Here is a 55524-nt window from a genome sequence, read left to right on the forward strand (position 1 = left end):
TCCCCGGAGAAGATGATGATGCCGAAGTTGTCCCCCGGCAGGGCGTCCAGCAGGTCGTAGGCGGCGGTTTTCGCTCTTCCCAGGCGGGTCGGGGAGGCATCCTTGCTGAGCATGGAGCGGGAGCAGTCAATCGCAATGAGGATGTTGCGCGATTTGGGAATTTCCTTTACCTCCGTGTAGCCGTCCACCGGACGCGCCATGGAGAGGATGGCGAAGATGGATGCCAGCACGGCAAAGATGACGGGGAGCACCCGGTGCCAGGTGGCCGGAGCGTGAACCAGTTCCCGCCGGTATTCCGGAGAGACGAGCACTTCCCATTTTCTGGAACGGCGGCGCCACAGCCACCAGGCCGCCGCCGCGAGCAGGGCAGGGAGAATGAGCGCGTACAGAACGTTGGGATAAAGGAAAGTCATGACGGATGAAGATCGTGTTACGGGGCGGGCGCCGGTTTAAGCACTTGCAGGGAGAGGCCCAGAAGCGTCAGCGCGGCTCCCGTTACAAGGAAGTACATGAAGTATTCTTCAATGTGGCGGACGGTTTGCACTTTGGCCTCGCTTTTCTCCAGCTTGCCGATGGAGGTGAACGCTTTATTGAAGGATGCCATGTTGGTGGCCCGGAAGTGTTCTCCGCCCGTGAGCTGGGCTATTTTCCGCAGGGTGGGTTCGTCAAATTCACTTTGCACCACCATGCCGTTCGCCAGGGTCCCTTCTTCCGTGCCCACGGCGATGGTATAAATTTTAATGCCCAGCTTGGCCGCGTTTTCCGCCGCTACCAGCGGGGATATCTGGCCGGAGTTGGAGGCGCCGTCCGTCACCAGGATGATGATTTTTGATTTGGTGTCCTTGCGGTCGTCCAGCCGGGTGGCCGCCGCCGCAATGGCGGAGCCGATGGCCGTGCCGTCCGCCTGGATCATGCGCGGATGGAAATCCCTGATGATGCTGTTGACCAGAGCGTGGTCCAGCGTGAGCGGACAGAAGGATTTGGTTTTCCCGGCGAATCCCACGATGCCGATGCGGTCGTCCGGACGGCTGTCAACGAATTGGGTGATGACATGTTTGGCGGCTACCAGCCGGTTGATGGGCATGCGGTTGAGAACCATGTCCGGCGTTTCCATGGAGTAGGAAAGGTCAAAGGCGATCATGATGTCGATGCCGTTGACTGTCCGAAAGGTTTTGTCTTCCACATGCTGGGGGCGCGCCAGGGCGATGGCGATGGCGGCAGCCGCCAGAACGAAGCAAAGGGCGCCTATTTTCCCAGCCAGGGATTGCGGCGCGCGCGCCAGGGAAGCGATGAAACGCACGGTAGGATAGGTGATGGAGCCTTCCGCCCCGCGCCTGCGGCGGAGGATGATGAGGCACAAGATGAGGGGTAGGGCATAGAGCCATTCAGGTTGTGCAAATTGGAAGTGTTCCGTCATGGTATGCTAGCGTTGGTTGAGGCGGGATGAAGATTTTTTGACGACAAGGTCCGTTTCTTCCTTCGTCCGGTGGGCGTCCGCCTCTATGTCATTGATGAGTTGGACTGTGGCATCCGCCAATTCGTTGACCATGGAATCATTTTCCGGGGTGTCCGGTTCATATTTGAGAGAAGCCATGCGGTCCAGCAAATCTCGCGTGGGGGCCTGTAGTTCGGAAGGCAGCGCGGTGAGCGCATCCGCCCGGCGGTTGAATTCCTGCTGGGTTTCATATAGCGCCGGGTCTTTGGTTTCTCCCACCAGGTATTTGCGGAGGATCAGGGAAAATTCCACGGCGGCCTGCCTGAGGGAGGGATGCGTGTTCCGGAGCGCCGAGATGTCCCGGATAGCGGTTTCCGCCGGGCTGAGCGGCGCGGCGGGGAGTCGTCCTTTCCTGCGAATGAGCACGATGACGGCGATGGCGACGGCCAGCAGGATGAAGGCCAATATGACCCAGATGCCCCACGCATCCCAAAAGCCCGCTTGAAAATAGGCGTCCGGGGATTGTGTTTCCATCAGGGAGGGAAACGCCGGCGGTTCCGGAATGGCCGAAGGGGGGGGCTGGATGGTGACGGGTGTCGGCATGGCTGGCGGAGAGAAGGATTAGCGTGAAAATTTACGGGATCTTCTGGCAAAAAGGGCCCGGAGAGGAGGCATGAAGTTTTCCGTGGTCTGAAAGTCCAGGAAGTCGATGCCCAGACGGCGGAAATCCTGCGTCCATTTTTCACGGTGCAGATGCACGGCGTTGGCGTGGGCTTCCCGGACATCCTGGCGGGAAAGGTTCAGGAACATGCTTTTTCCGGTTTCCGGGTCTTTCAGGATGACGCGCCCGGCGTCAGGCAAATGCAGTTCCATCGGGTCTGCGATGCGGATGGGGATGAAGTCGTGCTTGAAGTTGAGTTGCCCCAGGGCGGCTTTGTTGGTCTCGCCCCAGAAGTCACTGATCATGATGACCATGGCCGCTTTTTTCTGGGAAAGGACAAGCTGCCGGGCTACATCGGAAATGTTCTGGTCGGCCCCATCGTTTTTGCTCGCTACGATTTCGCGGACGATGCGCAGGGTTTGCTTCACTCCCTTGGCCGGGGGATGTAATGGGAGCGGCTGTTCCCGTAGATAAGGAGACCGCATTTATCCCCGCTTTGGGCAGCGCTGAAAGCGAGCACTGCCGCTACTTCCGCCGCATAGTCCAGCTTGGAGACGCGGGCCGCGGAAGAGGCGTAATGCATGGAGCCGCTGACGTCCACCGCCAGAATGACGGCCTGTTCCCGTTCCTCCCGGAAACGGCGGACAAATGGGGAGTTCATCCTGGCCGTCACTTTCCAGTCAATGAAGCGGGGGTCGTCCCCCGGCATGTATTCCCGGAAGTCGTCAAAGTCCAGCCCCTGCCCGCGGAAGCCGGACTGGTATTGCCCGGCGAAGTTTTCCGTGGCCAGATGCCTGGCGCGCAATTCAATGCGGCGTACGCGCTTGAGAATGTCTGAGGCTTTATCCATGAAATGATTCTCCCTGTTTGGGTTCAATCAGGTTTCGGCAAGGCGCCCCTCGGGGTCTGAAGGATCAAGGCGGATGCGGAAGCGTGCGCCTCCTGCCGTCACGGCACGGGAACTTTCGTCAGGATGTGGTCGATGACGTCGTCCGTGGAAATATTTTCCGCTTCTGCCTCATAGGAAAGCAGGATGCGGTGGCGCAGGATATCGTGGGCCAGGTCTTTGATGTCCTGTGGAGTGACGAAGGAACGATGGTGCATGAAGGCATTGGCGCGGGAGGCCAGAGCCAGGTTGATGGTAGCGCGGGGTGACGCCCCTGCGCGGATGAGACCGCGCAGCTTCACGTCCACCGTTTCCGGGAAACGGGTGGCGCGCACCAGGTCCACGATGTAGCCGCGTACAGCGTCGTCAATATAAATCTGGTTTACCAGATCGCGGGAGGCCGCCACCTGCTCAGGCGTGGTGACCGGGGAGGTTTCCGGCGGTTTGGCGGAGCTGGCCATGAGGTCCAGAACCTGAAGTTCTTCTTCGCGCGTTGGGTAGGTGACCAGCACCTTGAAGAGGAAACGGTCAAGCTGGGCTTCCGGGAGCTGGTAGGTGCCTTCCTGGTCAATCGGGTTTTGTGTAGCGAGCACCAGGAAGGGATCCGGGAGGCGGTAGGTGGTTTCGCCCAGGGTCACCTGGCGTTCCTGCATGGCTTCCAGCAGGGCGGATTGCACTTTGGCCGGGGCGCGGTTGATTTCATCCGCCAGAATGAGATTGGCGAAGACCGGGCCTTTTTTGGCTGTGAACTGCCTTTCTTCCGGATTATAGATCATGGTGCCCAGCAAATCCGCCGGAAGAAGGTCCGGAGTGAACTGGATGCGGGCAAACTGTGCATGCAGCGTGCCCGCCATGGCTTTGACGGAAAGCGTCTTGGCAAGGCCGGGAACGCCTTCCAGCAGAACGTGCCCCTTGCAAAGAAGACTGAGTATTAATCTGTCCACAAGCGCCTGCTGGCCGATGACCACTTTACCGACCTCCGTTCTGAGAGCAGAAATCCACGATGAGTTCGCGGCGATAATTTCGTTGAATTCTCGGGTATCCATGATTCTTGATAGCGGTGAGACAGTATGCCGGGCATTTACGTTGAAAAAATCCTATTATTTCCCAAGGGCAAATCCGGTTTTCAACAGGAGGTCTTCCCGGAAATGGGGCGCCATTATCTGAAAGCCCACGGGAAGTTCCATGCCGTTTTCCTTAACGGTTCCGCAGGGAATGGACATGGCGGGGAGGCCGGCCAGGTTGGCGGGGATTGTGTAGATGTCCGCCAGATAGGTCTGGAGGTGGTCCATCGCGGAATCTCCGATTTTGGGAGCGGGCGCGGGAGAGGTAGGGCCTACGATGATGTCCGCCCTGGAAAAAGCTTCCGCAAAGTCTCTGGCGACCAGGGAGCGGACTTTTTGAGCGCGGGAGTAGTAGGCGTCATAGTAACCGGAGCTGAGCACGTAGGTGCCCAGGATGATGCGGCGCTTGACTTCCGGCCCGAATCCTTCTTCACGGGTGCGTGAGAAGAGTTCCACCAGTCCGGCGGCGTCTTCCGCTCTCTTGCCGTAGCGCACGCCGTCAAACCGGGAGAGGTTGGAAGACGCTTCCGCGCAGGCGATGATATAGTAGGCGGCGACGACGGCGTCCGCGTGGGGCAGATTGATTTCCACCAGCTCCGCACCCAGGTTTTCCAGCTGTTTCACGGTGTTTTGCACAGCCTCGGAAATGCCCGGATGGTTGCCGGAGGTAAAGTATTCTGAAGGGATGCCCACTTTCAGACCTTTGACGTCGCGGCCCAGCGCGGCTTCAAAATCCGGCACGGGGCAGTTTGCGGATGTGGAGTCTTTCCGGTCGTGTCCGGAGATGGCCTGGAGCAGGATGGCTGCGTCTTCGACTGTTTGGGTCATGGGGCCGATCTGGTCTAGGGAAGAGGCGAACGCCACCAGCCCGTAACGGGAAACGCGCCCGTAGGTGGGCTTGAGGCCCACAATGCCGCAGTGCCCGGCCGGCTGCCGGATGGAGCCGCCCGTGTCGGAACCGAGTGCGGCAATGGCGGTAGCGGATGCGACGGCGGCAGCGGAGCCGCTGGAGGAACCGCCCGGGATGCGGTCCGGGGCGTTCGGGTTGCGCGTGATGCCGTAAGCGGAGTTTTCTCCGCTGGCCCCCATGGCGAATTCATCCATGTTCGTGCGGCCCAGCGGAATGCCGCCCGCTGCTTTCAGCAGGCGGATGGAAGTGGCGTCATAGGGAGAGACATAAGGGGAAAGAAGGCGGGAGGCGCAGCGCGTCGGCTGGCCCAGGACATTGATGTTGTCCTTCACGGCGATGGGGATACCGGCCAGGGGGCTGGAAATATCCGCCCCAGCCGCGGCCCGGAGGGCTGCTTCGCGGTCAAAGGAGATATAGGCGTTGGTTGTCCGGTCCGCCTCAATGGCGTCCGCCGTCAGGTTGACCAGTTCGGCAGGGGAAAGTTCCTTGCGGCGCAGACGGTCGCGCCACTGGGCTAGGGTGCCTTGAATTCTTGACATGGGAGGGAAAAGGTAAAGACGGTTGAAACGTGAAAAGAGACGGGAAGGTCAGGCGGATTCCACCACCTTGGGTGTGCGGAACTGTCCTTGGGACTGCTGGGGGGCATTGGAGAGGGCTTCTTCCTGGGTGAAGCCGGTTTCAGGAATGTCTTCGCGCATGACATCCATTGCCGGGAGAGGATGGTTCATGGGGGCGATGCCCGTGACATCGTAGGATTCCAGCTTGGTGATATAGGCCAGGACTTTGTCCAGATCCTTGGAGAAGAGGGCTGTTTCTTCCTCTGTCAGATCAATGCGCGCCAGTTTGGCAATGTAGGCTACGTCTATTTGGGGCGTGCTCATGGTATAATATAGGAAAGGTGCGGAAAAGAAGGGGGCAGGGTCCTCCTACTGCTGCTCCAGCAGACGGACGATCCAGCAGAAGGAGGCGGCGATGGCGCAGACCAGCAGGCCCAGCAGCATGAAGTTTTCACGCAGTTCCCGCCTCATGTTGGTGGCGCGTCCGTCACGGGCCACTACGGCACGCAGAGCCCGGTTTTGGTTGCCTTCCCGAACGCGGTCGGGAGGCGGCATGGTATTGCGGTCCAGGCGCATGCGGGTCTGCTGGGCCGGGCGTTTGAGAGAGGCTTCCAATTCCTGGATGCGGCTCTCAATTTCCCGTGAGGCGCGATCCAGTTCTGCCAGTTCTGAGGAACGGCGTTTGGTTTTTCTTTTAATCATGATGCGGAAGGGCTGAAAATCCAGATGAAAAAGAGAATGATGAGGGCAATCAGGAGCAGGGGAAGATGAAAGGAAAGGCCCTGGAGGAACTGGGTCATGAATTCGCGGGAGCTGATGCGCACTTTGCTGGAGCGGCGCACCCCGGTGAGCACTTTGGTATGCTGCATGCGCGCGCACTGCTGGACAGCATCCGCGAATTCCTCCTCGCAACGGTCAATGACCTGCTGGCCCTGGCTGATCAGGTTGTCCGTATTTTCAATAGGCCATTCGTCCGGACGCACGGTGCTGAGCATTTTCAGGCTGCGCGTCAGCGCCATATGGATTTGTTCCAGTTCATTGCTTTCCTGGCGGAGGCTTTCCACTTCCCGGCCGATGAGGTCTGTAGCGTTGACCATGCGGTCGCCCAGCTCATTCTGCTGGTCCATAAACCTGGCTTTGCGCATGTGGCTTTCTTCCAGGCGGCGGCGGGAGTTTTCCACTTCCTCCTTTTCCTTCCGCAGCTGTTCCAGCCTTAGCTGGGCCTGTTCCATATCGGCGTCCATCTGATCGTCTGCCTGGGAATTGTAGCCGGGTTCGGCGTCCATGCGGCGGTATTGAGGGTGACTTGGTCTCATATGCGGAAAAAATAATGCAGGCCGGCGTAAGGGATTGCAGCGTTTCCACTCCTTTTTGCCGGAGCGGGGAACGCCTGCGCGTGCTATTATTTAACTTTCACAAAATAAATCAAGCCAAGAAGAAGGCAGGGAAAGATTTTCCGGATGCTTTCCCGGCAGGAAGTTCCCCGTTCCCGCAAAGGTGGAGGAGGCGAGCTTTTTTTTATGGTCAAAGGCATGGATTTGCTGGTATGTAGGAAACATGCAGTCTGACACGGTAGAATGTAAGCCGACCATGTGGTTTACCGGCAGGGCGGTTATCATGGCTCTCATGTTTCTGGGGTTCGGAGTGTATTTTTATTATGATGCGTCCACCGGATACCCTCAAAAAAATCTGGAGTTTTTCATGCACAAGGCGTTCGTGGACGCTGGAGCCGTGTTTGACCGCGAGGTGAGCGGAAAAGGGGCGTCTGCAGAGGACTGGGAGCGCATTGTTCTGGCGCGCACCGTGAAATTTCCGGAGGGATACGAGATTCCTTCCGACGTGGACCGGAACGCGATGCCGTGGCCTGACATTTTGGCGGATTACAGTCTGATGTCCGCTCCCGGCAAGGGCTGGAGCGCTGCCTGGCAATCCTATTCCGGAGAAAAGCACTATCCCATCAAGCCGGTGGACCATCCGTATGACGCCTCCAAAATTTTTGAGCAGTGGGTGGCCGGGTGCATTTGCATGGCGCTTGCCATGGTGGCTCTGTTTTTCCTGGTGAGAACGCGCGGCAGGAAAATGTCCCTGAACGGGGAAGAGGTGACGGCCGCCGGGGTGGTTTTCCGCGTGGATGACATTGCCCGTCTGGATTTGCGCAGATGGAAACTGAAAGGGCTGGCCATAGCGACGCTGAAGCCGGAATGCGGAGGCGCCCGAATCAGGCTGGACGGTCTGACTTACGGCGGTTTCCGGAAGGAGGATTCTCCCCATAACGCGGAAGATTTCATGAAGGCTCTTTTGTCTCTCTACAGAGGAGAAATAGTGGATTATGAAGAGATTCCCGATGCCGGCGGGTCGCCTGCCCGGAAAGAGGACGAGGAACGTGCCGTATGAGCGGGTCTCTTCCACCGGAAAAGGGCGCTAATGACCGCGCGTTTTGCGTCGCCTGCTGGACGCTGGGGGGGCTGGCGTTTGTCCTGTTGTTGATGGTGGGCGTTTCTTTCAGCCTGTCTGTCCGTACCATGGTGGTGGAAAAAGTGGTGGAAAAGCCTGTCCCCGTTCCGGCCCGGGAGAAACCGGAGAGCCCGGGCGGAGCCATTGAGGATGGAGCGGCTGAGGAGACGGCACATAGGGTGAACGCTCCGGCATCCCCTTCTGAAAAGCCCCGTTCCGTGGAAGAAATGCTCCGGGAAGCCGATTTGTCAGATCCGGCAGCCGATTCAGTTCCGGTTGCCGCGGCTGTTGCGGGAGGGGGGGGCGCCTCCAGCGGGGCATCCCTTCCCGCCGAGAATCCGGATGATGTGATGCCCCCCATGACGGAGGAAGTGGCGGAGCTTGTCAAGGCGGCCCGGTACGCCCAGATTGAAGGAGACCTTAAAGTGGCGGTCGTGAAGCTGGAGCAGGCCATGAGGCTGGAACCTGATAATCCGGTGGTGCTTTATTATTACGGACTCACCTATGAATGGCTGAGGAACGCGGATAAGTCACGGGAGTTTTTTCTGAAAGTATATACCCAGCGGGAGAAGGCGGGAAAATATTTTGCGCGTGCGGCGCGGCACCTCCAGGCCGGCTTTTCCAGCCCGGCGGATTTGCGGGGGGATATGTCCTTCGGCACTATTCTGGAATACCGGGATCCGGAATGCCCCGCCGGGGAGCGCGTCAAGCTGATGGTGCCTATTCTGATGAAGGACGGCCTGAATGTCAGGCCGGAGGATTTGCGCGTCATTGTCCAGTTTTTTGACAAAGTGAATGGGAAGAAAGTGGAAAAGACGCACGCGCCCGAACCTTCTTCCCGATGCGTTACGGAACCTGCGGATTGGGCGGACGGTGAGGAAATCATGGAAATAACCTACTACATGCCCCCTTTGACGGAAGAAGAGACGATCGCTTATGGAAGCCTGAAGTATTACGGATATACTGCTAAATTGTATTACAAGGGAGAACCGATGGATTGCCATGCTTCCCCGCCCGTGCTATTTTTACTGGAACAGATGAATCAGAGTTCCCCTTCCGGACTGCCCGAGATTTATGACGGCGGCTTGCTTCCCCCTGTAGAAGCGGCTCCGGTTTCTGATTCTTATGAATCCCTTTTGCCTCCCTGATGCCTGATTTGTCCATGTTTGACCTTCCCCACAATTTTGGCGACTACACGCTGGTGGCATTCATTGGCCGCACGCGCGGTGGGATTCTTTATCAGGCCATCCAGCAGGGCATGGACCGTTCCGTGTTCCTGGAGCTGCTGGATCCGGGCAATCCGGAGGGTGTAGGCGTGGAGGATTTCCTGATGAAGGCCCGCACGCGCGCCGTCATCAATGCTCCGGTGCTGGGCACCGTCTATGAAGCGTCCCAGGCCCAGGGGTACTGGTTCGTCACCAGCGAACAACTGGGAGGCGCGTCCCTCCAGGCCTTGCTGGACCGCGGGCAGACCCTGTCCATGAAGGATTTGCTGAAAGTGATTGAAACGGTTGGCAATATGTGCGGCAGGTATGAACGCCTGCGGACCGCTTTCAATATGATGGAGCCGCGTCACATTTTCCTGGATGACAAGTCCTCCGTGCGGCTGATGAATACGGCCGTGCCCGGTGACTTTCACGAAGAAATATCCCGAACCCAGATGAAGCGCCTGGGCGTTGACCTGCCGCCTCTGGTGACGCCGGATGTGCCCGGAACCACGCGGCTGCGTACCCTGCTGGAATGGATGAGGGAAGGGCAGAACGGAAAGCCGATGCAATGGGACCAGGTTATGGAGCTGGTTGCTGCGGTCCGTGAGCAGCTGGGGCTTTCCCCCCGGGTGACCACCCACCGCTATACCGTCCCCACGGAATCCCGCGGAAAAGCCGGAAAACGGCTGCTTTGGTCCGGAACGGGCCTGCTGGGCGCGGGAATAGCCGCGGCTGCCGTTCTTCTGTTGTTCCCCCGGGAAAAGGAACCCGTATCCTGCCCCCATGTTCCGTCTCCTAAACATTATCCCGATTTTTCCGCCAGCGATCATACGGAAGTCCGCGTAACTCTTCCCGGAGGCGGGGAACTGATTGTGGGGGCCCATGAAATTACCCTGGAATCCTACCGCCTGTTTTTGGAACAGTGGGTACGCCTTACTCCGGAGCTGAGGGAGGAATATTCCCATCCGGACCAGCCGGACAAGAGGACTGCCTCCCATATTCCCCGGGACTGGGAGGCTATGTGGAAGGCGGCTTCCATGCCGGGAGGCAAATGGAAAGGCAGGAAAATAACGCCCCGCTCTCCCGTCGTCAACGTTACTTTCTGGGATGCCTGGGCGTATGCGAAATGGAAGCCCGTGGCCCCTGGAGAACCGCGCTACCGCCTGCCTGAGCGTGGGGAATGGATGGCCCTGGGAAAGATGATGGAAACGGGTGAAAAGGGTGACAAGACGCTGGTGATTGACAGATACAGCAATGATTACGATTTAAAGACCGGCGTATGCGGCATGGCTTCCGGCGTGATGGAATGGACTTCCTCCATGGAAAAGGATCCTGCGCGCGTGAAGGAGCCTCCGGGGCCGGTGGCCTGCGGCGGAGACTGGAGGCAACCCGGCATCTCCAACCGGGTGGAATACCTGCGCTCCCGCGGTGAAAGCCGGGACAACCTGGGGTTCAGAATCGTGCGGGATATCCGCTGACTTGTTTAATAACAATACTTAACATACCAATATCATGAAACATATCCTTGCCATGCTGCTGGCCCTGCTGGGCGCGTCCGGGGCCCTGGCCCAGATTTACGTGAAAGTCGTTCCGGAAAAGAAGACCTTCCTCAGCGGGGAAGCCATGTATATGAGGCTGACCATTACCAACAATTCCGGCGTGCCCGTGGAACTGAAAAGCCGGGAATATTCCTCCTGGCTGGATATCCATGTGGAGCATTCCACTGCGGGGACGGAGCTCCCCCAGTCCAAGTTTGCCCTGTTCCCGCCTCTCAAGGTTCCGGCCGGCATGAGCGTTTCCCGCAAGATTGATCTGCGCCATTTCTATGACTTGTCCCGTGAGGGCAACTACCATGTGCAGGCCGTTGTCAAAATGCCCAATCAGAAGGACATGTTTGCTTCCCAGAAATCCCTGTTTGCCGTCCGGACGGGAACGCCCATGTGGTCCCAGACCGTAGCTATTCCGGCCAGTGCCAAGCGGTGCACTTTTTCCATTTGCACCATTGCCGTGCGGGGGATCCAGAAGTTGTATGTGCAGACGAAGGATCCGGATACGGGAGTGGCCTACAATGCCGTGTGCATCGGGGACTGGCTGGGGACCACGCGTCCGCAGTGCATGGTGGACGGCAAGGCGAATGTCCATGTCTTCTTCCCAACTACTCCCATGCTGAGCGCGTATTCCCGCATCAACTACCGGGGAACGATGGAGAAGCTCCAGTACTATAAAAAGGTGGTGGGAGCTCCCTCCATGATCTTTCTCCCGGACGGTAGCGTGCGTGTGACGGGAGCCGTCCATTATGATCCTACCGTGAAGCCCAAGACGGTTCCGGATGCCGCTGACGTTCCCGGCATGTGAATCCGTCCGGGTTTCCTGGGAGCCATGCAGGGAACAGGAAAAGGCAAATGCGCTGCTTCTCCCGTACGGGAAAAAGGAGATATTCCGGTATTTCCCTGAGTTATTTTTCCGGCTGAGGCGCGTTTTTCAGGATGTTTTGCACGCTTTTCTGCACCAGGCTGACGGGAAGGGCGTAATTTTCCGCCCGGTTCACTCTGGCGATGTTCATGCCGATGAGTTCCCCTTTGAGGTTGAGCAGCGGGCCTCCCATCAGCGTGCACCGGGAAGGGGTGTCATGCTGGAGGACCATAGGAAAATCATCCCTGCGTTTACTGAAGCCGCCGCTGATCAGGTCATTGGAATCCTCAGGAACGTTTTCTCCCAGGGCCTGACGTCTGGAACCCAGCGTGATGGTGTAGGATAACCTTTTATCCTTGCGTTTGACGTCCAGCGTCACTTTTTCCCCCACTTTTTTCCCGGACAGGATGGGGGAAACGGCATTCAGCGCAGTAATGGGCGTGCCGTCCACCGCCAGAATCTCATCTCCGGCCATGGCTCCGGCCTGGGCCGCGGGTCCGTCTTTGATAACTTCCTGAATGGAACAGGGGGCGCCGAAGACGACGCCCAGATAGGCGGTATCTCCGTTCGGGATGGGGCGCCGCGCCGCGCTAAGGGTTCCCAGCTGGGGCCGTCTGGAAGTACGGGTGGTGGAACCGTTGCTTACCACCAGGGTTCCCATGGCTGCATCATTGCTGACGGAGCCGGGGGCGCGCAGGCCTGAGGCTTCCACTTTCACTACCGCGATGTCTGTGGACGGGTCCGAGCCAATTTCCCTGAACTGCCCATATTTGGAAGAACCTACCCGGATAGTCAGATCCCTGTAGGAATGGAGTTCCGAGGCCTTGGTGGCGATATAGCCGTCCGGGCTAAGCACAATGCCGTAAATCACAACATCATGACCGGAAAAGAAAACCGCGCTCAAGTCCTGAAGACGTTCGCGGATGGGTTCGATGATTTTCAGAACGGCTTTTCCGTTGATTCTCTGTTCAAAATCCAGGCTCCCGCTGTTTCTTGCCGCCAGAGCGGGATGAAACAGGAAGAAGGCCAGGGGAGACAGGCAGACGCAGAAAGAACATTTCATGATGGCTTAGGGGTGAATGGCTGGCTGTCCTGTTCCGGTGCCGGCGTCAGGGAGGGCTTTTCTTCCGCTGCCTCCTCCGTCAGAGCATCGAAATCCTTCATGGGCACGTGAAGATTGTCTTCAAGACCGGAACCGACCCGGCTGTGAATGCCAATCAGCTTTCCATCCAGATTGAAAAGAGGTCCGCCGGAATCTCCGCGAATCAACTTGCAGTCCGTCTGAATGACGCCGTCTTTGAGGGAAACCACCCTTCCCAGGCGCACCATCGGGCCGCGTTTCCGATCCAGACCTCCGCCGTGCCCCAGCGCGAATACCCAGTCCCCCACACGAGGCATTTCTTCCGCTTTTTCCACGCAGGGCAGGTCCCTGTCCAATTTGGACGTGGTTTTGGCCATGCCTGCATCCGAATTACTGTTTTGCGCCGTAGTTTTTCCAGGCAGGCACGTTCCATCCGGCAGGATGATTTTGAGCGTAGTGCCTTTTTTGTCCACGACGTGGGCCGCTGAAAAAACCAGGCCTTTTTCCGAAACCAGGATGCCGGAGCCGCTGCCGTTGTTGATTTCAATGCAGACCAGGGCGGGGAGTACCCGGGGAAGCATTTGCTGAAGCCGGTGTTCAATTTGCCGCAAGTCTTCTATGGATTGCGGGGTGGAAGCCAGGAGGCCGGCTCCATCAGCGGATTGTGCCGGAGCTGGCGGAACCAGTAATGCCGTGCCGCAGAGAATGGCGGAAAAACAGGGGAGCCGGAGAGCCGGGATCATGGTTGCCGGGGATTATTGCTCAGAGACGGAAGTTTCCGTCTTCTGCTGCTGGTCTTCCTGTCCTCCGCCCACCAGGGAATCATGGTAATATACGCCGATAAACAGGCCTGCCAGCGTAATAAGGGTAATGAGGAGTTCTTTCATGCCGTCACAGCATAGAATGCGTCCTTGCATCTGACGAGAGAATTTCATTGATAAGCCGCATTTTGATGCAGTTCGGCAGAGCGTGGGATGAATGCGGATGAGGAAATAGACAAAATAAAGGTTGCTTTTTCCCGTGACAGGCGTATAAATCTGTCAGCGGCCATTTCCGGTTCGCTGGCTCATTTAAAGCGGATGTAGCTCAGGGGTAGAGCGCAACCTTGCCAAGGTTGATGTCGTGGGTTCGAATCCCATCATCCGCTCCATTTTTTATTCCGGCTGGTTTGATGCGGGAATAACGGATTTGCCTGAACAGCGGTGTTTCCGCTTCATTGTTTGAAAGAGCGGAGAAAGGATATGGCGGTTTGTTTATCCTTGCAACGGTGAAACAAGAGCCGGATATCTTGTTTGCGACGAAGTTTTATGCGCTGTCCCGCCTTTGTTGCTCTCCACCGGAAGGCGAGGAATTATTGCGGAAGACCGTTTTCCTGAATGACGGGAGTTTTCTTTGGAAGGACTTTTCTTTTTAAGAACAGCGCCGTCAAATATTTACGGACCGGTTCATCATAGAGTTTCAGGCAGAGCCAGGCCAGCAGGATGCTTCCAATGACGACGGTCAGAGCCCCGGGAAGGGAGGCCGGGAAGGAAAGCTTTTCGTTTTTCACCCATGCATAGTACAAGTAGATGAACGGGTAATGCACCATGTACAGGGGGTAGGAGATGTTGCCCAGGAAACGGCATATTTTATCCGTACGGGGGTCTGTTATTTTACCGAAAGCGCCGAAGAGGAGGATGAGCGGGAAAAATACCGCGAAACACGCTGTTTCATAGAGGCTGTTCATCCAGAAAGCATTTTGTCCTCCCAGCCGGGGAACGGCCAGCAGAATGGCAAGAGACAGTCCGCACAACCAGAAAGAGTTCCTGACGTTGAACGGTTTGAACAGCCGGAACAGGAGCAGCCCGGCTGAGAAGGAGTACAACAGGCGCAGGGAGCCGCCCGTCCATTCCGTGCCGGTCATGGAGAATCCGGAGCATATGTCTCCGTTGGGGCCCCAGAAGCTGAAGGAGGCAAGACCGCATCCGGCCGCGACAACCAGTATTGCCAGGGAGCGGGTGGAGAGTTTCCGGATGAAGAGGGCATAAAGAAGGTTGCCGATGTATTCAAAGAACAGGGACCAGCTCGGGCCGTTGAGCGGGTACATTTCTCCCAGACCCCGGATTTCCATGCCGGGAGGTGACGGAATGAGCAGAATGTTGACGAAGGTGGCGGCGAACAGGGAAATGACCGCCACCTGCGATACGTCCCATACGGGGCAATCCTGGAAATAGAAGATGAGCGCGCCGATGAGCGCCCCTATCGCCACCATGGGCTGCAGGCGTATAAGGCGGCGTTTGAGGAATTCCCGGGTCGTCATCGTTTTCCAGCGGTTGTCGTAGGCGTAGCCGATGACAAAGCCGGAAAGCATGAAGAAGAAATCGACGGCCAGGTAGCCGTGGTTGATGATTTGGTCCACATGGCTGGTGGCGTAGGCTTCAAAGATGTGGAACCATACGACGACAATGGCGGCCACGCCGCGCAAGCCGTCAAAAATGTGGTAGTGGTGTTTTTCACTGCCTGGGGGAATGGGCGGATGCTGCGTTTTCAACATGAGAGAAGCTGTTGTTCGATGCTGTTTTTGTTTTAAGGTGAAAAACCGGCTGCTCATGTTCCGTTTTTCAGGTGGATGCAGGTTCTCCGAAGACGCGGTTGCCGAGCTGCCTAACCAAATACCCTTTTTCCCTGCAGATTCTTTCAACAGGCGTTTCCCGTCTTATCCGCCGGCAGGAAGATGAGCGGAATGAACGGCGGTTTTCCGTAGGGGCGAGCCACTTATGCAGAGGAAGATGCAAGCGACCGGGAATCCCGTCAGAATGAAAACGGTTTTGTAAGGATGCCGGGAAGAGCAGGGTGTTGATTGCTGCCCGTCCGATTTCCGTAGACAAGAGTTTCCGGCCTGTTTTTTCTGCGCTGCGGCATTTTTGCGGAATAGGAAAGAGGGGCTGGCAGGAGAGCGGAATGCTCAGCCTTTGCGGTAGTTTACAAGCGTTTCCACATATATTCCGGAGATACTGCCGCCGTCCATGGGGGTTATGTCCTTGAATACGGGGTTGATGGGCCGCAGCACGTATTCCGTTTTTCCTGTTTCCTCGTTTTTCCTGCGGATCAGTTTTTTCAGGGTAACGCCGCGTCCGTCGTTGTATTCCACGATGGCGCCCGGTTTGGGGATGGGCGGAGCGGTATGGCGCCGCATGACCACCAGGGAGCCGTCTGGGATGAGGGGTTCCATGGATTTTCCTTCTACGCGAACCACGTATTCGTTTTTATCCAGGGGCCTTTCCATGTAAATGGTAGACGGGACGGTGTCGCTTTCCGCAAGGGAGCCTGCGGCGATGTTGCCGATTATTTGCGTACTGTATTCGCGCCTGGCTCGTTCAGCATGGGACGGGAATTGCCTGACCTGGGGAAGCAAGGGGAAGCGTTTTTGCCGCAGCTGGCATGCCTCCGTCGCTTCATCCGCCAAATCCGTCAGCCACTGGCGGAGGGGGACGCCTTTTTCAGAGGCGGCCCGTTCATATTTCCTCATGCGCTCTTCCGTGATTTCCAGAACGAGGCGATTGGTCTGGGCAGGTTCGTTTTCCGGTTGAACCGTTTTGTATTGAGACATCAGGGATTGGATTTTCAACATGGCGCTGGCGGGAAAGGGGCCGGAGGGGGAGAGCCAGTTATTCACCGTACCTTTTTCCGTACTGCATTCCAAGGCAAGCCAGTCACGGTTTTTCCCAATGGCTTTCAACCAGCGTTTCACATCCCCTTTTGTCGGTGTCATGGCTTGATGATACACGATTTTCGTGAATTGTCGATAGAAAGAATTAAATTGAATTCGTTAAAATATGTTGACTGATTAACGAAAATCGTTAAAAAGGCGTTATGAACTACATGCCTTTAGATCTTTCCGTAATGCAGCCGGAGCCTTTTCCGCATCCCGTGATGATGAGGTCCGACCTGCATCCCAGAAAACAGCCCTCCCGGGAAGAAAAGCGGGGCGTTTGTTCCGGTTCCGTCTGCGGCGCGCTGCGGGCGCTGGTTCGTCAATGCTGGGAAGATGCGGAGCGGCGAAAGCTGGTAATGAACATTCTTTCCGTCGCCGGAGCCTGCGTTTTCGGCCTGATGGCTGTCGGCGTGTTCTGGCTGGCTGTTGAGATGGATAATTCCGCCTTGCAGGCTTCCAAGCCTTCCTGTTCCATAAAACCGTAAGCCGGCCCTTGCTCAGGGAGCCGGAGCGAGTTTTCCCTGTGGAGTTGCTTTCGGGAGTGAAACGCCCGCGGACACATTGAAAGGCTCCGACTGGAACAGCCGCCGGAGTTCCGGCGGTTTTTTATTAGCAGAACAGTTTTAATGGAATAGCCGGGGAAGGGTATGGGGCGTGGAGTATTGCATTCTCATGCTGGTTCCGGATTTTTTGCCGGAGGGAGCCGTATGAAATGGAACAGGAACGCCTTTCCCCCGTGTGGCCGCTTCCCGTTTATCCGGAGCGGTTCGGTTTCATTCTAGCGTGACCGGCTGTTCCCTGGTGGTCTGTCTTGCCGGGATTTGAGGCGGGGATGATGGGCCCTGAGGCCGTATTGTTCATCATTCCGGGCCTTGTGATAATGGTCGGGAGGCTGGAGGCGGAAAATGCCGCCTGGAATGGGGAACTTTCCTCTTCGGGATTTTTTCCAGGTAACAGATGCTCTTTCTGCGGGGAACGTGAAAAATGAAGAGGTTTTTTCCGGTTTTGTCTGTTGAGAAATAGTTTTATGACAGTCAATGTATATTGAATGTTAATATATTAATAATGATGAAGCAGAAAGTGCTAAAAATCTTTTGCATTATAGTTACTATAAGGAATAGCCTGAATGCAGAAAGAAGAAGGCATGGTACGCGGACGTCGTCTTTTCCCTTCTTTTTCCGGAATCCGGCCGGCGCCGTTTGAAACGGCATATCATGAAAAACAACAGACTTTTTATCAAATCATCGCCATGACCAAGAGAATGATTAAAAATGCTTCCTACGAAGGGGAACGCCCCCTGTTCGCTTCCCGCCATCTCAGGCTGGAAGACGTCATTATTTATCCGGGGGAATCAGCCCTGAAGGAATGCTCCGACATTGAAGCCGTACGGTGCGAGTTCCAGGGGAAGTATCCTTTCTGGCATAATGACGGGCTGCTGGTGGAACATTGCCTGTTCAGGGAAGGCGCCCGGGCCGCCATCTGGTATTCCCGGAATCTGCATATGAAGAATACGCGCGTGGAAGCGCCCAAGATGTTCCGTGATATGGACGGGATGGTTCTGGAGAACGTCGTTTTGACGGATGCCCTGGAATGCTGCTGGCACTGCCGGAATGCGAAACTTCGCGACGTTCAGGCGGAGCATGGGGATTACCTGTTCATGCACGGGGAGAATATAGATGTTGACGGCTTCCGCCTGAACGGAAATTACTCTTTCCAATATTGCAGGAATGTGGTGATACGGAATGCGGAAATCCATTCCAAGGACGCTTTCTGGAATACGGAGGACGTGACGGTGTATGATTCCGTAGTGGACGGGGAGTATCTGGGCTGGCATTCCAGGAACCTTCGTCTGGTGAATTGCCGCATTTCCGGCACGCAGGCGTTGTGCTACGCGGAAAACCTGGTTTTGGAGAATTGCACGCTCGGAGAGGATGCGGATCTCTGCTTTGAGTATTCCTCCGTGCATGCGGAAATCAAAGGGCGTGTGCACAGCGTCAAAAATCCGCGCAGCGGCCGCATCGTCGCGGAAGAGTACGGGGAGATTATTCTGGACGAGCATTGCAAGGCTCCGGCCAATTGCTCCATTGAAACGGGAAAAAAACAATCCGGAGAAGCCGCATGAAGTACGATTTTGACACTGTTGTTCCGCGCCGCGGCACGAATTCCTACAAGTGGGATTCCATGCCCCGGGAGGATATTCTGCCCATGTGGGTGGCAGACATGGATTTCCGTACGGCTCCGGCGGTGACGGAAGCCATCCGGAAAAGGGCCGAACACGGCATTTTCGGTTATACGCGGGTTCCTGATTCCTATTATGAGGCGGTCGTGAACTGGTTTGAACGCCGCCACGGCTGGAAGATTAATCCGGAATGGATGATTTATACCACGGGGGTGGTTCCCGCGCTGTCTGCCGTCATACGGGCCCTGACGGTTCCCGGAGACAAGGTGCTGGTGGAGACGCCTGTGTATAATTGCTTTTTTTCCTCCATCCGCAATAACGGATGCGTTGCGGAAATCTGCCCTCTGAAATATGAGAACGGCAGATATGAGCTGGATGCGGATGAGCTGGAACGTAAAGCGTCCGATCCCGCCGTCAAGCTGATGCTCCTGTGCAATCCCCATAATCCCGCCGGGCGCGTCTGGACAAGGGAAGAATTGGAGGAGATGGCTGCCATTTGCCGGAGAAACGGAGTTTTCGTAGTGGCTGACGAGATTCATTGCGAACTGACGTATCCGGGCCATCCCTATACGCCGTTCGCTTCCCTTTCAGAGGACGCCCTGCGCCATTCCGTCACCTGTATTTCCCCCAGCAAGGCGTTTAATCTGGCGGGCATTCAGATAGCCAATATCGTCGCGGCGGATGAAGAAGTCCGGAAGAGGATTGACAAGGCCATCAACATCAATGAGGTGTGTGACGTCAATTCCTTTGCCGTGGATGCACTGGAAGCGGCTTATAACGGCGGGGAGGAATGGCTGGAGGAACTGAAGCTTTACCTTTACGGGAATTACGAGATAGTCCGCGATATGCTGGCCGAACGCCTGCCGCAGCTCCGTGTGGCGCCGCTGGAGGGGACCTATCTGGTCTGGATAGATTGTTCCGATCTGGGGCTTCCCTCCGCAGAGATCGTCCGCCTGCTGGAAGAGGAGGGGCGGGTGCTCGTCAACGGCGGGGAAATGTATGGGGAAACGGAGGGGCGCTTCATTCGCCTGAACATCGCCTGTCCCAGGAAGCTGCTGCTTGAGGGGCTGGAGAGAATCATCCGCACGCTGTGCGGCCGCATTTCCGGAACACGAACGTGCCCGGCGTCTCCTGCAGGTTTTTAACAGGTAGAACGGTTTTAATAACAAGTAATCAAGTTGGCATGGAAAATAAGATGACGAGAAGAGCATGGCTCCAGTCTTCCACCGCAGCCCTGGCGGGCCTGGCTTTGCCGGAGTATGCCCTGGGCGCGGTTGCGGAGAAGGGTGGAGCTTCCAGGGTCTGGATGACGAAGGAAATTTCTCCGGAGGCTCTCGTGAGGATTTACGAGGCTCTGGGGCGTCCGGCCGCGGGAAAGGTAGCCGTCAAGATCAGCACCGGGGAACCGGGCGGCCATCATTTTCTGAGTCCGGCCTTAATCAAAGGCCTGGTGCAACGGGTGAACGGCACTATCGTGGAATGCAATACGGCTTACGGAGGCAAACGCTCACGGACGGAGGACCATTTGCAGGCTGCGAAGGATCACGGTTTTTCCGATATTGCGCGGGTGGATATCATGGACGCGGAAGGAGAGTTCACTATCCCGGTGAGGGACAGGAAGCATCTGGAATACGATATCGTGGGGGATCATTTGAAGAATTATGATTTCATGGTCAATCTGGCCCATTTCAAAGGGCATGCCATGGGCGGCTTCGGCGGCGTGATCAAGAACCAGTCCATCGGGGTTGCCTCAGCGGCCGGGAAGGCGTACATCCATTCCGCCGGAAAGTCGCGGGATGTTTCCTCCGTATGGAACAATCTGGCCAGGCAGGATGATTTTCTGGAGTCCATGGCGGCTTCCGCGCAGGCCGTGGCGGATTACTTCGGGGACAGAATTCTATACATCAATGTGATGAACAATCTGTCCATTGACTGTGATTGCGATGCCCACCCCCATGCGCCGGAAATGAAGGATATCGGTATTCTGGCTTCCCTTGACCCGGTTGCTCTTGACCAGGCCTGCCTGGATCTCGTTTACGCCGTCAAACCGTCTGAAGGGAATGACAACAGGCCTCTGGTGGAGCGTATTGAGAGCCGCCATGGGCGGCATACGGTGGAGTACGCCGAGAAAATAGGCCTGGGCAGCAGGAAGTATGAACTGAAAGAACTGAAACCGCTGCAGGCCGTTTAATTGGCAATTTCCTTTTTAGCATCAAAAAACAATAGAAAAAACTGTTATGGAAAAAATCATTTTGAACAATGGCGTTACGATGCCTGTCCTGGGGTTTGGCGTTTTTCAGATTCCCGACGCTAAGGAGTGCGAACGCTGCGTGCTGGATGCGATTGAGGTCGGCTACCGTTCTATTGATACCGCGCAGATTTACGGCAATGAGGAAGCCGTAGGCCGCGCGGCGGAGAAAAGCGGGGTTCCTCGGGAAGAGTTGTTCCTCACCACGAAGGTGTGGATTTCTAACGGCGGGTATGAGAAGGCGAAGGCGTCCATTGACGAATCCCTGCGCAAGTTGCGTACGGATTATCTGGATCTGCTGCTCATCCACCAGCCTTTCAACGATTACTACGGCACTTACCGGGCCATGGAAGAAGCGAACCGGGCCGGAAAGGTCCGTGCCATCGGCGTAAGCAATTTTTATCCGGACCGCTTTGTGGATCTGGCGGAGTTCTGCGAGATCAGGCCCGCCGTCAACCAGGTGGAAACGCATGTGTTCAACCAGCAGAAAAAGGCCCGTGAAGTGATGGAAAAGTACGGTACCAGAATAGAATCCTGGGGACCTTTTGCGGAAGGCCGCAATGGATTTTTCACGAATCCGGTATTGAAGAGCATCGGCGAGAAGTACGGCAAAACCCCGGCGCAAACAGCCCTGAGGTTCCTGATTCAGCATGGAATTATCGCCATTCCGAAGACGACCCGACGGGAAAGGATGGTGGAGAATTTCAACGTCTTTGATTTTACTCTTTCCCAGGAGGATATGGAGGCTATCGCCAGGCTTGACCGGGGAGAGAGCCTTTTCCTGTGCCACCAGGATCCGGAATCGGTTTTGTACCTGATCAATTACGGGAAGTAATCATTCACATTAGATATTGGACATATGACCGTTATTTCATTGACAAGGATTTGTCTGGCTTTCTCCGCAAGCCTTTGCTGCGCAGGGAGCTTATCCGCTGAACATCATCATACCGACACTAACAAAATCATGACCGAAAAACTGAATGTAACGCAGGAATGGGATAAAGTGTTTCCTAAAAGCGACAAGGTAACCCACCGCAAGGTAAGTTTCCGCAACCGCTATGGCATTACGCTGGTTGCGGATTTGTATATACCCCTGAATGTCAACGGGAAATTGCCGGCTATTGCCGTTTCCGGTCCTTTCGGCGCCGTGAAGGAACAATCTGCGGGCCTTTATGCCCAGACGATGGCCGAACGCGGTTTTCTGACGATCGCGTTTGATCCCTCGTATACGGGAGAAAGCGGCGGATTTCCCCGCTATGTCGCTTCCCCGGATATCAATACGGAGGATTTTTGCGCCGCCGTCGATTACCTCTCCACCCGGGATGACGTGGATTCGGAACGTATCGGAATCATTGGCATTTGCGGCTGGGGCGGCATGGCGGTCAATGCGGCGGCTATCGACACCCGCATCAAGGCTGCGGTAACGTCCACGATGTACGATATGAGCCGCGTGAACGCGAACGGCTATTTCGACGCGATGGACGCCGACGCCCGTTATGAGCTTCGCAAACAACTGAATGCCCGGCGCACGGATGATGCGAAGAACGGTTCTTATGCTCTCGCGGGGGGCGTGCCTGATCCTCTGCCCGCGGATGCGCCCGGATTTATGAAAGATTATTACGATTATTATAAGACGCCCCGCGGCTATCACAAGCGTTCGCTCAATTCAAATGGCGGATGGAACGTTACCTCGGCGCTTTCTTTCATCAATATGCCCCTTCTGGCGTACAGCGGTGAAATCCGCAGCGCCGTGCTCATGATTCACGGAGAAAAAGCCCATTCACGTTATTTCAGCGAGGACGCCTTCAAGAAGTTGAAAGGGGATAACAAGGAGCTGATGATCATTCCCGGCGCGAGCCATGTGGATCTTTATGACAATCAAGCCGGCGTTATTCCGTTCGATAAAATCGAACAGTTCTTTTTGAAGTATCTGAAATAAGGCGATTCTGCGGCTGAATTTGGGGAAGAAAGATGGAACGTAATGAAACGCAAGGATTTTCTCAAAATAACGTCCGGTTTTGCCTTATCCCTGGTTTCCCGGGGATGGGCCGGGGAGGGTTCTTCTTTGCTTCTTGATGGTCCGGGGTCTTCTTCCGGGGCGCCGAAGAAGGGTTTTCCTGGGGAATCCCGGCGCCTTGGAGACCTGGAAGTGTCCCCCATCGGGCTGGGTTGCCTGCCGATGGTGGGTTATTACGGCGGCAAGTATGATAAACAGGAGATGATTGCCCTGATACGCCGGGCTTTTGACAAAGGAGTTACTTTTTTTGATACGGCGGAAGTGTATGGGCCTTATATCAGTGAGGAATGGGTGGGTGAAGCTCTCGCCCCTGTCCGCGACCAGGTCAGGATAAGTACCAAATTCGGTTTTGGCGTGGAGGAAGGCCGCCCTTCTTCCCTGAACAGCAGGCCCGACCATATCCGGCGTGCGGTAGAAGGTTCCTTGAGACGTTTGCGTACCGACCATATTGACCTGCTTTACCAGCACCGGGTGGATCCGGACGTTCCCATGGAAGAAGTGGCAGGTACGGTGAAGGAACTGATGCGGGAAGGAAAAGTGCTGCATTTCGGACTGTCCGAAGCCGGCGCCCGTTCCATCAGGAAGGCCCATGCCGTGTGTCCGGTGAGCGCCGTCCAGAGCGAATACGCTATCTGGTGGCGGGAACCGGAGAGGAAGATTTTTCCCACGTTGGAAGAATTGGGCATCGGTTTTGTTCCGTATTGTCCGCTGGGACGCGCTTTTCTGGCAGGAGCCGTCCGGGAGGACAGCCGTTTTCAAAAGCCGGACCGCCGCGCCACTTTGCCCCGGTTTACGCCGGAAGCCCTCAGGTTCAACATGCCGCTGGCTGTTCTTGTCCGGGAATGGGCGGAAAGCAGGGGTATGACTCCGGCCCAGTTCGCCCTGTCCTGGATGCTTTCCCGGAAACCGTGGATTGCGCCTGTTCCCGGAACAACCAATCCAGCCCATCTGGATGATTTTCTGGGAGGAACTTCCGTTCGCCTGTCCGAATCGGAACTCAAGGAATTTGATCTTGCCTGTTCCAGGCTCCCCCTGATGGGGCACTGGGCGGATCCATTTACGGAGAGCCAGATAGACAAGTAGTTTTGCCGATGCGTTTCCCTTCCGTTCAAATGCCATAGAGTTGTTTGCGGCGAGGGGAAGATATTAAGCTGTTTTTAAGAAAGAGACATATGATACTGATTTTCGGAGCATTGCTGGCGGTTTACGTTTTCTGCCGCGCTATTTTGCCTCTGAAGCTGAAATGGGGCTGGAAGCTTCTGCTTGCCGCCCTGCTGGCGGTGGCGGCATTCAAATTCCACTTGCTGCATTTGTTTGGAGGCCCCATGTTTTTCTCCCCGGTTTTGCCGGAAGACGTTCTGCTGGCGGCCGCGTGGCTGTTCTCCGTTCTTTTCCTGTTCTTTTTCCTGCTGCTGGCGGCGGATGTGGCGCGGGCGCTGTATCTGCTGGTTTTGTTCTGCCTGCGGAGGAACAGGACGGAGAGGTTCCGCGTCATTGGCAACCGGGTGAATGTTGTTTTGCTGGTTCTTTCCGCCGTGCTGGCAACTGTGGGCATGCTCGGAGGCACCAGAGTGCCCCAGGTGAAGGAGGAAACGATTGCCGTGAACCGCCTCCCGGAGGAGGCGGACGGATTGACGGTCGCCGTGCTGGCGGATCTTCATGCGGACGGCATTACAAGGGAGGACCGCATTCGGAAGATTGTGGAGCGCACGAACACCCTGAATCCGGACATCGTCGTGATTGCCGGAGATTTCGTGGACGGGACTGTATCCGAGCATGGCGGCGATTTGAGGCCTCTTGCGGATTTGAAGGCCAGATACGGGGTGTTCGGCGTGCCGGGCAATCATGAGTATTACTCCGGTTATGAGGAGTGGATGGAGTTCCTGCCTGCCCTTGGAATTCGCATGCTTTTTAACGAACACGCGCTGGCGGGAGGGGAGGCCGTGGTATTGGCCGGCGTGACGGATCCTGTAGCCGGCCTTATGGGGAAGGAGGAGCCGGATATAAGCAAGGCGTTGCAGGGCGCCCCGGAAAAGGGAGTACGCATTCTTGTTTCCCACCAGCCGCGGCTGGCCCGGGAAGCGGCGGAGCACGGCGTAGATCTTCAAGTGTCCGGCCATACGCACGGAGGCATGATTACCGGCATGGACCGGCTGGTGGCGCGTTTTAACGAGGGATTCGTCTCCGGGCTGTACACGGTTGGTCATATGAAGCTGTATGTTTCCAACGGGTCAGGGATTTGGAACGGCTTTCCCATCCGCATCGGCGTTCCGTCGGAAATTGTCCTGATTCGGCTTCGGAAAGAATAATATATTGATTAGAAGAATTTTAGGAATTGGTTCGGGTATGGCTTCCGGAATAGTTGAAAAAACATATTGACTTATAGTTACTCTAATATTTAGACAGAAATGAGGAACAAGGTTCGCGCAAAGGAATGCCGGATGAAAACGTTTTTTCCGGCCGCCTTCTGCCGCTCCTTTTAACCGGATAAAAATATATGAAAACAATATCAACGATATGCGCTCTGGCCGCGGCCCTGATGACAGGAGCCGGATGTCCGGGGCAGGAACAACCCAAGGTTTCCGCGGAGCCTTCCAGCGTTCTCATTGCTTATTATTCATGGGGAGGCAATACGAAGTACGCCGCTGCGCAAATTCAGAAGGCGACGGGCGGAACGCTGTTTGAAATCAAGCCGGTCAAACCCTATCCCTCCGAATATCGGGAATGCACCGTGCAGGCCAGGAAGGAGATTCAGGAAGGAGTGCGGCCGGAACTGGCCTCCAAGGTGGAGGATATGGGCAAGTACGATGTGATTTTCATCGGCAGCCCCAACTGGTGGAGCACCATTGCGCCGCCGGTCGCGTCTTTCCTGGCAAGTTACGACCTTTCCGGGAAGACGGTGATTCCATTTGTGACGCATGGGGGCGGCGGCATGGCGCGCTGTGCGGACGAGGTTCGGAAGCTGTGTCCCAAGTCCACCGTTCTCAAGGGAGGCGCTTTTGCCGGGGAAGGAATACGGATGACGAGGGCCGCGCTCGTCAAGTGGGTCAATGAGACGATTTCCATCAACAAATAATGATTTTATGAAACGAACCATCGCGGGAATGGCTTTTTCCCTTGCCTGCCTGATGAACCTTTCAGAAGCCCAAACCATAAATCACGATAAAGTGGAAATGGAGAATGGCAAAAATACGGGCATGTGCGTCAAGTTACCGATGCAGCCTGATGGTATCGTTCGTCTCTCAAAAATAGAAGTGCATTCTGAATATTTGGAGGAATATATGAAGTACGCCATCGAAGTGGGGGAAATCTCCCTGCGCACGGAACCGGGCGTGTTGACCATGTATGCTGTTGCGGAGAAAGAAAATGCCTGCAAGATAACCATTCTCGAAACTTACGCCAGCCAAAAGGCATATAAGTCGCACATCGCATCGGCTCATTTCCAGAAATACAAGCAGGGAACGAAGCACATGGTTAAGGCATTGGTTTTATCCGATCAGACGCCGCTGAATCCTTCAAGCAGCATTGCTAATATTATTAAATAACAAAATAATGAATAAGATTATTTTATTTCTTTCAATTGGTTTTTTCATAACAAATGCTATGTCGCAGGAAAAGATAGTACAGACGGCGGGACGCACTCAGTTAGGAGAGTTTGCTCCCAAATTTGCGGAACTTAACGATGATGTTCTTTTCGGTGAAGTATGGAGCCGGACTGACAAGCTCGGTCTGCGTGACCGCAGTTTGGTAACCGTCACCTCCCTGATCAGCCAGGGCATCACCGACAATTCGCTCGTTTTCCATCTTCAGTCGGCAAAGAAGAACGGCGTTACCCGCACCGAGATTGCTGAAATCATCACCCACATCGGTTTTTATGCCGGTTGGCCGAAAGCATGGGCGGCATTTAATCTGGCCAAAGACGTATGGGCGGAAGATACGGCGGGCGAAGACGCCAAAGCCGCTTTCCAACGTAAGATGATTTTCCCTGTAGGCGAGCCGAATACGGCATACGCCAAGTATTTTACAGGCAACAGTTATCTTGCGCCCGTTTCACGCGAACAGGTGAATATCTCCAATGTGACCTTTGAACCCCGCTGCCGCAATAACTGGCATATTCACAAAGCGACGAACGGCGGCGGGCAGGTGCTTATCGGCGTGGCCGGACGCGGCTGGTATCAGGAAGAAGGAAAGCCTGCTGTGGAAATTCTTCCTGGCACAGTCATCCATATTCCCGCCAATGTGAAGCACTGGCACGGGGCTGCCGCCGACAGCTGGTTCTCCCATTTGGCTATCGAGATTCCCGGTGAGAATGCATCCAATGAATGGCTTGAGCCGGTGACGGATGATGAGTACGATCAGCTTCAAAAATAAAACGGATTTTTTATGACCGCCGCGGAATGTGCGGAGGCGGCGGGAAACAGATAAGAACGCAGAGCGGCCGGGATTCCTCATTGGGAAATCCCGGCCGCTTTCTGTTGCGGATTTAAGGCAGGGCTTATTCCTCAGGAGCGATGTTCGGCTCGCTGGCGCTGACGTAGTTCAGCGGATTGCAAATGTCCGGCCTGCGATTTTCCAAAAGATCCTGGTAGAATTTCTTCTTGTATTTCAACACTTCCATTTGTTTTTTCAGGATGCGGAGCTGTTCCCGGAGACTTTTTTCCTGCTTGAAAATCAGTTCGGCGCGTTCCGGAATGGTGGAATCCCCTTCCTGACACAGGTCGATGTAGTGTTTGACGCCTTCAATCGGGAGGCCCGTCATCCGGAGGCAGTGGACCAGGCGGAGCCACCCCAGGGTGTAGTCGGAAAACATACGGGCATTTCCTCCGCTGCGGTCCACGTCCGGGATTAATCCGGCGTTTTCATAATACCGGATGGTGTAGGCGGACATTTCCATCATTTCCGCAACCTGTTTGACAGTGTATCTGGGGGTGCGGTCATAGGAAGGGCGGTAGGTGCCGGAGGGATTTTTCTGTTTAATCATCGTGTGACTGATAACTTACAGTTACTCTAATATACGAGGTGGCGCCGGATGACAAGTTTTTTACTGTGCTTCACGGAGATAACGTATATTAAAGACCAGGGAAAACGGCGGAAAATTCATTCCGGAGCGGGAGGAACGGGCCATGCGCCGGAATATCGGGGAGAAAGGGAGCAAATGAGTTGACTGGCTTTTCCGCCCCGTTACAATGAGGCCCGCTCCGGGGACGGAGCCCATAGTCATGATTATCGCCTCCCTTTCCGATTCCGCCCGTTACGAAATGTTGAATCCCCTGTTCAGGAGAGCTTTCGATTTTATCAGGGAAGCTGCTCCGGCAGCCCTGGAAGCGGGCTGCCATGTCCTGGAGGAAGACGCCCTGACCGTGATGGTGAATGAACCGGTGATGAAGAAGCGGGAAAAGGCCCGCATGGAAGTGCATGACCGGTTTATTGACATTCACGTGCCCCTTTCCCGGGAAGAAGGATTTATGTGGAAGGACCGCGCGGCGCTGGAAAAACCTTCCGAACCGTTTAACAGGGAAAAGGACGCGCAGCATTATGACGATGCGCCGGACACCTCTTTTGTCGTGAGACCGGGGCAGTTCGCCATTTTTTTCCCGGAGGATGCGCATGCCGGCTGCATTGGGGAAGGGAAGCTTCTGAAACTGGTGATTAAAGTCAGAACGGCCTGAACCCCATTCCGGAAAAACAGTCCGGAGTGGAGAACAGGCCGTTTCTTCGTGTCCGTTCTGGCTCTTTGCGGGCGGGAACCGCGTTATTTGCCGTCTTCCTCCCGTGTGTCCTGAGATGCGTGTTCCGGAATCCATACGGCCACATTGCCGCCGTGGACGAGAAACCGGCCGTTGCCTTCTTCATCAATGATGACGGTTTCTTCCACGTTGCCGGTAGCTTCCTTCCATGTTTCCCCTGCGTGCTGCTTGCCCACGTTCATGACTTTGTCTCCGTCTTCTCCGTTGGAAATGAGCACGGCCACGCCGGAATGCGGGTGGTCATGATCCCCCACGCGGGTAAAGCCGATGGTGTTCGGGTGGTCAAAGTAGTAATTTTGTTCCCCGAAAGCATGGTTTTTACGGATTTCCAGCAGGATGTCGATGATGGCGCGGTGCATGGGCGGGTTGCCGCTCACACCGTAATAGTCCCCGTAGAAGAGACAGGGATAGCCTTCCTTCATGAGCAGGATGAGCGCGTAGGCAGAGGGCTTGAACCAGTCTTCCACAGCTGATTCCAGGGAACTGCCCCACTGGGAGTCATGATTATCCACAAAGGTAACGGCCAGCGTAGGATGGTTCTGAACCAGGGTTCCGTCCAGAATTTTGGAAAGATCGTAATCGCGGCCCTGCTTGGAGGCCTGGTACATATTGTAGTGCAGGGGGACGTCAAACAGATCCACTTTGTAGCGTTCTTCCTTGAGGTAGTCGTCCAGGGATTCCAGATCCTGTTTCCAGTATTCGCCCACGGCGTAGAAGTCTGCTCCCCTTTCCTTGCGGACGGCCGCCAGGAATTTCCTGATGAATTCGTCATTGATATGCTTGATGGCGTCCAGCCTCATGCCGTCCAGATCCAGTTCCCGGGATACCCATATTCCCCATCTTTCCATTTCTTTCACCACTTCCGGGTGGTTGAAGTCCAGATTGGCGAACATAAGGTAGTCGTAGTTGCCGTTTTCTTCATCCACGCCTTCGCTCCAGCTTTTGCCGTCTCCCATAATCTTGAAGATGGAGGTTTTTTCCGTGCGCGCGTCGTAGTCCGTTCCGGTGAAGTGGTACCAGTGCCATTTGAAGTCGGAATATTTGTTTCCGCGGCCGGGAAAGTTGAAACCGGTCCAGCCTTCAATCTCGTAGGCGTCCGTAATTTCCTTGTCGCGGTTCTGCTGGTCCACTTCCTTGGCCATGAATTTTTCCGTATAGTCCGCCCCGGCCTTGTGGTTCATGACGGCGTCCAGATAAACGCCTACATGGTGTTCATGAAGGGCCTTGATGGCCTCCTGGAGTTCCTGCCTGGTGCCGTATTTGGTGCGGACGGTGTTTTTCTGGTCGAATTCCCCTAGGTCAAAAAGATCATAGGTGCCGTACCCTACGTCGTTTTGTTCCTTCCCTTTGTAGGCCGGAGGAATCCAGACGGCCGTGACGCCCATTTCCTCCAGATGAGGGGCGTCATCCTTCAGCTTGTTCCAAAACTGTCCGTCGTTGGGCAGGTTCCACTCAAAATACTGCATCATGATTCCGTTTTTCATTTGATCTGATTCCTTGTAAATACTGTTCGGGTTGTTGCGCTTCCGGAAGCTGTCCGGTGGAAAAGCGGTTCTCCCGGGAGGGGCCCCGGAAGGGGAGACCATGCGAGGCCTTCAACAGAATAGAGTCCTGAAAGTGCGGCGCGTTAGGCGTACTGCCGGTCTTATGTCCCGCAAAAACGCCAGCGGGAAAAACGGCAAGGCAGGGAGGACTTTTCTCCGGAGAATGGGAAAAAGCGTTTCACCGCCTTCCATATCCCCCCGGAAAGAATGTGCCCTGGGGCGGATTCGTGCCAATAAGGCAGGGGGGAGAAAGGTTATGCCTTTCCCGTGCCGGGAACCAGGTAGTGCCTGTTTTTCAGCCGGTAGTATTTCAGGAACCGGCGGATGAAGAGCAGGGTGACGATAAAGGAAAGCACGTCTGCCAGGGGGAGGGATGCCCAGACTCCGTTCTGCCCCCAGAAACCGGGCAGGACCAGCAGGAACGGCAGCAGGAAGAGCATCTGGCGCGTCAGGGACAGGAAGATGGCCAGACGGGCTTTCCCAATGGCCTGGAAGAAGTTCCCGATGATGATCTGGCTGCCGATGAGCGGAAAGGCCAGCACGCAGATGAGCAGGCCGTTGGCCGCCAGGCTGATGAGCGAGGCGTCATCCGTGAAGAGGCCGGCAATGCCGCGGGGAAAGAGGACGCAGGCCAGGAAGCCCAGCGTGGTGAAGGACGTTCCGGCCAGAACTCCGTATTTGAGAGTGAGCAGAACGCGGCCCGGCTTCATGGCTCCGTGGTTGTAGCCGATGATGGGCTGCATTCCCTGCGTGAGGCCGATGACGAGCATGGCGAACAGGATAAGAATGCGGTTGATGATGCCGTAGGCCCCGATAGCCAGGTCTCCCCCATGGTCCGCAAGCTGCCTGTTGATGGCGACGGTAACCGCGCTGCCGCAGACGTTTACCAGGCAGGGAGCCAGCCCGATGGACAGGATGCCGGTGACGATGGCTTTGCGCAGCTGCCAGATGCCGCGGCGGAAGTGGACTGTGCTGGCCGCATCGGAAAAGTGGAACAGCACGCGCACCATGCCGACGATCTGGGCGAGAAGGGTAGCCACGGCGGCTCCGGTAATGCCCCATTTGAACCAGAAGATGAAGATGGGCGCCAGGATGATGTTGATTCCTACGGAGAGAAGGGTGGAGCCCATGGCTTTTTTAGGGTAGCCGGTAGCTCGCATCACATGATTGAGGTTGAAGAAGACGTACGTGACGGGCAGTCCCAGCAAGGTAATGAGCATGAAGTCGTGCGCATAGGTGAGAGTCTGCCCGCTGGCGCCGAAGGCGGTCAGGATTTCCGTAAGGAAAAGGAGCGTGGGAATCACCAGCACCACAGCGGCAATCAGACTCATGATGAGGACGTTGCCAAGCGTGCGCTCAGTGCCTTCCTGGTCTTTTCTTCCCAGACGGATGGAGCTGATGGCCGCCCCGCCGATGCCTACCAGCGTGCCCAGCGCGAAAGTCAGGTTCATGATGGGGAAGGTGACGGCCAGGCCGGACAGGGCCAGAGGCCCCACGCCGTGGCCGATAAACACGCTGTCAATGATGTTGTACAGAGAGTATACCACCATGCCGGCGATGGAGGGCAGGGAGTACTGGATCAGCAGACGCCATACGGATGCGTTTTCCAATTCTGCGATGTTGCGTGACTGGGTTGCCATGGACGTTCCTCCTTTCAAAACAGGCAGCAAACTATAAAAACGCGCGGATGGGTTGTCAAGCTGTCCACCTGTCCGGAAAACGGCCTTTTCCCCAGTTCCGGAAAGAGGGCTGTTTTTGATTGACTGTGGAAGCTTTTGGGAGTTGAGTCCTTTCCGCCTTTTTCAGAAGCATGCCATGACCATATCCATTTTCCCTTTCCTGCGTGTTGTCTCCGTTTGCGGAGCCGCTTTTCTGGGTTCTTCCTGCCTGCCCATGTTCGGCGCCGGGCAGGTGCTGGCGGGAAGCAGACTTGCGGACGGCCTGCTGTCCCCTTCTTCTCTGGATCTGGTGTGGAGGGGAGACATCCGTTCCTTTCCCTCTTCCGGTTTGAGTACGCCCCGCGGGTTCAAGGTTTCTCCCGCGGATTCTTATTCCCTGCTGATGGAAGCTCGCCCGGGAATTGCCGGAGAGTGGGCCTGCTATCATGACCGCGGCAGTTACTACTGGGCTTTTGTAGCCGGAAAGAAAGAGGAGGAAGCGGGACTTTACGCCGTGCGCCGCGGTGTGGCCGTAAACGGTATTTCCGGAGAAATTGAAGATGCCCCGGCCGCGCAGGATGTCCGGCCACCCTCCGTCATGTAAGCGCAGGTTCTGGTCTTTTTGCAAAAAAATGCTGCCGGAGCCCCGTTTCCCGGCAGGTTGGACACGATAGGTTTGACAGGCAGGCGTTATTGCGGGCGTATTATTGGCCGCATGAAGTTCCTTTTATTATCGTTTGCATGGATGTGCATGGCTTGCGCCGGAGCATGGGGGCAGGATACGGCCCCGTCCTTTCCGGCCAACGGAGCCAATTACAGGCAGTTTCCGGCGGAGCGGCCTCCGCTGGTTCCCAAACCCCAGCAGCTTCGCTGGGACGGCAGGGTTATTCCCGTGCAGTCCGTGCGCATTCTGGCTCCGTCTCCGTCCAAGACTTCCTATCCGGAGCAGATGAAGTTCATCGTTTCCGAGTTGAAGTCTTTTCTGGCGGATCACCGCGTGAAGGTGGCTCCGGACGGGACGTTTGCCATTAAATTCGTCAAGGGGGATGTGAAAACCGGCACGGAAAATTCCAAGCTGAAGGAGGAAGCCTATTCCCTTCGTGTAACTTCCGGCGGCGCGCTCATTACGGCGATGGATACCAGAGGATTCTACTACGGCATGAAAACGCTGGAGCAGCTTCTTCTGCGACGCGGCGGGACGACGACTATTGCCGCCTGCGACATCGTGGACTGGCCGGATTTTGAAATCCGCGGGTTCATGAACGATGTGGGACGCAATTACATGCCGCTGCCTCTGATTGCACGGGAGCTGGATTCCATGGCGCAGCTTAAGCTGAACGTTTACCACTTCCATTTTACGGAGAATCCCGGCTGGCGGCTGGAATCCAAAATTTATCCGGAGCTGAACGATTCCAGGAATTATACGCGCATGCCTGGCAAGTTTTACACGCAGAAGGAGTTTAAGCAGCTGGTGGAGTACTGCCGCCTGCGCAACATCCTGCTGATTCCGGAGATGGATATGCCGGGGCACAGCCAGATGTTCCGCAAGGCGCTCAACGTGAAGATGAGCGATGAAAAGGCCACCAAGGCCCTGGTGGCCCTGATCAAGGAGTTGTGTTCCCTGGTTCCCAAGGAGAAAATGCCCATTATCCACATCGGCACGGATGAGGTGCGCGGCAGGGATGAGCAGGTGAACAATGAGATTCTGAAGGAGTACATCAATGCTGTGGAATCCTGCGGCCGCATTCCCATGAGATGGCAGCCCGGCCTGACGCCGAAGGGTTATAACGGTTCCATCCAGCAGTTATGGTCCGGCCGCCAGAACCGCGGCGCATGGCCTACCGACGGGGCGAAGTACGTTGATTCCCTGGAAACTTACCTGAATCATCTTGATCCGTTTGAAACGGCCATGACGATGTATTTCCGCCGGGCGTGTCCGTTCCGGAATGCGGAAGGACTGGGCATGATGCTGTGCTCTTTTCCGGACCTGGAAATCACGGATCCGCGCAACCAGGTGCTTCAGACGCCCGTTTACGCCGGGATGGCGTTCGTTTCCGAACCCTTGTGGAACAATCCCCATGAGAAGGTGCAGGGAGATCCCAACCAGGACGAATACATGAAGTATTTTTCCAATTTGCCCGTGCAGGGAGATCCTCTGCTGAAAGGATTTGCGGATTACGAGAACCGAGTGCTCGCCATCCGGGACCGTTTTTTCATGGATAAGGAGTTTAATTACGTGCGGCAGGCGAATATTCCCTGGAAATTGCTGGGGCCTATTCCCAACGGCGGTAAGACGGAAACGGAATTCGCCCCGGAAGAGGACAACAAGGCAGGGAAGATGAAGGATTCCTACGAGATTGACGGCGTCACCTATGAGTGGTCCGGAGACGATTACACGGGGGCCACCATCATTTTCAAGCATTACTGTGATTTTCCGACGCTGTTCAATGGCGCGAAGATAGGAGCTTATCCCCACAAGAACCATACTTATTATGCGCAGACCTGGATTTATTCCCCCAAGGCGCAGACGGTGCCTTTCTGGATCAGCGGACATACCTGGGCCACGTCCGACTGGCGCAATGGTCCGGCGAGCGTTCCCGGCAAATGGTTCCATGCGGATCCCAAATTTTTCGTGAACGGCCGGGAGATTGCCCCCCCGCAATGGAAGAAGCCGCGCAACAGCGGCGTGCTGGTGGATGAAAACTACCATTTCCGGGAGCCTTCCATGGTTCCGTTGAAGAAGGGGTGGAACCGCGTGCTGGTGAAGAGCCCCAGCAACAATTCCGCGCGCCGGTGGATGTTCACTTTTGTTCCGGTGCTGGTGAATCCCAAGACGCCCGGATGCAATGTGAAGGAATATCCCGGCCTTAAATTTTCCACACGCCCGGAATAGAAAATTGCGTGATGAGCATCTGGAGTTGAGATAATCCGGTTGCGGTATCCGCCATCATCATTACAAAAGAAGCCGCGCTTCCTGCAAAAGCGCGGCTTCTGATTGCATGCAAAGGACGCGAATACGAAATTAAGCCCTCCCCGGCGGCGCGTCATCAGAGCGGCAAGTCCCGGCAGGCTGAGGGAAACCGTGGGCGGTTCCGGCACGGGAGTATGGGAAGAACCGCTTTATTGTAGTTTCAATGAAAGCCGGGTAATTCTGTATTGTTACAGTATTTTCCAGGGAATATTTTCCAATAGTTCGTCAAAGCCGAGCCCCGTGCCTCCGGGAACAGCTGCCTGAGGGGTCATGCCGCCCATCTGGTCAATAAAGGGGTCCGGCTCAAACAGGAGGTGCGTGCAGAGGCCGCAGAGGGGAATTTCCGTGGGAAGGAAGTTGCGGTAATACTCCGCCGCCTGGTAAACGGCCCAGAGCTGCCCTACGGGGTGATCCATGACGGTAGTGAAGACGGGAGGCTCGTAAAGGTATTCCGGCGTTGCTTCCCGCGCGGGTTTGACGATGCGGATGATGGGCAGGTCTGAGGAAATAGCCGGCTGGTGTTCCACGTCCGAACCCATGTCCAGGGCCAGAGGCATGCCGGCGTCCACCAGACGTTCCCAGCTCTGGATGGAGAAGGGGCACGGGTCTTCTATGAAGTCTATCCTGGTTTTCAGATGGTGGGGCAGGGATTTCCAGAATTTCAGGGCATCGTTTTCATTCAGGCATCCGTTGAAATCCAGCCGCCAGCGCCAGGAGGGGACCATGGATGCCAGCATCGTCAGCCGTTCCAGGGAGGCGGCCAGATTGGCGCTGGCCTTGATTTTTCCTGCCTTGAATCCCTTGGATTCCATGATGCGAATGGTGGCGGGGCTGACGCAGGAGGGCAGCGTGGCGTGGCTTTCCGGAATGTGAAGACCGTCAAACAAGCTGACGCCCCTCGCGCGTGCTTCTCCGTCCGTTCGGGCGCATTCCGCGGCGCGGACGCCCAAAGGCAGAGGGCGGCCCTTCTTGAGCGCGTCCAATTCCTCCTGCAGGGTGGCGTCTCCCAGTTCCGGCCACGGCTGGATGCAGCCGTACCCGCCTTCATCCGTTTTAATAAGGGCTCCCTTCCTGCACACTTCCGCGGCTCTGGCGTTCAGAGGGCCGCAGGCTGTTAAAGAATATTCATGGTAAAACACAACTTTAATTCAAACAACCTTTCCATCTTTTGTCACGATGAAAAAAGGTTTTCATTGGATTTTGGAGGGGGAAACGTCTAAGCTCTGCGTCATGTACAGAACATTGGTGTTCGGAGCGGACGGCCGGGTGGGAAGCCGTCTGGCAGCGTATCTGGAAGAACATGGCCTGGAGGTGGTGAAGTGCGGACGGGGCTTTTGTGATTTGAAGGATTTAAGCGCGTTGAAACGTGTTCTGCTTTCTTCCGGAGCCACTCATGTGGTGAATTGCGCCGCTGTGAGCGGATTGGAAGCCTGCCTGGATGATCCGGAGATGGCCCACCGCGTCAACGCCATGGCTCCGGAGATGATGGCGCGCATTTGCCGCCTGGAGGGTATGCGCTTTATCCATTTGAGTACGGATTATGTGCTGGACGGCAGGAGGAAAGGCCTGAAAACGGAGGAGGGGAAGTGCCGTCCCGTGAATGTGTACGGGGAGTCCAAGCTGGAGGCGGAATTCCGTGTGCGGGAGGAGATGCCGGATGCTCTGGTGGCCCGCGTTTCCTGGGTATTCGGCAATCCGGGACGGCCTTCATTCCCGGAAATGGTGCTGCGGCGGGCGATGAAAAGGGAGCCCCTGGCCGCCGTGGCGGACAAATGGTCCATGCCCACATGGGTGGAAGATTTGTGCGCATGGCTCCGTTTTCTGGCTTATGAGAGCGGGGCTTCCGGCGTGCTGCATTTGTGCCAGTCCGGAGAGCCTGTTTCCTGGCACAGTTATGCCGTAACCGTACTGAAATGCGCCGTGAAGCACGGGTTGCTGCCTTCTTTGCCGCCCGTGGCGGAACAAAAGCTCGACGAACAGGCCGGTTTCAGGGATGCTCGGCCCCGGCATACCGCCATGTCCTGCGAACGGCTCTCTTCCCTGATGAAGCAGCCCGTGAGGGCGTATGAAGAGGCCATCGACATGGCCGTGGCCCGCTATGCCGCAGATCCAACCTTTCTCTCCAGCATTTCATGAACGATTTCCGCAATTCCCATGATTCCCGCCCCAGACCCGTTTACCGGGACCGCCGTTCCCAGCCGGGCCGTCCGCGCACGGCTCCCAAAAAGAACCTTTTTGCCAACAAGTCGCCGGAAGGGAGCGAGCAATGGCTCAAGCCCTGGGTGGAGCTGAAGTATTTCACATACAATCCGGCCGTGTTCCCCCGCATGCTCGGCTCCGTAAGCGGGGAAATAGCGCCGGGTAGCCTGGTAAACGTCTATGACAAGAATGGTGAATTGTTCGGCGCCGGATTCTGGAATGAGGCCAGCCGCACGCCCCTGCGCATGGTGCACCACGGGAAGGACGCTTTTGCCGAACGGGATCTGGATGCCGCGCTGGAACGCGCCGTGAAGCTGCGCCGGGAAGTTCTGCGCCTGGATGAGACCACGAATGCGTACCGTGTGCTGCACGGAGATTCCGACGGCCTGGGCGGCCTGGTGGTGGACCGTTACGCGGACGTGCTGAGCCTGGAGGTGAGTACTCTGGCCGTCTGGCAGAGGCTGGACCGCTGGCTGCCCCTGCTGCACCGTCTGTGCGGCACAAAGCGCCATGTGGTGCAGGTGGATGAGGGCATTGCCCGCATGGAGGGCATCCGGGCGGAGGAGGCACCGGCATCCCCGGCTCCCGTCAGGCTGGTGAAGATTGTGGAAAACGGCATCACCTACGAAGTGGACTTCGCCCAGGGACACAAGACGGGCTTTTTCTGTGACCAGCGTGACAACCGCCTCAAGTTCGCCTCTCTGGTGAAGGGGGCCACGGTGCTGGACCTGTGCTGCTACAGCGGCGGCTTTTCCATTGCCGCCAAGATGCTGGGCGGAGCGGCGGAGGTAACGGCTGTGGATTTGGATGAAAAGGCCGTCGCCATGGCTAAGAGAAACGGAAATATCAACCGTCAGCGCATTGACTTCGTGCATGCGGATGCCTTTGTCTATGCGCGCCAGATGGTGCGCAACGGCCGCCTGTTTGATGCCGTGCTGCTGGACCCGCCCAAATTCATCATCGGCAGGGACGGATATGAAGAGGGTATCAAGAAATACCATGATCTCAATATGCTGGGGCTGCAATGCGTGCGCCCCGGCGGGCTGTTTGTCACCTGTTCCTGTTCCGGGCTGCTTTCCCCCGCGGAGTTTGAGCATACCGTCATCAAGGCCGCCCAGCGGCAGGGGCGCAAGCTCCAGATTATGGCGATGACCGGCCCCGGCTGGGACCACCCTTTCCTGAGCACTTATCCGGAGGGCCGTTATCTGAAGGTTCTGTGGGCGATTGCCCTGTAGCTGGAGTTTGAGCCCCGGGATGCATTTCGGAAAAACCTTTCAGGCGTGTTGACGTTTTTTGCCCCTCTCTGCTTTCGTGGTGGGGAATATGGCAAAACAAGTATTGCAGCGGCTCAGTTTTACGGCCGGGGAGCTGACCCCGTGGCTGGCCGGACGCGCCGACCTGGACCCCGTGTCCCGCGGTGCCTCCCGGCTGATCAATTTTCTGGTCAGCCCCTTCGGCGGTCTCCGGCGCAGGCCGGGAACACGCCTGGTCGCCCGCGCGGGATGCCGGGAGGGCATGGTGAGGCTGGTTTCCTTCAAGTACTCCACGGGCGTGCAGTTTATGCTGGAAGTGGGGCGCGGCTATATCCGGTATTTTAAGAATGGCGCTCCTCTGACGGATGCGGAAGGCGGGGCGCAGGAAACGCTTACTCCGTGGAAGACGGATGAACAGGTAAGCAACCTCCGGATGCAGCAGCTGAATGACGTGATTTACTGCGTGGAACCTTCTACGCCGCCTATGACGCTGGCCCGCTACGCAGACGATGACTGGCGGCTGGAAGCATTGGAGTTTTCCGGCATGCCTTATGAGAGTTCCCTGCTGAATGCCGTGCGGCTGGAATGCCGCATGGTGCGGGAGGGAAGCGCCAACAGACTGCTGGCGACGGCGGACGATGATGTATTCACTCCGGAAATGGAGGGAAAGGAGTTTCTGCGCATCACCAGGAAATATGGAGAAACCGTGGCGGAGGGAACCCAGATGCCTTTTTACCATTTAACGACTCTGGACCGGGACCTTTACAAGGGAGAAACTTTTTCCATGAACCGGGAGGATGGCTGGAGGCAGGCTTATACCTGCATCCGCGATTTCAGCCGGGAAAGCGACTACCTGAAAGGAGTGGACCGCCCGGAGCGTTACACGGCCTTTTTTGAAAAAGGGGCCGATGCCAGTACCCGCGTTTATGTCAATGGCGCGTGGACGTTGGAGACGACGGGGACCTGGGATGCGGAATGGGAAATTTGTCGGGGATATCCGGACGGTTCCAATTACCTTCCCAACCGTCCGGAACTGGTGTGGCATTCCGTGAAGAGCTTCCAGCAGAGGGAGGGGTTCCGTAATAATTTCACCCTGAGCGGCAATGAAGAGGAAATGTCCTATTACAAAATCCGCCTCATGGCGTACAAGGGCGGGACCTCTGCGGGAACGCCCGTATTCCGTGCCGCTGCCGGCTCCTTCAATCATGAAGTGGTGGTGGAGGAGTATGTTTCCCCGCGCAGCGCCTATCTTGCGAACGCCCTTCATCTGTCCTATCATACGCTGAGTGACTGTGATACCAATGACTGGTCCTTTGGTGCGTTCGGGGTCCGGAACGGTTATCCGTGCACGGTAGAGTTCCATCAGGGGCGGCTGTGGTTCGGTGGCACGCCTGGGCAGCCCCAGACGCTGTGGGCCAGCAGGGTGGATGATTTTTCCGCGTTTACGCCCGGCATTCCGGCGGATTCCCCCATGATTCTGACCATGGCGGCTTCCCAGCAGAACCGCATTTCCTGGATATCTTCCCTCCGGGGGCTGATGATCGGCACCAGCGAGGGGGAATGGCGTCTGTCCGCCACCAATTCAGAAGGGTTGAATGCCTCTAACGCCGGATTTGAGCGTCATTCCGGAGTGGGCTCCGCTTCCCTGGATGCCCTGTCTGTAGAAAACAGCCTTCTTTTTGTGCAGCAGGGTGGGATGAAGGTCCGGGAATTATTTTATTCTCTGGAGGCTGACGGCTACCAGACAAGGGATGTGAGCCTGTTGTCCGACCATCTGCTGGCGGAGGGAATTGTGGACTGGACTGTGCAGAGGAGCACGGCGTTCCATGTCTGGTGCGTGCTGGGTGACGGCAGCGCCGTATGCATGACCCTGAACCGGGAGCAGAATGTTGTGGCGTGGCATGCGCACCGTTTGGAACACGGCCGTATTTTGTCCGTAGCATCCCTGCGCGGTTCCCGCAACACACCGGATGAGGAAGTATGGTTTGCCGTGGCGCGCGGGGAGGGGGATGAGGCCTGCATTACGGTGGAATGCATGGCGGATGGGAATGCCTGCCTGGATGCCTGCACGGAGGCTGTCGTGAAGGGGGGAACGCTGTCCGGCCTGAGCCATTTGGCGGGATGCGGCGCCTTTCTGGTGGGCGGGGACGGCGCATGCATGGATATCAGCGTTGACGGGAACGGAAATGCCGCCTGTCCCGGAAGAGGGGATGGGGAAGCAGTCTCCGTAGGTCTGGCCGCTCCGGCGGAAGTAAGGACGATGCCCCTGGAAACGCTTGAGACGCTGGGTCGCTTTAAAAAGCAACTAGGTGCGCGCGTCCTGCTTCATGAAAGCACCCTGAAATTCCGCTACGGAACGGGGGCCCCGGAGGCATGGAAGGATTTCCAGCCCGGCAGGTACGGTGTTTCCGAACCTTACTCCGGCTATGTGCGGATGATCCACAACTATGGTATGGATGAGCAGTCTTCCTTTGCCCTCCGTGTGGAGACTCCGGCTCCATTTAACCTTCTGGCCCTGGTGCTGGATGTGGAATTGTAGGTGCAGGAGCGCCGCTTACGGCTGTTCGGCCGCTTCCTCATGGGAAAGCATGTGCACAATGACCTTGATGCCGTGTTTTTCCCCGGCCGCCTTCGCCAGGGAGCGAATGGCGGAGGCCGTCATTCCATTGCGGCCGATGATGCGGGCCACGTCCGTTTTTTCCAGAATCAAACGGAAGCGGACGGCGTCTCTCTGCGGGGATTCCGCAACGCGCAATTCCGCCTGTTCCGGGTGTTGCACGAATTGCAGAGCGATCAATTGCAGGTACTGGCGGATTTGTTCTACAGCAGGATGCATGAAGGGAAATGTGGGTTATTTTCATGAACCCTACTATAAAGCCGCCTGATTGAAAAGATGCAATTCCAGGCATTCCCTGAAAAAGAAAGTCGCCCCGACCGTAAAACGGCCGGGGCGCCCCAACTACCCTATGAAACTGGATCGGTTAAGATCCAGAGAGCTTTTTTAACGAGCGCTCACCTGCTCGGGGCGCAATATAGTGGAGGAAAAGGGGATACGCAAGTATTTTTTCATGGGAACAATGTTTTTATTCAATGGAAACAGCATTATATTTTTACCTCATTTTGACAATATCGGGCCGGAAGGAATGGTGGTTGTTATTATCATGAAATCATCTTCCGGGAAGCAGTTCATAAGTGAACCCCTTCAGGTATTCCGTTTCCGGAATATTCAATAAAACCGGATGATCCGCTCTTTGACCATGTTGCTGCATCAGGCGCAGGGTGGCCGGAGCGTCAATGGCGGCGTCAAGCACACTCTCACGGAACAGGTCCGCTCCGGCGTGGTGGGAACAGCAGAAGGTGGAAAGGATGCCTCCCGGGGCCAGAAGCTTCATGGCGCGGAGGTGGATTTCCTTATATCCGCGCATGGCGTCATGCACGGATTTTTTGTTTCTGGTAAAAGAGGGAGGGTCCAGGATAATCAAATCCCATTTGTGTTCTCCTCCGTCCCGGACGAGGGCCGCTTCCTTTTTCAGGAAGTCGAACGCATTATCCGTGACGCACTGCACGGAGACTCCGTTCAGGCAGGCGTTCCGCGCTACGGCGTCCATAGCGTCCTGAGAAACGTCCACGGCCGTTACTTCCGAAGCTCCGGCCAGGGCGCAGGCCAGGGCGAAACCGCCCTGGTTGCAGAAGCAGTCCAGCACGCGTCGTCCGCGGGCGAAGCGCGCTACGGCGGCGTAATTGTCAAGCTGGTCCAGATACAGGCCGGTTTTTTGTCCCGTCTGAAGGTCAATCATGAATTGCACGCTGCCGCTGCGTGCGGCAAAAGGTTCTGGTTGCTGCCCCCGCGCCACCCGGACGGAGGGGGCAATCCCCTCCGCCGCCAGCATGGGGGAATCATTCCTGACAATAATCCCGCGGGGAGAAAGAAGGTCTTCCAGAACATTCAGGATGATGGGGAGGCGGCGTTCCATGGCGATCGTCAGCGTCTGGACGACCAGATAATCCGCGTAACGGTCCACAATGAGGCCGGGAAGCCCGTCGGATTCGCTCCAGACGAGCCGGGTGAGAGTTTCTTCCGGAAGCAGACGGCGGCGCAGTTCCACTGCCTGGCTGATGCGCCTGGAAAAGAAATCTCCGTTCAGTTCCTGTTTGCGGCGGGAGAAACGCCGGGCGACGATCTGGGAATGGGGATTGAACATGGCGGAACCCAGAAAGCGGTCCTTGAAATCCTTCAGGGCCACGACGTCCCCCGGCTGCGGGTTGCCGAAGACCTTGCGCACTTCCGTGCCGTAAACCCAGTCGTGTCCTTGAAAAATACGTGCTCTTGGAGAAATAATCAAACCTGCCATGTCAGGAAAGGCAATACATGATCGGGGGGGAAAGTTCAAGGGTAATGCGGGCGGTTTCCTGAACGGATGGGGAAAGGGAAGAGGCCTCCGTACCCGGGGATTTTTTGCGCAAGTGCGCCGCCGTGCATCATTCCGGGACTATTTCGGTTGAAAATGCCCAGAAACGCAGTAAAATAGGGCGCGTTATGAAAGTAGAAACTTTTGAAACTCCCCAGGATGCTGCCAAGGCTTTGGCAGGAGAAGTTGCGGAATTGATCCGTACGCGCGCCGCTGAAGGCAAAAACGTGGTTCTCGGCCTTGCCACGGGCGCCACTCCGCTGCCTTTTTACGCGGAACTGGTTCGCATGCATAAAGAGGAAGGCCTTTCCTTTGCCAACGTCATTTCCTTCAATCTGGACGAATACAGCGGCCTGGATCGTGACCATCCGGAGTCCTACTGGTATTTCATGCACACCAACCTTTTCAACCACATCGACATCAAGCCGGAAAACATCAATCTGCCCTCCGGCACGGTGAAGGATGATGAAATTGCCGCCCACTGCGCCGCCTATGAACAAAAGATCAAGGACTGCGGCGGTATTGACCTCCAGATTCTCGGCATTGGCCGGACTGGCCATATCGGCTTTAACGAACCCGGCTCTGATGACACTACCATTACCCGGCAGGTTCATCTGGACGAATTGACCCGTTCCGATGCCGCTCCCGCTTTCGGCGGTATTGAAAATGTTCCCACCACCGCCATTACTATGGGCGTGGCTACCATCATGGGCGCTCGTGAAGTGGCTCTGATGGCCTGGGGAGAAAAGAAGGCGTCCATCGTGAAGAAGGCTGTTCAGGGGCCTGTGACGGTGGAGGTGGCCGCCTCCTACCTTCAGAAGCATCCGAACGCCAAGTTCCTTCTGGACAAGGGAGCCGCTTCCCAGCTTTAATTTTATTACGTTGTAGCAACGGAAACGCCGTCTTTCCCGGTTTCGTGGAAAGGCGGCGTTTTTTATGGGATGAAGGAAAGCGGGAGCTTCTTCTTTCCATGGAGGTTATATGGGAAATGCCGCCTATTCAGGCGAAAGGGAACTGGAAAAGGAAAGCGTCTCCTGCAAGGAATACCCGGATATGGACCAGGCATTGGAAGCGATGAAGAAGGCCGTTACCGATTGGGAGAAGAAATTCCAACAAGAAGTCTGGGACTATGTCCAAAAACTTCCGGATGATGCGAATAGCCGTCCTTATTGTGCAGGGCAAAAAGTCTTGAATGAAGCGATCAGGAGTGTTATCGCTTTAGCGGATGCCAACGGCTGGACCCGGGTTCCCCGGAACGTCACGGTGCCGGGAGTAACGGAACCTGTGTGTTCCCTTCCCCCGGTCAACGGTGAAGAAAACTAAATGTTTCTTTATTAAAGCATGAATAAAGCCTGTCTCTTCGTCAATTTGTTGGTTGGCGTGTTTCTGGCCGGTGCCGCCCTGGGCGATCAGGCGGACAACGGCCTGGAATGCACCATCAAGATGGAAAAAACTTTCTTTGACGTAAGAGACAGGCTACGGGATTTTACGCTCGTTTTTACTAACAAAGGAAAAGAGCCTGTCCGGCTTTATGATGGTTTTTATCCTGATCCAACTTTAGGTCCTCATATCATGATAAAACTTTGGAGCCAACAAACAGGGAAGGAGAAGAAAGAAGTTGGCTCGTATCTGGGAGCCTACCACGTTAACCCGATGTTTCAGGACATCCGGTTTATTACCTTGAAGCCCGGAGAAAAACACGAAGTCCCCATTAAGGACGTTTACTTGCTGGTGGAATTTCTCCCTGAGACGCTGCGTTTGTCCAAGGGAGAAACCTACTTGCTGGAAGTGGAGTACATGGATGAGCGCGGCGAACCGGGAGTTCGCAGGACATACAAGGGAGAGACAAAATTCTGTACTAAGCCTTAACAAATGATTAAAATATCCTCGCTTATATTCGATGAGGGAGGATTTTTCCTTTGTGGAAGCCAGCTCATTTCCTGGGGACTTTCCGGGCGACGGCCAAACTCTCGCTGTGATGAAAAAAATTTTCCGGTATTTAGCACTTCTGGCAAGCCTGTCCCTCCATGCAGCGGCATGGGGGGACATGGCCGACAACGGAGTGGAATGTTCCGTGGTGATGGAAAAGACCCGGTTTGACGCGAGGGAGGCTTTTCCTGACTTCAAACTGGTGTTCACGAACAAGGGTGAAAAGACCGTTCGCCTGTTCGACGATGTTTATCCTATTGTACGGTTTGTTGAACCTAGGAGAGAGGCTAGACCTAATATCCGTATCGAAATATGGCAAAAAGAGGGAGGGGAGAGATATGGGCACATGGTGGGCAAAATAAAGACTCCAATAGCCTGTTATGGACCAGGGTATAAACTCGAAAAGGTAGCGGCTTTGATGCGCTTCATTACGTTGAAGCCGGGAGAAAAGCATGAAGTCCCCATCAAGGAAGCTTACCTGTTGCTGACGTATTTTGACCGTCTTCGCAATGATCAGAACTACGAGTTGGAAGTACGTTTCAGGGATGAATGTGCGGAACCCGGTGTTCGGAGGGTGTATGTAGGGAAGGCAGCATTTCATACGTCGAGCCGGTCGCCCAAAGGAGTGCCTCGGTGAATATTCAAGCTCGTGCTGTGATGAAAAAAATCTTCCAGTTTTTAGGACTTCTGGCAAGCCTGTCCCTCCATGCGGTTGCATGGGGGGACATGGCCGACAACGGAGTGGAATGTTCCGTGGTGATGGAAAAGACCCGGTTTGACGCAAGATAGACGTTCCCTGACTTCAAACTGGTGTTCACGAACAAGGGAGAAAAGACCGTTCGCCTGTTCGACGACTTCTATCCCCTCAAGGAATATGGACCTAATATCGACATCGAAATATGGGGAAAAGAGGGAGGGGAGAGATATGGGTACATGGTGGGCAAAATAGAGACTCCAAAAGCCCGTTATGGACCCTTGTATTTGCTTGAACGGGCTGCGGACGAGATACGTTTCATTACGTTGAAGCCGGGAGAAAAGCATGAAGTCTCCATCAAGGAAGCTTATTTATTGCTAACGTATTTCGAACACCTTCGCAATAACAAGAATTACGAGCTGGAAGTACGTTTCAGGGATGAATGTGCGGAACCTGGTGTTCGGAGGGTGTATGTAGGGAAGACTGAATTTCGTACGTCGAGCCGGTCGCCCAAAGGAGTGCCTCGGTGAATGTTCAACGTGGATTCAATGAGAATGGTGAAAGTCTCTTTTCATCACGTCTGAGGTGTGTTGTTGCTTCTTTGAGGTTCCCGGTAGGATTTGTGCCAGTCACCTGTGCATCAGAGGAATATTCCCTACCAGCGGAAAATACCGGTATTCTCAAATTTTGAGCAAGGGGCAGGCAGGGTAGACTTTGATGTGGAATCATGGGATGGCAACAGGTCTGTGGGAAACTGTTGACCCCTTCCACGGTGCCTGAAGGATTTTTCCGGACAGTAAAAGGCTGCAGCTATTTGAGCCATGCCAGAAATTCATGGTTGCCGTCCGTTCCCGTGATAGGGGAGGGTTCGCACCCCATCCAGGAACGGTTCAGCTCCTCCGTGACGAAAGTGCGTATGGAGTCCACCGCCCGCTGGTGCAAAGCCGGATCCCGGACGATGCCGCCGGGGCCTATGTCTTCCGGCTGAAGTTCAAACTGGGGCTTGATGAGCACCAGGGCGTCTCCTTCTTTTTTCAGCAGGGGAAAGGCGGCTGGCAGGATTTTTTTCAGAGAGATGAAGGAGACGTCGGAAACGATCAGATCCACTTGTTCCCCAATATCCTCCGGAGTCATGTAGCGGGCGTTGAATTTTTCCTTCACAATGACGCGGGGGTCCTGACGCAGTTTCCAGACGAGCTGGTTGGTTCCTACGTCTATGGCATGCACTCTGGCGGCTCCGTGCTGAAGCAGGCAGTCCGTGAAGCCTCCTGTGGAAGCCCCAATGTCAAGGCAGACCTTGCCTTCCGCAGAAACGGGGAAGGCGTTCAGGGCTCCTTCCATTTTCAGGCCGCCGCGGCTGACATAGCGGGGACGGTTTCTGATGGCGATATCCGCGTCTTCATTGACCTTGAGACCGGGCTTGGTGGAGGGATGCCCCCCCACGCTCACTTCTCCGGCAATGATGAGCCGCTGGGCCAGCTCCCGGGATTCTACGAGATTGCGGGAAACCAGAAGGATATCGAGTCGTTGCTTGCTCATGATTCGGAAAAAGATGTGCACGCAGGTATTTCATGAAACCGCATGAAGAATCAAGAAAAACCGAGCGCAGAGAGGCATTCGGGCGTAAAAATGCGGCATTCCTCGTACTGGAGCATTTTACGATTGATTCAAGGCCGGTTTATAGGAGACTCTGCGGCGGATGGAACACCGCTACAGGCAATTGATGCGCAAAGTCAGGCTTTACCTGCTGACGGAGGTGCGCAAAAAATCGTGGACCAGCAAGTTCCTTTCCGCCAGGGTTTTTGATTCTGTTTACTGGTCGTGGAACAGGCAGTCCGTAGCGACGGGCGCCGCCTGGGGGGCTGCCGCAGCGATTGCCCCGCTTCCCATGCAGAGCCTGTGGGGCGTTTTCGCCTGCCTGTGGCGCAAGGGCAATATTCCCGTAGCCATTCTGATGGCGTGGCTTTCCCCCCCGGCTTTACTTTTTTTGCCATTCCCGCTCAATGGTGGCTGGGATGGTTTCTTTTTTCGGTTTTGGGGCTCCCTACGTCCGGAGCGAACTGGGAGATGCTGAAAGCGGGAGTTCAACAGTGGTCCTGGGAGCCGTTTGGCGGATTGAGCATCGGCATGGTAAGCCTGGAATTCGCAGCGGGCTGGATTGTTTCCAGCGTGGTTCTGGGTGGACTGTGCTACGGACTGGTGCAGCTGGGGTGGAGGATAGGCCATTTCCTGCACGGCAAAAGAACGAGCGGCGAGGCGTAAAAAACTGCCGCCTAGGTAAGGCAACGCAACCGGAAAGCCGGGCAGTCCGCAGAAATCAGACGGCTACTTCCATCAGCAGAACGGTTGAGTTCTGAAGGGCTTCCATGGAGACGGTTTCCGTATCCGTAATTCCGGCTCCGTCCCGACTGTGCAACACTGCATCTCCTATTTTTATTTCTCCTTCTATCACGAAGATGTATACGCCCGTGTTCCGTCCCTTGAATTGGTATTCCCGTTCTATGCCCCTGTCCAGCTCCGCCCAGGAAAACCAGGCCTGCTGCATGATGGAAATATCCGTTTCCGGGGCCAGGAAGGTAGAAATTTCATTGTGTTTCAGCAGGGGAGCAATGTTGTAATCCCGGTATCTGGGAGGCGCGTTGACTCTGTCCGGAATAATCCATATTTGCAGGAATTCCAATGGTTCCGTGGGGCTGTCGTTGAATTCGCTGTGCAGGATGCCCGTTCCGGCGCTCATCACCTGAATTTCTCCTCGGGTAATGGTGTGGCTGTTGTTCAGGCTGTCTCCGTGGCGGAGTTTTCCTTGCAGAGGGATGGAAACCACCTCCATATTTTTGTGCGGATGGGCGCCGAAGCCTTCTTCCGGGAGAACAGTGTCGTCGTTGAGTACGCGCAGAGCTCCGAATTGCATGCGTTCCGGGTTGAAATAATTGGCGAAGCTGAACGTGTGGTATGTGTCCAGCCATCCGTGGTTGGCATGACCACGGGTGGATGCCCGGTGAATGGTAATGTTCATGATTGTCTGGGGTAGTAAGAGCGGCTTTCCGCCTGTAAAGTGTTTGACTGGATGAAACGCGGGGATGTTCAAGGCGGATGACATCATTTCCGGTGCCGTAAAATAAATAGGCAACACAAATTGATGGTGCAATGTCTCTTCTTTTAAGGTAGCGTACCGAAGCACCTGTGCAAAGAAGACAAGGCTTATGGCTCAGCGGACATTTATGAGATGGATTAAGGGGCTGATTCCCACAGTGATTATTTTGCTGGGGGCGTTGTTGCTGGGGTGCGTATGCTGCATTTCCATCTGGGGGGTGCCCTCCTTCGTTGTGCAGCGGGTGGAACAGGTTCTTCTGGAAAAGGGCATCCCTTCCCATATAGGGACGCTGAAGGTTGCTCTGTGGCCCCGTGCCGTCGTGACACTGAAAAACGTGGAGTTGCTGGATCCGGAGGCTGCGCCGGAAACGCGCCGGCCCATAGTTTTGCTGCATGAGGCGGATGTGGCTCTGAATTGGAAAAAACTGATAGACGGGCAAGTAGTGCCGGAGCGGGTGAATGTGAAGGGGATGGACGTCACCCTGCCCGTAGATGCAGGGAATCCGGAGAAAGTTTTTTCCGCAACGGGGGTGAACGCGGAACTGAATCTGGAGCGTCCCGGCATGGTGGACATCGTTAATGCGGACGCCGTGGTGCAGGGCATCCGGGTGTCGGCCCAGGGGGCATTTTCCATGGGGCAGGATGATTCCGGCGACTTTACGCTGACGGCTCAGGACATGGCCGCCGTCAGGGAACAGTTGAATCAGGCGCTGAATTACATGGACCGGGTGAAGTGGCCTGAATCATCTCCTCCGCGCCTGATTGTCAATTTAAGCGACGATCCGAAAGGCGGCGTGCGTGTGGGCATGGATTTGCAGGCGCCTTTCCTCAGGTACGGAAAAATCATGCTCAAGGATTTTCTGTTCAGCGGGGACTATGCGGATTCCGTCATTATGGCCAAGCGTTTTACCATGCGGGATGCGGAAACGGCCGGTTTCGTCAGCCTTTCCCTCCAGGCCGATTTGAAAAAGCGCACGCTGATTTGGGATGTCCGCAGTACGGCTCCGCTGGTTTCCTGGGCGGTGGCTATTGTTGATGAAGCTCTGGTGCCGCGGGAAATGAAGTTCCTGAGCGAGCCGCATGTGCAGCTATCCGGGCGTGCGGTTTTTTCGGAAAACTGGGAGGGCGTGGCGCATCTGAATGTTTTAGGGTCCGGTTCCTTGGGAGCGTTTTCCGTGCTTGGGGAAAAATTCCAGAGGGCTTCCTGCGATTTCAGTTACGAAAACGGTAATTTCTATGTAACTGATCTGGACATAAGGCATCCCGGAGGCAGTTTTTCCGGCAAGGTGATGGGAGTGGACGGGGAAATCAAGATAGACGTGCACAGCACATTGCCCATGAATGCAATGCTGGGCATGGCCCGCTCTCTTGCGCCGGAGGATGCGAAACTGCCGCCAACGTTGGAAATCAGGGGAGACCCGGAATTGAAGGTGTACGGTTCCGTGGATATGGGGAAGGGCTGGAAAGGGCCGCTCCGGGTGGACCGCCTCCGGATTGAGGCTTCCGTGACGGATGTCTTTTACCAGGGGGTGGAATTTGTTTCCGCTGCGGCCAGGGCGGAATTGATCGGCCGTTCCATTAACGTCACCCAATTGGACTTGGTGCGGAATGACGGCCGGGTGAGGCTGGAAGGCAGCTACCTGGGCACTGACCTTGTTTTTACGATGGAATCGAATCTGGAACCTGGACTGCTGGTGACTCTGGCCGGGAATTCGGTTCCTGTTCCTGAGAATTTGCAACTTCCGGAAAAAGCGGTTTTATGGGTTCACGGCAGGCTGGATATTCCGGAGGGCAAGCCTGTGGAGCCGACGCTGGTCCGCGCGCGCATCCATGCGGAAAACCTGGCTTGGAACAAGGTTTCCGTTAAGACGGCGGATGTGGAGGCGGAATACCGTCCCAACCAGCTTTTTGTGCAAAACTGCCGGATAGAAATGGAGAAGGGCGTTTTTGAGTTATTCGCCAACGGTTTTCTGGACGGTCAGATGTTTATCATGGGGCAGTCCACGGTTCCGCTGCAAACGATAGACCAGTTGTTGAGCATAAAGGATGACGACTTTTTAATGAGCCGCTTTTCCTTCCGCCAGGATTCTGGCCTGGAACTTTCTTTCCAGGGGACATTGGGCCTGTACAATCTGGAAAAGGCTTACGACTTGCAGGCTACTGTTTCCGCAACCAACACGCGCTACAAAGGGGTGGATTTGAAGTCCGCCCGGGCGGATGCCCATCTGGTGACGGACCAGCTGGTGCTGACCAATGTGACGACTGTGGTTTCCAATGGGAATTACCTGTCTTCCGCCGGATTGTCCGGAGGTCCTTCGGAATGCACGCTCAAGGCCAAGAGCATAGATTTCCGTTTTGTGCAGGATACGGTGGAAGTGCTTGGCCTGGAGGGACAGGCCTATCCCGGCTATACTCTGCGGATGTTTTCCGATAGCGCCGCCAGGGTATTGAAGGAGTTCGTCTTTACACGGCCCGTAACGCTTTCCGGCGGCGGCATGTTCCCGATGGGGGACGACATGAAGCTGATGAAGGGGCGCATCCGCTTTGACGCTTCCGCCGGGCGCGTGCGCTATCCCTTGCTGGGTACTACGCTGGACCTCGGAAAAACAAAGGGAGAAGTGCTGCTTTCTCCGCAGTGGGTGGTTGTGGACAAGATGAAGGGAACCATCTGGGACGGTTCTTTTACGGGCCGTGTCCTGGCACAGATTGACGATGGTGATGCCCTGAACGGTTCCTTTGTACTCCAGGATATGAACCTGGCGTCCATTGGGAAATCCTATGACAAGAAGATGGAGAAAGCCACTGTGCACGGCGCCATTGAATTTTCATCCAGAGGCGGCAACATGAATTCTATTCAGGCGAAGGGGGAGGCGGCCCTGGTGCATGGAGACCTGGTGGAAATTCCCCTGTTCGGATTTTTGGGGGAAGCCCTCTCCAATTATATTCCGGGACTGGGGCATCTGATCAATTACAAGATATCCAGGGCCGATTGCGATTTTTCCATTGAAAAGGGTTATGTGCGCACCAGTAACTTCGCGGCCCAGGGAAGCAACATGTCTCTGGAGGGCGGGGGCTGGGTACGGCTTTCCGACCTGCAGGTCAATTCAGATTTCAAGCTGGGGCTGCGTGGCCTGCCGGGGCTGATTACCTCCCCCGTCTTCCTTCTGGCCGGCGGGTTGTTCCAGGTGCGCGGCACGGGGCCTTTAAGCAATGTTTCCTGGAACTTCGCTCCGTTCTCCGGAGGGAAAGCCCCTGTTCCACCTGCGCCGGCCTCCATCCGGAAGAGGTAGCGCATGGCAAAAGGAACATGAAAAGAGACGCTTTGGCCTTCGTCAAAAGAAGACCTCTTTCCCGCCTTCGTCTGTTTCATGGTCCGCGTCAGGAAGAGAGCGCCATCCGGGGCCGGCAAAACATCGTCATCATGCCGACGATCGCCCATCAATCAGAGGGGGACGCCTCCCGCGCCCTGCGCGGAAAACGCCCCCCTCCTTACTTCCTTGATGACTTCAGGTATTACTGAAGAATTGTTCCTAGAAACTCCTGGCCACACCGGCATTGACGCGGTGGTACAGGGAGTTTCCTCTCGCTTCCAGGCTGTAGCCTCCGTACACGCTCCAGCGCTCATTGCACTGCAGGGACGTGTTGTACTCCGCGCGCAGGCCGTGCCGTTCCGGGCTCACCGCCCTCCCTCTCCAGCTCATGTCGCTGTACGGGCTGTACACCGTTCCTTCCGGCGCGTCCTGCAGGACGTCTCCCACGTAGGACACGCGCAGGGCCTGCGCCCACGGCCTTCCCTTCCATTCGTCCGTCCTGCCTATTTCCAGCCCCGCGGGAATGGACAGGCGCTTCAGCGTCGCCCCTCCGAAATCACGGCCGTACCCTCCCTGTTCCCGGAAGGCGTCCTGCGTGCCGTGCGTGAATTCCACCCTCAGGAAGGGCGTCAGCCTCCACCCTCCGGCATAGTCCGCCGTCCGGGACACTTCCGCCTGCGCCAGCCACGTCTCGTTGTTCCATTTGGCCGCGGATGCCGGAGCTCCGCCCAGGCGGCTGTTCATTTTGTTGTGCGTCTCCGCCCACGTGAGGCTTCCCTTGAAGGTCCAGCGGGCGCGCCTGCTTTCTTCCAGCAGACGGCCCCAGTACAGGGAGCCCATCCGGGTGTCCTGCGTGTTCCGGCCCTGGAAGTCCCGGCTTTTGGCATGCCCGTAGAGCTGGCCGAAGGCGATCCCCCAGATGCCGTTGTCATGGCCGAACCCGCTGTCCGCCCCCACGGAGTAGCCGCCTCCGTTGTAGTCGTAGCCGTCCACGCCTCCCCGGCTGCGCTGCCGGGCGAAGTCTCCCAGGCCCATGCCCCAGAGGTCGCGCGCATGCTTGTCGGCCAGGCGGAAGGCGTTCAGGCGGGAAAGGACATTGCCGCCCAGGGCCGCCGCGTTGGAGGCCGAGCTCCAGAGGGAGTTGAAGGCCAGCTCACCGGCCAGTTCCGGGTCAATGCTGCTGATGGGGGTTCCGTCCGCCTTCCAGACCAGCTGGAGCTGTTCGGCATAGCCGTCCCCGTCGGCGTCCGTCCACCGGTGGCTCCAGGTTCCCGTGTAGGAGTAGGGGGAGTCCACCCGGTCCGTTCCCGTGGCCTGGGAGACGACCCCGTCAAAGTTTCCCTGAAGGGTGTGTTCCGCGTCCGTCAGCACGTGGAAGACGCGGTCCTGTTTCCAGGAGCGGTCCGCGTAGAAGAAGGGGGCGTTGGAGCCCGTGTCCGCCACGCCGATGAGGCCTCCGGCCGTGAAGGATTGGGCTGCGGAGAGCGTCAGGCCCGGGCCGAAGTCCGGCCCGGCCTGGAGCTGGTGGCGCATGTCGAAGGTGAAGCCGCGGGAGAAGTCGGCGGTGTTGGCGTTGATGAAGGCGCTGTCTCCGGGGCGCAGCACGGCGTCCCTGCCGGAGAGGGAGAAGGAGGTGGCGTTGGCCGTGCTTCCTCCGGTGATTTCCAGTGTGCCCTGCCGCACCGTCAGGGAGGAGCCTTGGTCGTTAATGATGTCTTCAAGATTCCTGCCGAAGACGGCGCCGTGTTCCAACAGGAGGGCGCCGCCATAGAGGGTGGTGTCGGCCACGAAGTTGTTGTACCGGCTGGCGGCGAGGTGGGCTTCATCCCCCTGGTAGAGTTCGCCGCTGAAAATGATGGTTCCGTTTGTGTCGTGAACCTTCCCTTCCTCATCCGTGTAGCGGTTGAGCGTGAAGGTTTCCCTGGCGTCGGGCAGTATGTCCGAAGTGATCGGGTCGTTGAAGCGGATTTCGCGCCCCTGCGCCGCGGCAAGCGTCAGCACGGTATTGCCGTCGTTTATGTGAATGGCATTGGCGATGCCGTTTCGTAACGTATCCAGGGAGAATGCATTCCCGTCGAAGACTCCCCCGGTCATGTTGCCGCTGAAGAGCACGTCCTTCGTCAGAGCATGGAGGGAAAGGGCAGCGCTTGAGGAAACGTGAATAGCTCCTCCTGATGTTGTGGCATAGTTGTTCATGAATGTTGCCCCGTCTTGGAAGATAAAATCGGAGCCGGCGGCAACAATTGCTCCTCCAAAAGCGCTCTGTGATGAATTAATAACTTGATTTCTGGCGAAAACAGCGTTGCTTCCAAGAGTGATTGTTCCGCCGTAGCTGTAAATGGACCCGCCATAGATATGGTTTCCACGATAGCTGGCGATTCTGGACGAATTATCGAAAAAGGCAGCGTTGTCCCCTATGGTCACGCTCCCCCCGCTGTTATAAATCACACCAGCATACAGGTCGTATTCCGAAGTGGACATAATCACATTGCCGGAGAAGATTGCTCCGTTCCCCATGGTCAGGTGATTGTCGATATTCATAATCAATCCACCGTTCCCGGCAGATTTCCCAGCAACGTCTGAAACACGAGTATTGTTGTGGAAAACGACACCGTCTCCAAACGTTGTGGGAGTGCTAACTTCCACTACGTAGTATCCATCATCGCACTGGGTAAACTGGACCCGGCCCGTTATTTTTATGGAAGAAGCCTCTAACTCATCAGTAATGAGGGGCCGGCTGAAATTGCTCCAGATGATGGAATCCATTTCCAGAATCACGTTGTCTTGCTGTTTTGCGGGAGCATACAGTTGCTTGTCAAGACCCAGCCCGGACAGGTTGATGGTGCGGAAAGTTCCCGAATCATTGGAACGAAAATTGACGGCGGCCGGCAGGCTGGTTTTCAGGGTAGCATCGTCATTGTGCAGAATAACGGTGTCTCCGGAAGACAGAGTCCCGGAAACGGCCAGTTCCTGAAGCGTGGCGTATACGTTCCGGTCCTTGTTGGTTGTCTGGGAGGCATCCACCATGAATTCCGCCGCGGTAGCGGCGGAAGCCAGTGTTACGGCAACAAGGAAGTGTGTCAGGAGAAAACGGCGTAATGTTAATGGAATAGTAATTTTCATAATAATTATCATTAATATGAGGACGCCGCATCATAGGAGGATTTTTAATCCGCTGTCAATCCTATTAATTTGATAGGAATTAATTTTTTCATATCGTTTTGGCGGATGTTTCGGGAAAAATAATAAGAATATATTGACCATGAACATATAACAACGCAACTTCAACCAAGGGGTAAAACAGACGGCTGTACTTTTCCGGGTCACAAAACGCCGGACTTCTCCAGAAAAGCATATTCCAGGGAAATTAGAATATTTTCTAATATATTCATTGTTAAAACGTTATTTTAACAGCGGATTAAAAATCCGCTGTCAGCAACCCTTTTCCCCGGCGCCATGAAAACCTTTGAAGATTATCTGGAACCGTTTTATCCTTAATTATTTATTCTTTTTATGAAAGAATATTGCATTCCAATGTTGTTTCCGGGCAACTTGGGGGTACGTTCCCTTCCGGGGAAATTCGGAGAATGAATTTTTGTTGAAATTTTGTATTTCCCTTTTCCCCGGAGATCACGGGAATCAATGGATGCGGGCATGAAGAACCCCTTCTGTAACGCAGGTGGTAAGGGAGACGGATAAACGCCCATCAAAAAGGCCGGGAGCCGGATTTTAGCCGTGTGCGCGGGCCGCGGGAAAGAACAGGGCAGGGAGAAAGCTGGGGGAAAAGGGGCGCCTTGCAGATGCCGGCGCCCCTTTGAAAAACGGTGAATGCGCTATTTGCCGGATTTGCCCAGCCTGTACCCGGCGTAGGTTTCCGTATTGTACAGGGGCTGATTGTCCGGCACGGCGT

58 protein-coding genes and 1 tRNA gene (2 of these 59 only partly in view) are annotated in these 55524 nt (G+C 55.9%); 33 read left to right on the forward strand and 26 right to left on the reverse strand.

From position 1 onward, the window contains the following. The 11 genes from O4G22_RS09260 to O4G22_RS09310 form a co-directional block, all read right to left on the reverse strand. Nucleotides 1–413 carry the 5' end (the start) of a vWA domain-containing protein gene (locus tag O4G22_RS09260; protein ID WP_306713871.1) on the reverse strand. 2080 nt of this gene lie to the left of the window's left edge, so the window shows 413 of its 2493 coding nt (coding positions 1–413); its start codon is at nt 411–413; its stop codon lies beyond the left edge, outside the window. 17 nt (nt 414–430) lie between these two features. Next, complete coding sequence (locus tag O4G22_RS09265; protein ID WP_094136262.1) at nt 431–1417, reverse strand: VWA domain-containing protein; 987 nt, start codon at nt 1415–1417, stop codon at nt 431–433. Between the two features lie 6 nt (nt 1418–1423). Further along, complete coding sequence (locus O4G22_RS09270; protein ID WP_094136261.1) at nt 1424–2038, reverse strand: DUF4381 family protein; 615 nt, start codon at nt 2036–2038, stop codon at nt 1424–1426. Between the two features lie 18 nt (nt 2039–2056). Then, a complete protein-coding gene (locus O4G22_RS09275; protein WP_306713872.1) occupies nt 2057–2524 on the reverse strand; it encodes a hypothetical protein in 468 nt (155 codons plus the stop codon). Beyond that, on the reverse strand, nt 2521–2946 hold the full coding sequence (locus O4G22_RS09280; RefSeq protein WP_306713873.1) for a DUF58 domain-containing protein: 426 nt from the start codon (nt 2944–2946) through the stop codon (nt 2521–2523). Before O4G22_RS09280 ends, O4G22_RS09275 begins: the two co-directional genes overlap by 4 nt. Before the next feature lie 98 nt (nt 2947–3044). Next, nucleotides 3045–4028, reverse strand: coding sequence for an AAA family ATPase (locus O4G22_RS09285; RefSeq protein ID WP_094136259.1), 984 nt, complete (start codon nt 4026–4028; stop codon nt 3045–3047). Nucleotides 4029–4082: 54 nt separating this feature from the next. After that, on the reverse strand, nt 4083–5495 hold the full coding sequence (gene gatA, locus O4G22_RS09290) for an Asp-tRNA(Asn)/Glu-tRNA(Gln) amidotransferase subunit GatA (RefSeq protein ID WP_297546898.1): 1413 nt from the start codon (nt 5493–5495) through the stop codon (nt 4083–4085). Nucleotides 5496–5543: 48 nt separating this feature from the next. Beyond that, a complete protein-coding gene (gatC, locus tag O4G22_RS09295) occupies nt 5544–5837 on the reverse strand; it encodes an Asp-tRNA(Asn)/Glu-tRNA(Gln) amidotransferase subunit GatC (RefSeq protein WP_012420815.1) in 294 nt (97 codons plus the stop codon). 45 nt (nt 5838–5882) lie between these two features. Continuing rightward, complete coding sequence (locus tag O4G22_RS09300; RefSeq protein ID WP_094136257.1) at nt 5883–6215, reverse strand: hypothetical protein; 333 nt, start codon at nt 6213–6215, stop codon at nt 5883–5885. Beyond that, a complete protein-coding gene (locus O4G22_RS09305) occupies nt 6212–6799 on the reverse strand; it encodes a hypothetical protein (protein WP_290487850.1) in 588 nt (195 codons plus the stop codon). Before O4G22_RS09305 ends, O4G22_RS09300 begins: the two co-directional genes overlap by 4 nt. A gap of 120 nt (nt 6800–6919) precedes the next feature. Beyond that, on the reverse strand, nt 6920–7132 hold the full coding sequence (locus O4G22_RS09310) for a hypothetical protein (RefSeq protein ID WP_143245588.1): 213 nt from the start codon (nt 7130–7132) through the stop codon (nt 6920–6922). Here O4G22_RS09310 and O4G22_RS09315 point away from each other — a divergent pair. From O4G22_RS09315 to O4G22_RS09330, 4 genes are read left to right on the forward strand one after another with little or no spacing between them, the layout of a single operon-like run. After that, nucleotides 7131–7907 (forward strand): hypothetical protein, encoded by a 777-nt coding sequence (locus O4G22_RS09315; RefSeq protein ID WP_300772237.1) that lies wholly within the window; start codon nt 7131–7133, stop codon nt 7905–7907. The two genes, O4G22_RS09310 and O4G22_RS09315, sit on opposite strands and share 2 nt — an antisense overlap. Then, complete coding sequence (locus O4G22_RS09320; protein WP_094136253.1) at nt 7904–9115, forward strand: tetratricopeptide repeat protein; 1212 nt, start codon at nt 7904–7906, stop codon at nt 9113–9115. The genes O4G22_RS09315 and O4G22_RS09320 overlap by 4 nt, the downstream gene beginning before the upstream one ends. Next, nucleotides 9115–10653, forward strand: coding sequence for an SUMF1/EgtB/PvdO family nonheme iron enzyme (locus tag O4G22_RS09325; RefSeq protein WP_306701624.1), 1539 nt, complete (start codon nt 9115–9117; stop codon nt 10651–10653). Before O4G22_RS09320 ends, O4G22_RS09325 begins: the two co-directional genes overlap by 1 nt. Nucleotides 10654–10687: 34 nt before the next feature. Further along, a complete protein-coding gene (locus tag O4G22_RS09330) occupies nt 10688–11530 on the forward strand; it encodes a hypothetical protein (protein WP_297546910.1) in 843 nt (280 codons plus the stop codon). Nucleotides 11531–11630: 100 nt separating this feature from the next. Here O4G22_RS09330 and O4G22_RS09335 read toward each other — a convergent pair whose 3' ends face one another. From O4G22_RS09335 to O4G22_RS09345, 3 genes are read right to left on the reverse strand one after another with little or no spacing between them, the layout of a single operon-like run. Further along, the gene (locus O4G22_RS09335; protein WP_306701625.1) at nt 11631–12650 is read right to left on the reverse strand and encodes a S1C family serine protease; all 1020 of its coding nucleotides are present in this window, start codon (nt 12648–12650) and stop codon (nt 11631–11633) included. After that, nucleotides 12647–13411 carry a S1 family peptidase gene (locus tag O4G22_RS09340; RefSeq protein ID WP_290487862.1) on the reverse strand — a complete coding sequence of 255 codons (765 nt, stop codon included), beginning with the start codon at nt 13409–13411 and terminating at the stop codon, nt 12647–12649. The genes O4G22_RS09335 and O4G22_RS09340 overlap by 4 nt, the downstream gene beginning before the upstream one ends. A 12-nt stretch (nt 13412–13423) precedes the next feature. Then, nucleotides 13424–13555: a hypothetical protein gene (locus O4G22_RS09345; protein WP_256943693.1), complete on the reverse strand. Its 132-nt coding sequence runs from the start codon at nt 13553–13555 to the stop codon at nt 13424–13426. A 188-nt stretch (nt 13556–13743) separates the two neighbouring features. Here O4G22_RS09345 and O4G22_RS09350 point away from each other — a divergent pair. Next, nucleotides 13744–13818 (forward strand) — tRNA-Gly (locus O4G22_RS09350). A 201-nt stretch (nt 13819–14019) separates the two neighbouring features. Here the strand turns inward: O4G22_RS09350 and O4G22_RS09355 are convergent. Continuing rightward, entirely contained in the window at nt 14020–15201 is a 1182-nt protein-coding gene (locus O4G22_RS09355) for an acyltransferase family protein (protein WP_306701626.1), read from the reverse strand. A gap of 411 nt (nt 15202–15612) precedes the next feature. Then, nucleotides 15613–16419, reverse strand: coding sequence for a LexA family protein (locus tag O4G22_RS09360; RefSeq protein ID WP_306701627.1), 807 nt, complete (start codon nt 16417–16419; stop codon nt 15613–15615). A gap of 161 nt (nt 16420–16580) precedes the next feature. Here O4G22_RS09360 and O4G22_RS09365 point away from each other — a divergent pair, with 161 nt between their 5' ends. The 11 genes from O4G22_RS09365 (at nt 16581) to O4G22_RS09415 (ending at nt 27177) form a co-directional block, all read left to right on the forward strand. Then, nucleotides 16581–16847, forward strand: coding sequence for a hypothetical protein (locus O4G22_RS09365; RefSeq protein WP_297851212.1), 267 nt, complete (start codon nt 16581–16583; stop codon nt 16845–16847). A 764-nt stretch (nt 16848–17611) separates the two neighbouring features. Then, the gene (locus tag O4G22_RS09370; RefSeq protein WP_306701628.1) at nt 17612–18484 is read left to right on the forward strand and encodes a DUF3737 family protein; all 873 of its coding nucleotides are present in this window, start codon (nt 17612–17614) and stop codon (nt 18482–18484) included. After that, complete coding sequence (locus O4G22_RS09375) at nt 18481–19686, forward strand: MalY/PatB family protein (RefSeq protein WP_306701630.1); 1206 nt, start codon at nt 18481–18483, stop codon at nt 19684–19686. Before O4G22_RS09370 ends, O4G22_RS09375 begins: the two co-directional genes overlap by 4 nt. A gap of 38 nt (nt 19687–19724) precedes the next feature. Further along, on the forward strand, nt 19725–20732 hold the full coding sequence (locus O4G22_RS09380) for a DUF362 domain-containing protein (RefSeq protein WP_306713874.1): 1008 nt from the start codon (nt 19725–19727) through the stop codon (nt 20730–20732). Nucleotides 20733–20778: 46 nt separating this feature from the next. Beyond that, the gene (locus tag O4G22_RS09385; RefSeq protein ID WP_306701632.1) at nt 20779–21624 is read left to right on the forward strand and encodes an aldo/keto reductase; all 846 of its coding nucleotides are present in this window, start codon (nt 20779–20781) and stop codon (nt 21622–21624) included. A 24-nt stretch (nt 21625–21648) separates the two neighbouring features. Beyond that, complete coding sequence (locus O4G22_RS09390; protein WP_343230161.1) at nt 21649–22728, forward strand: alpha/beta hydrolase; 1080 nt, start codon at nt 21649–21651, stop codon at nt 22726–22728. A 42-nt stretch (nt 22729–22770) separates the two neighbouring features. Further along, on the forward strand, nt 22771–23889 hold the full coding sequence (locus O4G22_RS09395; RefSeq protein ID WP_306701633.1) for an aldo/keto reductase: 1119 nt from the start codon (nt 22771–22773) through the stop codon (nt 23887–23889). Between the two features lie 89 nt (nt 23890–23978). After that, on the forward strand, nt 23979–25115 hold the full coding sequence (locus O4G22_RS09400; RefSeq protein WP_306701634.1) for a metallophosphoesterase: 1137 nt from the start codon (nt 23979–23981) through the stop codon (nt 25113–25115). A gap of 188 nt (nt 25116–25303) precedes the next feature. Further along, nucleotides 25304–25882 (forward strand): flavodoxin, encoded by a 579-nt coding sequence (locus O4G22_RS09405; RefSeq protein WP_306701635.1) that lies wholly within the window; start codon nt 25304–25306, stop codon nt 25880–25882. Between the two features lie 7 nt (nt 25883–25889). Then, nucleotides 25890–26351, forward strand: a complete 462-nt coding sequence (locus O4G22_RS09410; protein WP_094136239.1) for a putative quinol monooxygenase — start codon at nt 25890–25892, stop codon at nt 26349–26351. 7 nt (nt 26352–26358) lie between these two features. Beyond that, nucleotides 26359–27177 (forward strand): carboxymuconolactone decarboxylase family protein, encoded by an 819-nt coding sequence (locus tag O4G22_RS09415; protein WP_297668407.1) that lies wholly within the window; start codon nt 26359–26361, stop codon nt 27175–27177. Between the two features lie 124 nt (nt 27178–27301). On the opposite strand, the gene O4G22_RS09420 is transcribed toward O4G22_RS09415, so the two are convergent. After that, nucleotides 27302–27787, reverse strand: a complete 486-nt coding sequence (locus O4G22_RS09420) for a MerR family transcriptional regulator (protein ID WP_102759281.1) — start codon at nt 27785–27787, stop codon at nt 27302–27304. Nucleotides 27788–28025: 238 nt separating this feature from the next. Here O4G22_RS09420 and O4G22_RS09425 point away from each other — a divergent pair, with 238 nt between their 5' ends. Next, the gene (locus O4G22_RS09425; protein ID WP_180974620.1) at nt 28026–28475 is read left to right on the forward strand and encodes a YhcH/YjgK/YiaL family protein; all 450 of its coding nucleotides are present in this window, start codon (nt 28026–28028) and stop codon (nt 28473–28475) included. 83 nt (nt 28476–28558) lie between these two features. On the opposite strand, the gene O4G22_RS09430 is transcribed toward O4G22_RS09425, so the two are convergent. Beyond that, nucleotides 28559–30037 carry an alpha-amylase gene (locus O4G22_RS09430; protein WP_290488302.1) on the reverse strand — a complete coding sequence of 493 codons (1479 nt, stop codon included), beginning with the start codon at nt 30035–30037 and terminating at the stop codon, nt 28559–28561. A gap of 314 nt (nt 30038–30351) precedes the next feature. Then, complete coding sequence (locus O4G22_RS09435; RefSeq protein ID WP_306701637.1) at nt 30352–31737, reverse strand: MATE family efflux transporter; 1386 nt, start codon at nt 31735–31737, stop codon at nt 30352–30354. A 175-nt stretch (nt 31738–31912) separates the two neighbouring features. On the opposite strand from O4G22_RS09435, the gene O4G22_RS09440 reads away from it, so the two are divergent. Beyond that, entirely contained in the window at nt 31913–32359 is a 447-nt protein-coding gene (locus O4G22_RS09440; RefSeq protein ID WP_290488304.1) for a hypothetical protein, read from the forward strand. A 111-nt stretch (nt 32360–32470) separates the two neighbouring features. Further along, nucleotides 32471–34648 (forward strand): family 20 glycosylhydrolase, encoded by a 2178-nt coding sequence (locus tag O4G22_RS09445; protein WP_290488305.1) that lies wholly within the window; start codon nt 32471–32473, stop codon nt 34646–34648. A 266-nt stretch (nt 34649–34914) separates the two neighbouring features. Here O4G22_RS09445 and O4G22_RS09450 read toward each other — a convergent pair whose 3' ends face one another. Next, nucleotides 34915–35865, reverse strand: coding sequence for an enolase C-terminal domain-like protein (locus O4G22_RS09450; RefSeq protein ID WP_297668409.1), 951 nt, complete (start codon nt 35863–35865; stop codon nt 34915–34917). Nucleotides 35866–35956: 91 nt separating this feature from the next. Between O4G22_RS09450 and O4G22_RS09455 the strand changes: the two genes are divergently transcribed. The 3 genes from O4G22_RS09455 (at nt 35957) to O4G22_RS09465 (ending at nt 40717) form a co-directional block, all read left to right on the forward strand. Next, nucleotides 35957–36862, forward strand: a complete 906-nt coding sequence (locus O4G22_RS09455; RefSeq protein ID WP_290488307.1) for an SDR family oxidoreductase — start codon at nt 35957–35959, stop codon at nt 36860–36862. Next, nucleotides 36859–38160, forward strand: coding sequence for a class I SAM-dependent rRNA methyltransferase (locus O4G22_RS09460; RefSeq protein ID WP_094136230.1), 1302 nt, complete (start codon nt 36859–36861; stop codon nt 38158–38160). The genes O4G22_RS09455 and O4G22_RS09460 overlap by 4 nt, the downstream gene beginning before the upstream one ends. Before the next feature lie 88 nt (nt 38161–38248). After that, on the forward strand, nt 38249–40717 hold the full coding sequence (locus O4G22_RS09465) for a hypothetical protein (protein ID WP_297668410.1): 2469 nt from the start codon (nt 38249–38251) through the stop codon (nt 40715–40717). Nucleotides 40718–40732: 15 nt separating this feature from the next. On the opposite strand, the gene O4G22_RS09470 is transcribed toward O4G22_RS09465, so the two are convergent. Both O4G22_RS09470 and O4G22_RS09475 read right to left on the reverse strand, forming a co-directional pair. Next, nucleotides 40733–41014 (reverse strand): KH domain-containing protein, encoded by a 282-nt coding sequence (locus O4G22_RS09470; RefSeq protein ID WP_094136228.1) that lies wholly within the window; start codon nt 41012–41014, stop codon nt 40733–40735. Nucleotides 41015–41345: 331 nt separating this feature from the next. Continuing rightward, a complete protein-coding gene (locus O4G22_RS09475; protein ID WP_290488309.1) occupies nt 41346–42530 on the reverse strand; it encodes a class I SAM-dependent rRNA methyltransferase in 1185 nt (394 codons plus the stop codon). Between the two features lie 185 nt (nt 42531–42715). Here O4G22_RS09475 and nagB point away from each other — a divergent pair, with 185 nt between their 5' ends. The 6 genes from nagB to O4G22_RS09505 all read left to right on the forward strand — a co-directional run bounded on the left by nagB (nt 42716) and on the right by O4G22_RS09505 (nt 45740). Further along, nucleotides 42716–43459: a glucosamine-6-phosphate deaminase gene (gene nagB / locus O4G22_RS09480; RefSeq protein ID WP_022198221.1), complete on the forward strand. Its 744-nt coding sequence runs from the start codon at nt 42716–42718 to the stop codon at nt 43457–43459. A 181-nt stretch (nt 43460–43640) separates the two neighbouring features. Next, entirely contained in the window at nt 43641–43910 is a 270-nt protein-coding gene (locus O4G22_RS09485; protein ID WP_290488310.1) for a hypothetical protein, read from the forward strand. 18 nt (nt 43911–43928) lie between these two features. Further along, a complete protein-coding gene (locus O4G22_RS09490) occupies nt 43929–44456 on the forward strand; it encodes a hypothetical protein (RefSeq protein ID WP_290488311.1) in 528 nt (175 codons plus the stop codon). A gap of 31 nt (nt 44457–44487) precedes the next feature. Next, complete coding sequence (locus O4G22_RS09495; RefSeq protein ID WP_290492085.1) at nt 44488–45153, forward strand: hypothetical protein; 666 nt, start codon at nt 44488–44490, stop codon at nt 45151–45153. Beyond that, complete coding sequence (locus tag O4G22_RS09500) at nt 45150–45305, forward strand: hypothetical protein (protein ID WP_290492084.1); 156 nt, start codon at nt 45150–45152, stop codon at nt 45303–45305. The genes O4G22_RS09495 and O4G22_RS09500 overlap by 4 nt, the downstream gene beginning before the upstream one ends. A gap of 21 nt (nt 45306–45326) precedes the next feature. Beyond that, a complete protein-coding gene (locus O4G22_RS09505) occupies nt 45327–45740 on the forward strand; it encodes a hypothetical protein (protein ID WP_290492083.1) in 414 nt (137 codons plus the stop codon). A gap of 280 nt (nt 45741–46020) precedes the next feature. Here O4G22_RS09505 and O4G22_RS09510 read toward each other — a convergent pair whose 3' ends face one another. Further along, entirely contained in the window at nt 46021–46749 is a 729-nt protein-coding gene (locus O4G22_RS09510) for a TlyA family RNA methyltransferase (protein WP_022198225.1), read from the reverse strand. A 42-nt stretch (nt 46750–46791) separates the two neighbouring features. On the opposite strand from O4G22_RS09510, the gene O4G22_RS09515 reads away from it, so the two are divergent. From O4G22_RS09515 to O4G22_RS09525, 3 genes are read left to right on the forward strand one after another with little or no spacing between them, the layout of a single operon-like run. Then, nucleotides 46792–47016, forward strand: a complete 225-nt coding sequence (locus tag O4G22_RS09515; protein ID WP_306713875.1) for a hypothetical protein — start codon at nt 46792–46794, stop codon at nt 47014–47016. Beyond that, the gene (locus O4G22_RS11570) at nt 46934–47284 is read left to right on the forward strand and encodes a DUF2062 domain-containing protein (RefSeq protein WP_430538350.1); all 351 of its coding nucleotides are present in this window, start codon (nt 46934–46936) and stop codon (nt 47282–47284) included. The genes O4G22_RS09515 and O4G22_RS11570 overlap by 83 nt, the downstream gene beginning before the upstream one ends. After that, a complete protein-coding gene (locus O4G22_RS09525) occupies nt 47170–47472 on the forward strand; it encodes a hypothetical protein (protein WP_306713877.1) in 303 nt (100 codons plus the stop codon). Before O4G22_RS11570 ends, O4G22_RS09525 begins: the two co-directional genes overlap by 115 nt. 55 nt (nt 47473–47527) lie before the next feature. Here the strand turns inward: O4G22_RS09525 and O4G22_RS09530 are convergent, their stop codons facing one another. Beyond that, nucleotides 47528–48226 carry a pirin family protein gene (locus O4G22_RS09530; RefSeq protein WP_295979778.1) on the reverse strand — a complete coding sequence of 233 codons (699 nt, stop codon included), beginning with the start codon at nt 48224–48226 and terminating at the stop codon, nt 47528–47530. Nucleotides 48227–48431: 205 nt separating this feature from the next. On the opposite strand from O4G22_RS09530, the gene O4G22_RS09535 reads away from it, so the two are divergent. Both O4G22_RS09535 and O4G22_RS09540 read left to right on the forward strand, forming a co-directional pair. Beyond that, nucleotides 48432–51593 carry an AsmA-like C-terminal region-containing protein gene (locus O4G22_RS09535; protein WP_306701638.1) on the forward strand — a complete coding sequence of 1054 codons (3162 nt, stop codon included), beginning with the start codon at nt 48432–48434 and terminating at the stop codon, nt 51591–51593. Between the two features lie 17 nt (nt 51594–51610). Next, nucleotides 51611–51823, forward strand: coding sequence for a hypothetical protein (locus tag O4G22_RS09540; protein ID WP_290488318.1), 213 nt, complete (start codon nt 51611–51613; stop codon nt 51821–51823). Between the two features lie 10 nt (nt 51824–51833). Here the strand turns inward: O4G22_RS09540 and O4G22_RS09545 are convergent, their stop codons facing one another. Both O4G22_RS09545 and O4G22_RS09550 read right to left on the reverse strand, forming a co-directional pair. After that, on the reverse strand, nt 51834–54737 hold the full coding sequence (locus tag O4G22_RS09545) for an autotransporter domain-containing protein (protein WP_306701639.1): 2904 nt from the start codon (nt 54735–54737) through the stop codon (nt 51834–51836). Between the two features lie 710 nt (nt 54738–55447). Then, on the reverse strand, nt 55448–55524 hold the 3' end of the coding sequence (locus tag O4G22_RS09550) for a class II aldolase/adducin family protein (RefSeq protein ID WP_306701640.1). It continues 739 nt past the right edge of the window; the window shows 77 of its 816 coding nt (coding positions 740–816); its start codon lies beyond the right edge, outside the window; it ends in the stop codon at nt 55448–55450.

Origin of the sequence: Akkermansia muciniphila (assembly GCF_030848305.1) — a bacterium.
In the GTDB taxonomy this organism is placed as follows: domain Bacteria; phylum Verrucomicrobiota; class Verrucomicrobiia; order Verrucomicrobiales; family Akkermansiaceae; genus Akkermansia; species Akkermansia muciniphila_A.

Coding starts and splice junctions, on each gene's coding strand:
- O4G22_RS09265 (WP_094136262.1), bottom strand. CDS start 1,417: ATGACGGAACACTTCCAATTTGCACAACCTGAATGGCTCTATGCCCTA.
- O4G22_RS09270 (WP_094136261.1), bottom strand. CDS start 2,038: ATGCCGACACCCGTCACCATCCAGCCCCCCCCTTCGGCCATTCCGGAA.
- O4G22_RS09280 (WP_306713873.1), bottom strand. CDS start 2,946: ATGGATAAAGCCTCAGACATTCTCAAGCGCGTACGCCGCATTGAATTG.
- O4G22_RS09285 (WP_094136259.1), bottom strand. CDS start 4,028: ATGGATACCCGAGAATTCAACGAAATTATCGCCGCGAACTCATCGTGG.
- gatA (WP_297546898.1), bottom strand. CDS start 5,495: ATGTCAAGAATTCAAGGCACCCTAGCCCAGTGGCGCGACCGTCTGCGC.
- gatC (WP_012420815.1), bottom strand. CDS start 5,837: ATGAGCACGCCCCAAATAGACGTAGCCTACATTGCCAAACTGGCGCGC.
- O4G22_RS09300 (WP_094136257.1), bottom strand. CDS start 6,215: ATGATTAAAAGAAAAACCAAACGCCGTTCCTCAGAACTGGCAGAACTG.
- O4G22_RS09305 (WP_290487850.1), bottom strand. CDS start 6,799: ATGGACGCCGAACCCGGCTACAATTCCCAGGCAGACGATCAGATGGAC.
- O4G22_RS09315 (WP_300772237.1), top strand. CDS start 7,131: ATGGCTCTCATGTTTCTGGGGTTCGGAGTGTATTTTTATTATGATGCG.
- O4G22_RS09310 (WP_143245588.1), bottom strand. CDS start 7,132: ATGATAACCGCCCTGCCGGTAAACCACATGGTCGGCTTACATTCTACC.
- O4G22_RS09320 (WP_094136253.1), top strand. CDS start 7,904: ATGAGCGGGTCTCTTCCACCGGAAAAGGGCGCTAATGACCGCGCGTTT.
- O4G22_RS09325 (WP_306701624.1), top strand. CDS start 9,115: ATGCCTGATTTGTCCATGTTTGACCTTCCCCACAATTTTGGCGACTAC.
- O4G22_RS09330 (WP_297546910.1), top strand. CDS start 10,688: ATGAAACATATCCTTGCCATGCTGCTGGCCCTGCTGGGCGCGTCCGGG.
- O4G22_RS09335 (WP_306701625.1), bottom strand. CDS start 12,650: ATGAAATGTTCTTTCTGCGTCTGCCTGTCTCCCCTGGCCTTCTTCCTG.
- O4G22_RS09340 (WP_290487862.1), bottom strand. CDS start 13,411: ATGATCCCGGCTCTCCGGCTCCCCTGTTTTTCCGCCATTCTCTGCGGC.
- O4G22_RS09345 (WP_256943693.1), bottom strand. CDS start 13,555: ATGAAAGAACTCCTCATTACCCTTATTACGCTGGCAGGCCTGTTTATC.
- O4G22_RS09355 (WP_306701626.1), bottom strand. CDS start 15,201: ATGTTGAAAACGCAGCATCCGCCCATTCCCCCAGGCAGTGAAAAACAC.
- O4G22_RS09360 (WP_306701627.1), bottom strand. CDS start 16,419: ATGACACCGACAAAAGGGGATGTGAAACGCTGGTTGAAAGCCATTGGG.
- O4G22_RS09365 (WP_297851212.1), top strand. CDS start 16,581: ATGATGAGGTCCGACCTGCATCCCAGAAAACAGCCCTCCCGGGAAGAA.
- O4G22_RS09370 (WP_306701628.1), top strand. CDS start 17,612: ATGACCAAGAGAATGATTAAAAATGCTTCCTACGAAGGGGAACGCCCC.
- O4G22_RS09375 (WP_306701630.1), top strand. CDS start 18,481: ATGAAGTACGATTTTGACACTGTTGTTCCGCGCCGCGGCACGAATTCC.
- O4G22_RS09380 (WP_306713874.1), top strand. CDS start 19,725: ATGGAAAATAAGATGACGAGAAGAGCATGGCTCCAGTCTTCCACCGCA.
- O4G22_RS09385 (WP_306701632.1), top strand. CDS start 20,779: ATGGAAAAAATCATTTTGAACAATGGCGTTACGATGCCTGTCCTGGGG.
- O4G22_RS09390 (WP_343230161.1), top strand. CDS start 21,649: ATGACCGTTATTTCATTGACAAGGATTTGTCTGGCTTTCTCCGCAAGC.
- O4G22_RS09395 (WP_306701633.1), top strand. CDS start 22,771: ATGAAACGCAAGGATTTTCTCAAAATAACGTCCGGTTTTGCCTTATCC.
- O4G22_RS09400 (WP_306701634.1), top strand. CDS start 23,979: ATGATACTGATTTTCGGAGCATTGCTGGCGGTTTACGTTTTCTGCCGC.
- O4G22_RS09405 (WP_306701635.1), top strand. CDS start 25,304: ATGAAAACAATATCAACGATATGCGCTCTGGCCGCGGCCCTGATGACA.
- O4G22_RS09410 (WP_094136239.1), top strand. CDS start 25,890: ATGAAACGAACCATCGCGGGAATGGCTTTTTCCCTTGCCTGCCTGATG.
- O4G22_RS09415 (WP_297668407.1), top strand. CDS start 26,359: ATGAATAAGATTATTTTATTTCTTTCAATTGGTTTTTTCATAACAAAT.
- O4G22_RS09420 (WP_102759281.1), bottom strand. CDS start 27,787: ATGATTAAACAGAAAAATCCCTCCGGCACCTACCGCCCTTCCTATGAC.
- O4G22_RS09425 (WP_180974620.1), top strand. CDS start 28,026: ATGATTATCGCCTCCCTTTCCGATTCCGCCCGTTACGAAATGTTGAAT.
- O4G22_RS09430 (WP_290488302.1), bottom strand. CDS start 30,037: ATGAAAAACGGAATCATGATGCAGTATTTTGAGTGGAACCTGCCCAAC.
- O4G22_RS09435 (WP_306701637.1), bottom strand. CDS start 31,737: ATGGCAACCCAGTCACGCAACATCGCAGAATTGGAAAACGCATCCGTA.
- O4G22_RS09440 (WP_290488304.1), top strand. CDS start 31,913: ATGACCATATCCATTTTCCCTTTCCTGCGTGTTGTCTCCGTTTGCGGA.
- O4G22_RS09445 (WP_290488305.1), top strand. CDS start 32,471: ATGAAGTTCCTTTTATTATCGTTTGCATGGATGTGCATGGCTTGCGCC.
- O4G22_RS09455 (WP_290488307.1), top strand. CDS start 35,957: ATGTACAGAACATTGGTGTTCGGAGCGGACGGCCGGGTGGGAAGCCGT.
- O4G22_RS09460 (WP_094136230.1), top strand. CDS start 36,859: ATGAACGATTTCCGCAATTCCCATGATTCCCGCCCCAGACCCGTTTAC.
- O4G22_RS09465 (WP_297668410.1), top strand. CDS start 38,249: ATGGCAAAACAAGTATTGCAGCGGCTCAGTTTTACGGCCGGGGAGCTG.
- O4G22_RS09470 (WP_094136228.1), bottom strand. CDS start 41,014: ATGCATCCTGCTGTAGAACAAATCCGCCAGTACCTGCAATTGATCGCT.
- O4G22_RS09475 (WP_290488309.1), bottom strand. CDS start 42,530: ATGGCAGGTTTGATTATTTCTCCAAGAGCACGTATTTTTCAAGGACAC.
- nagB (WP_022198221.1), top strand. CDS start 42,716: ATGAAAGTAGAAACTTTTGAAACTCCCCAGGATGCTGCCAAGGCTTTG.
- O4G22_RS09485 (WP_290488310.1), top strand. CDS start 43,641: ATGGACCAGGCATTGGAAGCGATGAAGAAGGCCGTTACCGATTGGGAG.
- O4G22_RS09490 (WP_290488311.1), top strand. CDS start 43,929: ATGAATAAAGCCTGTCTCTTCGTCAATTTGTTGGTTGGCGTGTTTCTG.
- O4G22_RS09495 (WP_290492085.1), top strand. CDS start 44,488: ATGAGGGAGGATTTTTCCTTTGTGGAAGCCAGCTCATTTCCTGGGGAC.
- O4G22_RS09510 (WP_022198225.1), bottom strand. CDS start 46,749: ATGAGCAAGCAACGACTCGATATCCTTCTGGTTTCCCGCAATCTCGTA.
- O4G22_RS09515 (WP_306713875.1), top strand. CDS start 46,792: ATGAAGAATCAAGAAAAACCGAGCGCAGAGAGGCATTCGGGCGTAAAA.
- O4G22_RS11570 (WP_430538350.1), top strand. CDS start 46,934: ATGCGCAAAGTCAGGCTTTACCTGCTGACGGAGGTGCGCAAAAAATCG.
- O4G22_RS09530 (WP_295979778.1), bottom strand. CDS start 48,226: ATGAACATTACCATTCACCGGGCATCCACCCGTGGTCATGCCAACCAC.
- O4G22_RS09535 (WP_306701638.1), top strand. CDS start 48,432: ATGAGATGGATTAAGGGGCTGATTCCCACAGTGATTATTTTGCTGGGG.
- O4G22_RS09540 (WP_290488318.1), top strand. CDS start 51,611: ATGAAAAGAGACGCTTTGGCCTTCGTCAAAAGAAGACCTCTTTCCCGC.
- O4G22_RS09545 (WP_306701639.1), bottom strand. CDS start 54,737: ATGAAAATTACTATTCCATTAACATTACGCCGTTTTCTCCTGACACAC.